The 56,193-nt window shown below is 40.9% G+C and carries 68 protein-coding genes (1 of these 68 only partly in view); 10 read left to right on the top strand and 58 right to left on the bottom strand.

All coding sequences use genetic code 11. The annotated features are described in order from the left end of the window. From H5158_RS00335 to H5158_RS00215, 26 genes are all read right to left on the bottom strand, one after another. On the bottom strand, positions 1-1,220 hold the 5' portion of the coding sequence (locus H5158_RS00335; protein ID WP_149980966.1) for an SPFH domain-containing protein. The gene continues 130 nt to the left of window position 1, outside the view; 1,220 of the gene's 1,350 nt are visible here — the first part of the coding sequence; its start codon is at positions 1,218-1,220; its stop codon lies off the left edge, out of view. Continuing rightward, positions 1,213-1,551: a methanolan biosynthesis protein EpsI gene (locus tag H5158_RS00330; RefSeq protein ID WP_182739212.1), complete on the bottom strand. Its 339-nt coding sequence runs from the start codon at positions 1,549-1,551 to the stop codon at positions 1,213-1,215. Before H5158_RS00330 ends, H5158_RS00335 begins: the two co-directional genes overlap by 8 nt. A 266-nt stretch (positions 1,552-1,817) precedes the next feature. Next, positions 1,818-2,225 (bottom strand): hypothetical protein, encoded by a 408-nt coding sequence (locus H5158_RS00325; protein ID WP_149980964.1) that lies wholly within the window; start codon positions 2,223-2,225, stop codon positions 1,818-1,820. Between the two features lie 1,116 nt (positions 2,226-3,341). Further along, positions 3,342-3,512: a hypothetical protein gene (locus tag H5158_RS00320; protein WP_182739211.1), complete on the bottom strand. Its 171-nt coding sequence runs from the start codon at positions 3,510-3,512 to the stop codon at positions 3,342-3,344. A 269-nt stretch (positions 3,513-3,781) separates the two neighbouring features. Continuing rightward, a complete protein-coding gene (locus H5158_RS00315) occupies positions 3,782-4,735 on the bottom strand; it encodes a hypothetical protein (protein ID WP_182739210.1) in 954 nt (317 codons plus the stop codon). Further along, positions 4,708-5,412: a hypothetical protein gene (locus H5158_RS00310; protein WP_182739209.1), complete on the bottom strand. Its 705-nt coding sequence runs from the start codon at positions 5,410-5,412 to the stop codon at positions 4,708-4,710. The genes H5158_RS00315 and H5158_RS00310 overlap by 28 nt, the downstream gene beginning before the upstream one ends. Further along, positions 5,409-5,894 (bottom strand): hypothetical protein, encoded by a 486-nt coding sequence (locus H5158_RS00305; protein WP_182739208.1) that lies wholly within the window; start codon positions 5,892-5,894, stop codon positions 5,409-5,411. The genes H5158_RS00310 and H5158_RS00305 overlap by 4 nt, the downstream gene beginning before the upstream one ends. After that, the gene (locus H5158_RS00300) at positions 5,891-6,520 is read right to left on the bottom strand and encodes a hypothetical protein (protein ID WP_182739207.1); all 630 of its coding nucleotides are present in this window, start codon (positions 6,518-6,520) and stop codon (positions 5,891-5,893) included. The genes H5158_RS00305 and H5158_RS00300 overlap by 4 nt, the downstream gene beginning before the upstream one ends. Then, complete coding sequence (locus H5158_RS00295) at positions 6,513-6,692, bottom strand: hypothetical protein (RefSeq protein WP_182739279.1); 180 nt, start codon at positions 6,690-6,692, stop codon at positions 6,513-6,515. The genes H5158_RS00300 and H5158_RS00295 overlap by 8 nt, the downstream gene beginning before the upstream one ends. 9 nt (positions 6,693-6,701) lie before the next feature. After that, entirely contained in the window at positions 6,702-7,463 is a 762-nt protein-coding gene (locus tag H5158_RS00290) for a hypothetical protein (protein WP_182739206.1), read from the bottom strand. A 4-nt stretch (positions 7,464-7,467) separates the two neighbouring features. Continuing rightward, entirely contained in the window at positions 7,468-8,049 is a 582-nt protein-coding gene (locus H5158_RS00285) for a phage tail protein (protein WP_182739205.1), read from the bottom strand. Next, entirely contained in the window at positions 8,046-8,849 is an 804-nt protein-coding gene (locus tag H5158_RS00280; RefSeq protein WP_182739204.1) for a hypothetical protein, read from the bottom strand. The genes H5158_RS00285 and H5158_RS00280 overlap by 4 nt, the downstream gene beginning before the upstream one ends. Next, entirely contained in the window at positions 8,842-9,990 is a 1,149-nt protein-coding gene (locus tag H5158_RS00275; protein ID WP_182739203.1) for a baseplate J/gp47 family protein, read from the bottom strand. Before H5158_RS00275 ends, H5158_RS00280 begins: the two co-directional genes overlap by 8 nt. Next, positions 9,980-10,309, bottom strand: a complete 330-nt coding sequence (locus H5158_RS00270) for a DUF2590 family protein (protein WP_182739202.1) — start codon at positions 10,307-10,309, stop codon at positions 9,980-9,982. Before H5158_RS00270 ends, H5158_RS00275 begins: the two co-directional genes overlap by 11 nt. Beyond that, positions 10,309-13,287 (bottom strand): phage tail tape measure protein, encoded by a 2,979-nt coding sequence (locus tag H5158_RS00265; protein ID WP_182739201.1) that lies wholly within the window; start codon positions 13,285-13,287, stop codon positions 10,309-10,311. Before H5158_RS00265 ends, H5158_RS00270 begins: the two co-directional genes overlap by 1 nt. Before the next feature lie 3 nt (positions 13,288-13,290). After that, positions 13,291-13,434, bottom strand: a complete 144-nt coding sequence (locus tag H5158_RS23725; protein WP_409076818.1) for a DUF6890 family protein — start codon at positions 13,432-13,434, stop codon at positions 13,291-13,293. A gap of 23 nt (positions 13,435-13,457) precedes the next feature. After that, positions 13,458-13,745, bottom strand: a complete 288-nt coding sequence (locus H5158_RS00260) for a putative phage tail assembly chaperone (RefSeq protein WP_064436107.1) — start codon at positions 13,743-13,745, stop codon at positions 13,458-13,460. Next, on the bottom strand, positions 13,735-14,367 hold the full coding sequence (locus tag H5158_RS00255) for a hypothetical protein (RefSeq protein WP_182739200.1): 633 nt from the start codon (positions 14,365-14,367) through the stop codon (positions 13,735-13,737). Before H5158_RS00255 ends, H5158_RS00260 begins: the two co-directional genes overlap by 11 nt. Then, the gene (locus H5158_RS00250) at positions 14,367-14,816 is read right to left on the bottom strand and encodes a phage protein (RefSeq protein WP_182739199.1); all 450 of its coding nucleotides are present in this window, start codon (positions 14,814-14,816) and stop codon (positions 14,367-14,369) included. The genes H5158_RS00255 and H5158_RS00250 overlap by 1 nt, the downstream gene beginning before the upstream one ends. Positions 14,817-14,826: 10 nt before the next feature. After that, positions 14,827-15,927 carry a DUF2586 domain-containing protein gene (locus tag H5158_RS00245; protein WP_182739198.1) on the bottom strand — a complete coding sequence of 367 codons (1,101 nt, stop codon included), beginning with the start codon at positions 15,925-15,927 and terminating at the stop codon, positions 14,827-14,829. Between the two features lie 21 nt (positions 15,928-15,948). Continuing rightward, positions 15,949-16,581, bottom strand: a complete 633-nt coding sequence (locus H5158_RS00240) for a phage virion morphogenesis protein (RefSeq protein ID WP_182739197.1) — start codon at positions 16,579-16,581, stop codon at positions 15,949-15,951. Then, positions 16,574-17,044, bottom strand: a complete 471-nt coding sequence (locus H5158_RS00235; protein WP_182719424.1) for a phage tail protein — start codon at positions 17,042-17,044, stop codon at positions 16,574-16,576. The genes H5158_RS00240 and H5158_RS00235 overlap by 8 nt, the downstream gene beginning before the upstream one ends. Next, entirely contained in the window at positions 17,041-17,478 is a 438-nt protein-coding gene (locus tag H5158_RS00230; RefSeq protein ID WP_182739196.1) for a phage head protein, read from the bottom strand. Before H5158_RS00230 ends, H5158_RS00235 begins: the two co-directional genes overlap by 4 nt. Before the next feature lie 109 nt (positions 17,479-17,587). Then, entirely contained in the window at positions 17,588-18,316 is a 729-nt protein-coding gene (gene gpM / locus H5158_RS00225) for a phage terminase small subunit (protein ID WP_182739195.1), read from the bottom strand. Positions 18,317-18,402: 86 nt separating this feature from the next. Further along, positions 18,403-19,440: a phage major capsid protein, P2 family gene (locus tag H5158_RS00220; RefSeq protein ID WP_182719427.1), complete on the bottom strand. Its 1,038-nt coding sequence runs from the start codon at positions 19,438-19,440 to the stop codon at positions 18,403-18,405. A 42-nt stretch (positions 19,441-19,482) separates the two neighbouring features. Beyond that, positions 19,483-20,370 (bottom strand): GPO family capsid scaffolding protein, encoded by an 888-nt coding sequence (locus H5158_RS00215; protein ID WP_182739194.1) that lies wholly within the window; start codon positions 20,368-20,370, stop codon positions 19,483-19,485. A 203-nt stretch (positions 20,371-20,573) separates the two neighbouring features. Between H5158_RS00215 and H5158_RS00210 the strand changes: the two genes are divergently transcribed. Genes H5158_RS00210 through H5158_RS00195 form a run of 4 tightly spaced genes read left to right on the top strand, consistent with a single transcriptional unit; the run spans position 20,574 to position 24,200 of the window. Continuing rightward, positions 20,574-22,358 (top strand): terminase large subunit domain-containing protein, encoded by a 1,785-nt coding sequence (locus H5158_RS00210; RefSeq protein WP_182739193.1) that lies wholly within the window; start codon positions 20,574-20,576, stop codon positions 22,356-22,358. Then, positions 22,358-23,425 (top strand): phage portal protein, encoded by a 1,068-nt coding sequence (locus tag H5158_RS00205; protein ID WP_182739192.1) that lies wholly within the window; start codon positions 22,358-22,360, stop codon positions 23,423-23,425. Before H5158_RS00210 ends, H5158_RS00205 begins: the two co-directional genes overlap by 1 nt. Next, complete coding sequence (locus H5158_RS00200) at positions 23,422-23,748, top strand: phage holin family protein (protein WP_064435750.1); 327 nt, start codon at positions 23,422-23,424, stop codon at positions 23,746-23,748. Before H5158_RS00205 ends, H5158_RS00200 begins: the two co-directional genes overlap by 4 nt. Beyond that, a complete protein-coding gene (locus tag H5158_RS00195) occupies positions 23,748-24,200 on the top strand; it encodes a hypothetical protein (RefSeq protein WP_182739191.1) in 453 nt (150 codons plus the stop codon). The genes H5158_RS00200 and H5158_RS00195 overlap by 1 nt, the downstream gene beginning before the upstream one ends. A gap of 38 nt (positions 24,201-24,238) precedes the next feature. Here H5158_RS00195 and H5158_RS00190 read toward each other — a convergent pair whose 3' ends face one another. The 4 genes from H5158_RS00190 to H5158_RS00175 form a co-directional block, all read right to left on the bottom strand. Next, on the bottom strand, positions 24,239-24,718 hold the full coding sequence (locus H5158_RS00190) for a hypothetical protein (RefSeq protein ID WP_182719432.1): 480 nt from the start codon (positions 24,716-24,718) through the stop codon (positions 24,239-24,241). A 152-nt stretch (positions 24,719-24,870) separates the two neighbouring features. Next, positions 24,871-25,431: a hypothetical protein gene (locus H5158_RS23230; protein ID WP_259398567.1), complete on the bottom strand. Its 561-nt coding sequence runs from the start codon at positions 25,429-25,431 to the stop codon at positions 24,871-24,873. A gap of 408 nt (positions 25,432-25,839) precedes the next feature. After that, the gene (locus H5158_RS00180) at positions 25,840-26,379 is read right to left on the bottom strand and encodes a hypothetical protein (protein ID WP_182739190.1); all 540 of its coding nucleotides are present in this window, start codon (positions 26,377-26,379) and stop codon (positions 25,840-25,842) included. A gap of 88 nt (positions 26,380-26,467) precedes the next feature. Beyond that, positions 26,468-26,884, bottom strand: coding sequence for a hypothetical protein (locus tag H5158_RS00175; protein ID WP_182719434.1), 417 nt, complete (start codon positions 26,882-26,884; stop codon positions 26,468-26,470). 7 nt (positions 26,885-26,891) lie between these two features. Between H5158_RS00175 and H5158_RS00170 the strand changes: the two genes are divergently transcribed. Then, entirely contained in the window at positions 26,892-27,182 is a 291-nt protein-coding gene (locus tag H5158_RS00170; protein ID WP_310736691.1) for an ogr/Delta-like zinc finger family protein, read from the top strand. Here H5158_RS00170 and H5158_RS00165 read toward each other — a convergent pair. The 10 genes from H5158_RS00165 to H5158_RS00120 all read right to left on the bottom strand — a co-directional run bounded on the left by H5158_RS00165 (position 27,168) and on the right by H5158_RS00120 (position 34,004). Continuing rightward, positions 27,168-27,935 (bottom strand): hypothetical protein, encoded by a 768-nt coding sequence (locus H5158_RS00165; RefSeq protein ID WP_182739189.1) that lies wholly within the window; start codon positions 27,933-27,935, stop codon positions 27,168-27,170. The genes H5158_RS00170 and H5158_RS00165 overlap by 15 nt on opposite strands. 178 nt (positions 27,936-28,113) lie before the next feature. Beyond that, a complete protein-coding gene (locus H5158_RS00160; protein ID WP_182739188.1) occupies positions 28,114-28,797 on the bottom strand; it encodes a DNA adenine methylase in 684 nt (227 codons plus the stop codon). A gap of 210 nt (positions 28,798-29,007) precedes the next feature. Next, positions 29,008-29,283 (bottom strand): hypothetical protein, encoded by a 276-nt coding sequence (locus H5158_RS00155; RefSeq protein WP_182739187.1) that lies wholly within the window; start codon positions 29,281-29,283, stop codon positions 29,008-29,010. After that, the gene (locus H5158_RS00150; RefSeq protein ID WP_182739186.1) at positions 29,280-29,546 is read right to left on the bottom strand and encodes a hypothetical protein; all 267 of its coding nucleotides are present in this window, start codon (positions 29,544-29,546) and stop codon (positions 29,280-29,282) included. Before H5158_RS00150 ends, H5158_RS00155 begins: the two co-directional genes overlap by 4 nt. An 8-nt stretch (positions 29,547-29,554) precedes the next feature. Next, positions 29,555-32,116 (bottom strand): replication endonuclease, encoded by a 2,562-nt coding sequence (locus H5158_RS00145; protein ID WP_182739185.1) that lies wholly within the window; start codon positions 32,114-32,116, stop codon positions 29,555-29,557. 3 nt (positions 32,117-32,119) lie between these two features. Beyond that, positions 32,120-32,401 carry a hypothetical protein gene (locus H5158_RS00140; RefSeq protein WP_182739184.1) on the bottom strand — a complete coding sequence of 94 codons (282 nt, stop codon included), beginning with the start codon at positions 32,399-32,401 and terminating at the stop codon, positions 32,120-32,122. A gap of 71 nt (positions 32,402-32,472) precedes the next feature. Continuing rightward, positions 32,473-33,072: a DNA N-6-adenine-methyltransferase gene (locus tag H5158_RS00135; RefSeq protein WP_182739183.1), complete on the bottom strand. Its 600-nt coding sequence runs from the start codon at positions 33,070-33,072 to the stop codon at positions 32,473-32,475. Between the two features lie 9 nt (positions 33,073-33,081). Then, positions 33,082-33,486 (bottom strand): hypothetical protein, encoded by a 405-nt coding sequence (locus H5158_RS00130; protein ID WP_182739182.1) that lies wholly within the window; start codon positions 33,484-33,486, stop codon positions 33,082-33,084. A 9-nt stretch (positions 33,487-33,495) separates the two neighbouring features. Next, the gene (locus tag H5158_RS00125) at positions 33,496-33,789 is read right to left on the bottom strand and encodes an AlpA family transcriptional regulator (protein ID WP_182739181.1); all 294 of its coding nucleotides are present in this window, start codon (positions 33,787-33,789) and stop codon (positions 33,496-33,498) included. Then, a complete protein-coding gene (locus H5158_RS00120; protein ID WP_182739180.1) occupies positions 33,786-34,004 on the bottom strand; it encodes a YdaS family helix-turn-helix protein in 219 nt (72 codons plus the stop codon). Before H5158_RS00120 ends, H5158_RS00125 begins: the two co-directional genes overlap by 4 nt. A 189-nt stretch (positions 34,005-34,193) precedes the next feature. Between H5158_RS00120 and H5158_RS00115 the strand changes: the two genes are divergently transcribed. Next, on the top strand, positions 34,194-34,820 hold the full coding sequence (locus tag H5158_RS00115; RefSeq protein WP_182739179.1) for a LexA family transcriptional regulator: 627 nt from the start codon (positions 34,194-34,196) through the stop codon (positions 34,818-34,820). Between the two features lie 58 nt (positions 34,821-34,878). On the opposite strand, the gene H5158_RS00110 is transcribed toward H5158_RS00115, so the two are convergent. The 7 genes from H5158_RS00110 to H5158_RS00080 form a co-directional block, all read right to left on the bottom strand. Continuing rightward, positions 34,879-36,126 carry an HAD family hydrolase gene (locus H5158_RS00110; RefSeq protein WP_182739178.1) on the bottom strand — a complete coding sequence of 416 codons (1,248 nt, stop codon included), beginning with the start codon at positions 36,124-36,126 and terminating at the stop codon, positions 34,879-34,881. A 9-nt stretch (positions 36,127-36,135) separates the two neighbouring features. Continuing rightward, positions 36,136-37,128, bottom strand: coding sequence for a DNA-processing protein DprA (locus H5158_RS00105; RefSeq protein WP_182739177.1), 993 nt, complete (start codon positions 37,126-37,128; stop codon positions 36,136-36,138). A gap of 180 nt (positions 37,129-37,308) precedes the next feature. Continuing rightward, the gene (locus H5158_RS00100) at positions 37,309-38,064 is read right to left on the bottom strand and encodes a serine protease (RefSeq protein ID WP_182739176.1); all 756 of its coding nucleotides are present in this window, start codon (positions 38,062-38,064) and stop codon (positions 37,309-37,311) included. 334 nt (positions 38,065-38,398) lie between these two features. Then, complete coding sequence (locus tag H5158_RS23225; RefSeq protein WP_259399399.1) at positions 38,399-38,581, bottom strand: hypothetical protein; 183 nt, start codon at positions 38,579-38,581, stop codon at positions 38,399-38,401. A 232-nt stretch (positions 38,582-38,813) separates the two neighbouring features. After that, entirely contained in the window at positions 38,814-39,266 is a 453-nt protein-coding gene (locus tag H5158_RS00090; protein ID WP_182739175.1) for a hypothetical protein, read from the bottom strand. 191 nt (positions 39,267-39,457) lie between these two features. Next, the gene (locus H5158_RS00085; RefSeq protein WP_182739174.1) at positions 39,458-40,666 is read right to left on the bottom strand and encodes an HNH endonuclease; all 1,209 of its coding nucleotides are present in this window, start codon (positions 40,664-40,666) and stop codon (positions 39,458-39,460) included. Between the two features lie 188 nt (positions 40,667-40,854). Continuing rightward, positions 40,855-42,072, bottom strand: coding sequence for a site-specific integrase (locus H5158_RS00080; protein ID WP_182739173.1), 1,218 nt, complete (start codon positions 42,070-42,072; stop codon positions 40,855-40,857). A 138-nt stretch (positions 42,073-42,210) separates the two neighbouring features. On the opposite strand from H5158_RS00080, the gene sbcB reads away from it, so the two are divergent. Next, entirely contained in the window at positions 42,211-43,662 is a 1,452-nt protein-coding gene (gene sbcB, locus H5158_RS00075) for an exodeoxyribonuclease I (protein ID WP_182739172.1), read from the top strand. Between the two features lie 48 nt (positions 43,663-43,710). On the opposite strand, the gene H5158_RS00070 is transcribed toward sbcB, so the two are convergent. From H5158_RS00070 to H5158_RS00020, 11 genes are all read right to left on the bottom strand, one after another. Beyond that, positions 43,711-44,373: a hypothetical protein gene (locus H5158_RS00070; protein ID WP_246175522.1), complete on the bottom strand. Its 663-nt coding sequence runs from the start codon at positions 44,371-44,373 to the stop codon at positions 43,711-43,713. A gap of 38 nt (positions 44,374-44,411) precedes the next feature. Continuing rightward, on the bottom strand, positions 44,412-45,152 hold the full coding sequence (locus tag H5158_RS00065) for an iron transporter (protein ID WP_182739171.1): 741 nt from the start codon (positions 45,150-45,152) through the stop codon (positions 44,412-44,414). Beyond that, complete coding sequence (locus H5158_RS00060; RefSeq protein ID WP_246175520.1) at positions 45,139-45,465, bottom strand: cupredoxin domain-containing protein; 327 nt, start codon at positions 45,463-45,465, stop codon at positions 45,139-45,141. The genes H5158_RS00065 and H5158_RS00060 overlap by 14 nt, the downstream gene beginning before the upstream one ends. Before the next feature lie 13 nt (positions 45,466-45,478). After that, positions 45,479-46,783, bottom strand: a complete 1,305-nt coding sequence (locus tag H5158_RS00055) for an ATP-binding protein (RefSeq protein WP_182739170.1) — start codon at positions 46,781-46,783, stop codon at positions 45,479-45,481. Next, the gene (locus H5158_RS00050; RefSeq protein ID WP_182719149.1) at positions 46,783-47,442 is read right to left on the bottom strand and encodes a response regulator transcription factor; all 660 of its coding nucleotides are present in this window, start codon (positions 47,440-47,442) and stop codon (positions 46,783-46,785) included. The genes H5158_RS00055 and H5158_RS00050 overlap by 1 nt, the downstream gene beginning before the upstream one ends. 1 nt (position 47,443) lies before the next feature. Then, the gene (locus H5158_RS00045) at positions 47,444-48,091 is read right to left on the bottom strand and encodes a hypothetical protein (protein ID WP_182719148.1); all 648 of its coding nucleotides are present in this window, start codon (positions 48,089-48,091) and stop codon (positions 47,444-47,446) included. A gap of 2 nt (positions 48,092-48,093) precedes the next feature. Next, positions 48,094-48,888 carry an SDR family oxidoreductase gene (locus H5158_RS00040; RefSeq protein ID WP_149980955.1) on the bottom strand — a complete coding sequence of 265 codons (795 nt, stop codon included), beginning with the start codon at positions 48,886-48,888 and terminating at the stop codon, positions 48,094-48,096. Further along, positions 48,885-49,574, bottom strand: a complete 690-nt coding sequence (locus H5158_RS00035; protein ID WP_182739169.1) for a TenA family transcriptional regulator — start codon at positions 49,572-49,574, stop codon at positions 48,885-48,887. The genes H5158_RS00040 and H5158_RS00035 overlap by 4 nt, the downstream gene beginning before the upstream one ends. Continuing rightward, complete coding sequence (locus H5158_RS00030) at positions 49,571-51,043, bottom strand: AMP-binding protein (protein ID WP_182739168.1); 1,473 nt, start codon at positions 51,041-51,043, stop codon at positions 49,571-49,573. The genes H5158_RS00035 and H5158_RS00030 overlap by 4 nt, the downstream gene beginning before the upstream one ends. After that, the gene (locus tag H5158_RS00025) at positions 51,043-51,681 is read right to left on the bottom strand and encodes a thermostable hemolysin (protein WP_149980952.1); all 639 of its coding nucleotides are present in this window, start codon (positions 51,679-51,681) and stop codon (positions 51,043-51,045) included. Before H5158_RS00025 ends, H5158_RS00030 begins: the two co-directional genes overlap by 1 nt. A 242-nt stretch (positions 51,682-51,923) precedes the next feature. Beyond that, positions 51,924-52,805: an NAD(P)-dependent oxidoreductase gene (locus tag H5158_RS00020; RefSeq protein ID WP_182731253.1), complete on the bottom strand. Its 882-nt coding sequence runs from the start codon at positions 52,803-52,805 to the stop codon at positions 51,924-51,926. A gap of 122 nt (positions 52,806-52,927) precedes the next feature. Between H5158_RS00020 and H5158_RS00015 the strand changes: the two genes are divergently transcribed. From H5158_RS00015 to H5158_RS00005, 3 genes are all read left to right on the top strand, one after another. Continuing rightward, positions 52,928-53,449, top strand: a complete 522-nt coding sequence (locus H5158_RS00015) for a glutathione peroxidase (RefSeq protein WP_182719144.1) — start codon at positions 52,928-52,930, stop codon at positions 53,447-53,449. Beyond that, positions 53,409-54,395, top strand: coding sequence for a 2-hydroxyacid dehydrogenase (locus H5158_RS00010; protein ID WP_182739275.1), 987 nt, complete (start codon positions 53,409-53,411; stop codon positions 54,393-54,395). Before H5158_RS00015 ends, H5158_RS00010 begins: the two co-directional genes overlap by 41 nt. 437 nt (positions 54,396-54,832) lie before the next feature. Then, positions 54,833-55,867: a hypothetical protein gene (locus tag H5158_RS00005; protein ID WP_182719143.1), complete on the top strand. Its 1,035-nt coding sequence runs from the start codon at positions 54,833-54,835 to the stop codon at positions 55,865-55,867. The last annotated feature ends 326 nt before the right edge of the window (positions 55,868-56,193 follow it).

The following is a 56,193-nucleotide window of genomic DNA, read 5'->3' as shown; positions in this document are numbered from 1 at the left end:
AAACGACTATTACCTAAACTGGTGAATAAAGCAGTTTGAATTTTAACTTCAGCTTTTAGTGTTTCATCAAACACATACTTAGGATCAAGGGCTGCCGATTTAGCCCGTTGACGCGCTTCGGCAAGTACATCCATCCCCATCGCTTCTAAGCGCTGCTGTTTTAAGATCTCTGCTTGCTCTTTAGCCAATTCAGCTTTCACCGCTACGCGTTGCTGCGCAGAAATAATTGCATTCGCTTTTACTCGTTCAGCATCAATTTGTTCTTTGATTTTTAACTTTTCTGATTCTGCGCGCTGTTTAGCAATCGCTTGTTCACCTAGAGCAACTTCAGTACGGGCTTGTTGTTCAGCTTTTTTTAAATTCTGTCTTGCTAAAGCTTCATCAGCAGCCGCTTGCTTTTGTGCCTCAAGTCTTGCATTAACCTTACTTTCATAGTCAATATCAATAATACTGGCGTCAACCACTGTAATACCATACGCACCTAAAATAGGCGCATTACGTAATGCATTACCTTCTGAATCCTTTTTGATATTGATCGTGACACGTTGCTGTTTACTCAAATTATTTAGCTCATCCGTTTTATCACGTTCACCGCTACTAATAATTTGTTCAGTCACAAAAATACCATTAGTAAGTTGATCTGCAAAATCTTGGCTTAATTGACCATTACCACCAGAATAATGCTGCTCTACAGACATCATCCGCGCAGATGCCTTTACATTTTCAGTGGTAGCGCGCATTAATAAGTTTGAGATCAAGGTTTCTTGCGAACCAAACTCTTCATGGATCTTAAGTAATCCACGTAAAGAACCAGATTCACCAGCAGGCACATTACCAGGTAACCTAAATCGCGACACCCCTCTTGCACCGCCTGTTGTTGTATCTAAAAATCGAATCGGAATTAGCGGCACAATGGCGCTTGCTGTAGCACTACTGTCGCCAGTAAAGTTAATTGAAATAACTTTTTTATAAGCAGATGTAGAACCAAAAGCTTTTAAATAAGGTCCAGCCTGATCGATAACAGTTAAGTTACCCGTAAATGCCGATTGATGAACTAAACGTTCATCAGCTTCATTCCATGAAATAACTTGCGACATAAGCGTAGCAATTACAGCTAATACTATAAAAATAGCACTCACTAAAATAACATTACGACGACCAAATCGACTTATAAAAGAACTTTTATTGCCTTGAGGGGTTACAGCTTGCTGACTATCCATTTTTATTACTCTCCATATCTAATTTTTTCTTAACAAAGTAAATAATTTCTTGCTCACTTAGTTGCCCGCAAAAACTACCAGAGCGATGCAACTCGATGAAAGTTGTTAAAATATCTTCTTTGCTTTTAAGCACTTCATTTTCGGTTTCTTGGGTTTTATTCTTTTCTGTTAGCTGGGTAATTAACTCATCTACAATCGTGTCTTTATCAAATAACACATTGTATTCTTTAAATTTATTAATCCTATTTTTATGCATGTTACTGTAAATTATATACAAAGCAGCGCACAAAATAATGATGAGTATCGTTATCCCAATAAGGTAAAAAATCATAAAATCTACTTATATTGTTTTAATATTGGGGGGGTTGGTAATAAGTGTAAAAATGGTTTACACCTGTTAAGCCGAGTATTATACAAGGTAACAGGAACAAAATGCAGGTTTTAAAATACCAAGAAGAAATATAATTTCTCTAATTGTATAAGTAATAACATATAAGTGAGTTTTACGGTTGGCTCAGAAGAGAAACACTTTAAAAAACAAAAAACCACGTTGGCTTAGCCTAACGTGGTTTTGTCTTTAATCGTTTATAAAAACAATTATAAAGAAAGGTATTCTTTAGCGCGCGTCAGGTTATGAGAAACCATTTCGCTATCAGCGATTTGTGCCGCTTCGTATAAATCAGAAAGACCAGCCGTATCATTGTTTGCCATCATACGTGACACACCACGGTTGCTTAATGCAAATGATGTTAGCTCGCGAACTTTCATACGTGGACCATTACTTTGCTTTAGCAATGCAATTGCTTTGGTACAAATTTCATCTGCTTGTGCATAATTTTTTGATTTCACATTTAATGCACAGTTATTAAATGATTGTTCTACTGGCTGAGACGCTGCCGCATTATCAATAATCATTAATTTGTAATCACTTTGATCAGCCATAACAGCCGCTGAGCAAGTAAATAATGAGCCAAGTGCGATGGTTTTGATTAGTGAACGTTTCATGATTATATTCCTATTTGGTTTGAGTCGTGTCATATCGTCTGGGTTGCCGACAACTGAACTTTAGAGTGTTGGCTCAATTTCGACAAACGATAAAACTAAACCCGACAGGTGAAGAAAATTAACTTATAGACTTTAGTCTAATAAACGAACTGATATTCTATTTATTAACGGCATTAAATTGTTCATATACGCCTGACAATGAAATATTACTGGACTTGTACGTAATCGCTATTAGTATTGAATATAAGATAAGTTGTGGACTTTATATTTAGTTTCAGCAACTTAATTATAAAAATAATAATTCTCTTGTTATTTTCAAAGTTGAAATCCTCAACTTGGCTAAACGAGCCTCTGATTGCCGAGTCCCAATTATATAAATTAGCTGCAAACATGCTTTTAAGCTCTTTCTAGTCGTAACAATCTGAAAATAAGCAATTGATGATGAATTCCATCTGAGCAATAGGAAAGCTTTAAAGTATAGAACATGATAAAAAGGTAAAAAACATTCGTGGCTAAAGCACACTCCTACTTATAGGGCCAAAAAGCTCAACAACAATTTAAATATTGCTTTTAATTTAGAGCACTGATTTATAAAAGCTTTAACGCTGATACTCGCCCTTGCTTTCTCGACCAAAAAATACGCCAGCAAGCTTAACGCCTACGATAATGCTCTTGTAGCTCGCAGTAAAATTTTTTCGGGCTAAAACTCAACCTACAATTGAATGTATTCATAGTTATGAGTTTTTAAGCAGGCTTTTCTTTTAATGATTAATTAGGTTTCGCAACACTTAAGCCAAGCTACCCGAGAATAGTATGATTACCATCATTTCATCATCCAAACCTATAAACTCCCTCGCCTGTATGCCATAATCTAAATAATTCATGAATTTAGTAACTTGGCGGTATTACAACCGCTTCAAGCTAACTTAAAGGGTTTTTAAATGGCTTATCAAGAGCAAAATCAAGCAACTATTTATTGGCACGATTATAATCAAAACTAGCTAAGAATATGTTTTAATTAATCTTATAAAAATAACAAATATAATTTATACACATATTTATACACACCATTTAGGCTGTGACAAAATAAGAAGGGGCTTCTCAGCCCCCTATCTATTAACCTCTCAACTCTTTATGAATTGAACTACTCTGTTCAAGCAGCATATATAAAAGCGCTCCTAGTGAACTACTTTCCAAATCTTTATAACTATCGTGATCAGTCAATAGAGTTAGAACACCCATCATTTGCGTGTTAACCATAGCTATACTTTCTAATTTATTTTCCATTTTTTACCTTTTAAAAAAATAACTCTTATACATAGTCTATTTGAAAAAAAGACCCATAAATCTGGTCTGAAAAAAATAGTTGTATTCTGGTCATGAGCCTTTAAAGGTTTTCACTTTTTACGAACTATTTTTGTTTACTCTGATAGATACTAACTTTAATTTTCACTCCTCTTGCAATGTCTGTTAACTCGCATAGTACCGTCTATAAAATAGGTTTCAGAAAAAGGAGGATTAGCTTTCATAGTGATGTACAACATTGTTTTATATAGTTACTCGACAATCGGCTCCAATGTACTTTTCAAGCTGCTTGCTGTCGATTTGTGGCCTGTAAATTCTGCTTTTGTTATTGGTGGCCCTGCTCCCTGATCTTTATGGCCGTGGGTTTCTAGGCTTTGGTTTATGTCTTTAACCAGGCTTATTAAATCTAGGAGTACTTGAGCCACGTTTACTGAATTATTTCCTAGCCACACTGTTTTACCTTCCACCTTTGCAAGCTCAGTTGCTTTTGCGTGTAGGGTTTTTAGTGTGGTTAGGTTCATGTTTTCGGTTGCTTCTATGTCTACCTGTTTTTTACTGCCGAGTAATAAACCTTCAAGGGCTATGATCAATGCTTTTTCGCCGACCACTGTTTTTAAGGCGCCCATTACCTCAGTGATTTGGTTGCCGTCTATTTTTGTAACGTCGTGAGTGTCTATGCTGCAGGTGCGTTCATGGTAGTTTTGTTCGCTTTTGCGTGCTGTTGTTTTGCTCGTGTCACTGGTTTGGGTTATGTCGCCGTCGGTGGTTAAGTGCCAGTTGCCGTCGCGCCCTCGTAGCTTACTGCGGTTATTTTGTTGCAAGGTTACGTCAGTCCGTTTGTGCTCTGGCACTAAGCTTTGCCATGGTAATAGATTGGTGATCACTGGGTGGCTGTTTAGGCCATCGATGTACTGTATTAAACACTGCATGCCTGGTTCGGGTTCGTTTAATAATCCGTGATCTGATGCCTGCCCTGTACCAAGTGTTACTTGCTGAAATACGGGCACGGCTAATGGCTCACCTGTTAGCGGATTTAATAGCTGTACATCGGCTGCTTTTAACGGCCTAAATGCAGTGCTGATTGCAGCCCCGTCACCTGGTAACTCATATATTTTTTCAATACGCGCCAATTGCGGCAAGTGTTTACGCTCGTTCAGCTCAGGAAAATAGCGCTGTATTAGGCGTTTAATGGCTTGTTTGACCATCGTATGTGCATCCTGTCGTTGATTAAGGTTACTTCGGTAATGTGTCGGCCATTTAGTTTTATGCCTGGTCTTAATTTTGGTATGGCGATTAGCTCGCCAGTGGTTGAGCTTTTGGCGGTTATTGTGTGCTCTGGAAAATCGTTAATGACTGCCATCGGCCAGCGCGAGTCGTGCCAACTGCCTACAAATATTTTACCGTCAGGGCGCTGCTGAAATATAAAATCATTAATGCCCCATACTTTGCCGATTTGTCTGAGTGCTTCAATGCCGGTACCGCTGTGATAAAACGCTGGCATTATTTGATTTAAATATTCTGCGTTTTCTGGCGTTACAAACTCAACACCGAGTTTTGCCAATTCATCAAGCACAGTGTTTATTGTCGGGTGTCGAACCGCCAGCGGTGCCGGAAAGCTTAACGCGCCGAGTAATTCGCGGCAGGTTAAATACCAACGACCATTGGCTTGGTGCTTTGATTCTATAACGCCGAGAAAATACGGGATCATATTATCTAGCGTGTACCCTAAGTGCAGTTCAACTAATCCGCTGGGCGCTTGCTCTGTGACCACTTCAAACTTTGCACGACCGGTGCTGGCAATATCAAGCTGCACAGTTTTATCAACAATATTGGTAACATGCTGGCCGCCAATTTTTAAGGAGTTTGAAAACCGCGTGGTCATGGCCCTTCGACCTCATTAAATTTATTTTGAATATCGTCGTTACTGGTTGTTGTTTGTGTTATGGCATTTTGGTTTGCTACTGTATCTAGCTGCTGTTGTTCGCGCTCAGAAACTGATTGAACCTCTACGAGCTTAAACGCTACTTGCCATCCGCGTTTGTCTTCAAGTTCAGTTGCTTTCACTTCACCGTCAAACTTTGCTTTACGTATTTTATAGGCTTGTGCGAGTGCATTATTAATTGTGTAAATAATGCGGGCGCCGTTTTCGTCTAACGCTTTTGCTTTGCTGATCAGTAATGCTAAGTCGCTTTCGTGATCAAACGGAACTTTCGTATTAACGGTGAGTGTACCGGGCTTTACGCCTTGATCACTGCTCAATGCAAAGCTACCAAACCCTGACATATCGCCGCCGGCTAATTTGATGCCTGCATTTACACGAGTTTCAAAGCCTGGCACATTCCAACCGTCTAGCGCGATACTCATAACACCTCTTTAATTTGATTAAGTTCGTCCAGTTCGCCAACGAATAAACACAGTGCCCAATAACGATCATCACCGCCTTTACTCGCAACTAAACCGGCTAACTGCTTTGCTGTGCCTGCTGTTATTAATTGCATATCGACACCACTACTTTGGGCAGTAAATTGCGCTTGATTTAGCCGCTTGTCGCGGGCTGTTTTTAACTCTGCGGTTTTGGTTAGTGCATCATCAATGGTAGTAATTAATTGCTTGCCGCTATCGTTTACTGTAGCGAGTTCGTCAGCTATTAGCTGCTCGCGTAAAGGCAATAAGTTTTGCAGAGTATTTATTTGCCATTCAATACTTTGGCCATCATATGTTACGAGCTTGCTTTGCTCTAACGTGCTGTCACTTTTGGCGTATTGACCGCAGGCTATAAACTCAGGGATTGGGCAATAGCTGTTTATCGATTCCAGCTTACTGGCAAATGCTGCGGGATCGGTTGCACTCACTGATAACAATAAACCGCTATAGTTTGCTGGTTTATCAGTGCGCGACGCGTCTTTAATGGCTAATGCAAACAACTGCGCGCCCACTTGCATTGAGCAAGGGGCGGCAGTTTGGTGATAGCACAGCGCTAAGTTATGCATTGTCAGGCAGTGGGTAGCGTGCTTTGATTTCAGTTACTTTATCACGCCACTTTTGTAGTGACTCGGGTGTGCCATCGAATTGTGCTTCCATATACAAAGGGTCTGACTCGGCTTTGTATGCTTTTCGACGCTTCTGCATAATATCGTATGTATTAATTATTCCTGGTTCCATGTTAGTCTCCTACTCTGTAATTACTTTTGGCTGAGGGTCTGATTCAATTTTAAATACAGGCTTATTGAAGTATCCCCAGCGTCCAACTGGAACCTTACCTGCTACAGTAGCAGGTAGTGCGACCAATATTTGGGTTCCAAATACTCCTGCGATATGAGGGCCGTGTTCATAAGCTGCTGATAAATTTGATGCCATATCTCGGTGCTCAATCATTTCATGCCATTTACCATCATTAGGCACTCGTTTTGTGCGTGAATGACCGAATGCACACTCACCTAATAACACTTTTATAAAAGCACCATGAGTTAAAGCAGTTAAACGATTCATAGGTCCTTGAAAAATTGAATAATTAGACGATAAATCAACAGGGTCATTAAATGTGATTTTAATAATATTAAAATCCGTATACATATGTTTTGGTGTTGTGCCTAACACATCATTAAATAATGCTTTTTGCTCTAAAGATCGCTCTGCTGGTTCTTGAGAACGCACAACTGTTTCAAATAACTCCACTACAACTTTCGAATTTCGCAACATAAAACCATCAGGATGTGTGAGGTCACCTTGTGGGCTAAATTCATCAGCGAATTTGAGTTGCTGATTTCTTGTCAGCGCGTAAAAAGGAAAATCCGATTGAATGCTATCCATCAATTGCTGATAGTGGCTATTCGCTTGATTTAATTTGCTATCAATCTGCGCCATTTTTCCCATAACTGTATTCGTTAAGTTGTTTGTAGATTCAACTAAACCACTTATATCTAGTGTGCTCATTTTATTAATCCTTCATACTTTGTAAGGTGTATTCAATATCAAGCAATCTAAGCTCTTGCTTTATCTGGTAGTGCATTCGGTCTATCTGCGAAATGGCTACCACGACTAGCTTGCTGTTAATTGCATCAATCTGTGGGCTGTAATCAAACATCCATGATTGTGCAGGGATAGTAATGCGAGCTAGTGCCGCAGCCGCTGCAAACTTGAGTACAAACGATCGGTTATGTACGTTGTTTACACCTTGGCGTTTGCGCTGTAATGGCAAGTAATCAATGGCTAATAGTGTGCCATCTTTTGTTACTAGACCTATCCAGTTGTAGTCGAAGTCGCCAACGTCTTGCTCAAGTATCACAGCCCAGGCGACGGTATTTGCATCCACATAGCCTTTTGCATCAATGTCGCGTCTGTGTACTATTTGTAGCGCACTGGGCATTTTTTCGTTCGGATTACGCTGTGCGCTTTCGTTCAGATTTGGTACGTTTGCTAATACCAACTCCTTTACATCAAGCCCTTTATTTTCTAGTGCGCGGGCTGTGATGTAACCTTTACCGGCATTGGTCATAATGCCGGTGATCGCTTGGGTCATAATGGCTCCTTGGCGATACTGACACCGCCCTCTTTACTTAAAAATCCATAGTGATGATGTGCGGCAATAACATGCTGTACATCGGTGGTGATTGCTTGGTGATGTGTATTACTTACAAGGTTGTCGCACCCTAAAAATTGATACAGCTGCTCGAGTGGCAATGTGTGTTTTACATCGTGCGTTATTGCATGCAGTGGCGCATGGCTACTTTCGTTTTGCAAATCAGTAAAACCGTGGCTGTATTGCTGCTGGGCTTTATTTTGTGCGGCTAAATGCAGTGGGTGATCAATGTGACAGCTATTCCACTGTACGTGGGTTAATCCTACGCTCAGCGACACATCGGCTTTGTTATGCACGGTCAATTCGTAGCGTCGGCAAGTTCGCCCATAGAGCTGTATTAGCTCTGGTAATAGCTCATTAGCGCTGGCAAGCGTTGTATCAGTCATATCTATGGCGATAATGTCCCAATCTCGGCCGTCGATTCGTTCGCGCACGTTAAGTATCTCTAACCCTAGACGGTCAAAAATACTTTTAACAGAGGCTACTTCACCGGCGTCAATGGTATTAACCAATGCATGCTGTACGCGCTTACGATATAGCTCGATTGGTTCGTCATCTAAGCGGTTTGTTAAACGCTCCCACGCTAAAAAACCTAATACGGGCTCTTCGTTTTGCGATTCGTCTTTTTGGTTTACTGCCCACATAACGTAGTCGCGTGATTGCTCCCAATAGCCGGTGGCCGCTTTTACCAGTTTTTCGGCGTAGCCTTTATTTAACCAGGTGGCGATTTCATTAGCCATTTGCCACCTCGTTAACGATTAATGATGTAAGTACCGGTAGCCAATTAGCAGCGGTTATGTCGTCAATATCGAACTTGATTGATTTAAGTTGACTAAATTGCTCATGGCACTCTGTAATTAATTGGCTAATGCTGAATACAGTTTGATGCGCTACACGTGTGGGTGCATAGGCTGCATTTTGACGAAATGCGGCTTGTATAAACGTGGTTAAATCACTTTGAATAGCAGGGCTATTATCATGCAACTTATACGTTGCGGTAATATTAAACCCAGTGGTCGCCATGGCGTAGACCATAAAGTCGTCCCCTAGGCCGTGGTGGCCTGCGGTACGAATATGCTGATTGATGGCACTGAGTAATGCCGTTGGTACGGGGCCAACGTCTAAATAAATATACGCATTAGCTGTGCCTGGACCACGCGGGGCGTTTACTTCAATAACAATGTTATCGATTGGTACTGCAAAGCTGGAAATAATTTGCTTGTATACGGCGTTAATATGCCAGCGCGCGGCGGTGCCAAATACATTGCGAATACGTAAGCGATAATGCTCGGTGCTCTCATCGTCAGAACCAGGCTTAATTAACCAGTCGTCGTTATTTGTCACTGTGATCCCGTCTTGTTGTTCAGTAAAATAGCGATAAGCATGCGAAGGTAAGTTAAATGCGGCGCCTGTATCGGTGGCCTCAGCGTGTGCATACGCGATGCTTTGGCCATCGCTAAAATAAACATCTTGTAACAATGCAAGCGTGTAAGCTGTATCGCCCAGCATATCAGTCACCACTTGCGTGCCGGCAACGATAGAGGTTTCACCTTCAGTATTGAGTCGCTTGAACGTGAGTATGCCTTGTGCTTTTACGCCCGCTTGAATAAATACATTACGCGCGGGGCCGTGACGCTCAATTAATGCAGTTCGGCTGGCGGTCATAATAAATAAGTCAGGCATTAGCTGCGTCGCTATCCAGTTAAATAGCTGTACAACGGGCTTAGTGATCAGCGCTTCAACGGTTCGCCAGAACGGGCCAAACGGTGAGTTGTTAGCAATTTGGATATTTTGCTTTTTTAGCTGTGCTTGCCACTGCGTTTGCGCAGTTTGCTCATCCAGTGGCAACCCCGCTTTTTGCATCAGTGTTTTAAATTCCACTCGTTATCCCCCCGTATTGGCGCGTTTGTGCGGTGATGCTTAATGTACCGTCGTCATTGCGGTACACATTTATTGTGCCCGGCTTGATGCGGTCGTCTAGCTCTGTGAGTAATTCAATCTCAGTTAAAATCGGCGCTATGCCGTTTTTATTTCGCAGGCCAATGAGCTTTACCAATAAGCCGCTTTCTAAAATTCGGTGCTTTATGTCTTGGCCAATTACATCGGCTTTTTTTAATGTGCTTGGGCTTAACGAGTCGTTTAGTACAAAGTCGTTATCTTCAATCGCTAGATCAATGTGTAGTGCAATATCAAAGTTCATTAGCCAGCTAACTCCATCATTTGCTCAAAGCTTTGCGCTACGTCGTCTGACTTAATCGTTAAGCTGTCAATGTGCACGCTCTTACGGTTATCGCTGTCGCTTGAACTACTGCTGTTATGTGTATTGCTCGTTAGGTTTTGTAAAAACGCTGATTTTTGCACTTTGGCTTTATAGCTATTGCTTTGCTGTTGTTGCTCAGTGCTTAGTTGATCAACTTTGTAAGCACTGGCATTGGCTACGTTGGTAATTGCCTGATCTGTTTTGACCACGGGCGATGGCTGTAATGGCGCTGCGCCTTGATTAACACGGGTAAGTTGTACGTGTTTACTACTATAAACAGGTGAATTGGCAGCGTTAGTAAAATTGTTAGCTGTGCTAACAACAGTATTTTGTAGCGCTGATTGCGGTGCGAACGGCGTTGATTGTGCAATATAACCAGCATAGTTATGTGTAGCTGAGCTGTTTTGTAATGCTGAGTTAATAGCGCTGTTATTTATGTTGGCCGTTGTTGCACTAGTTGAGTTTGCGACACCGTTCGCGGCTGTGGTTACTGCGTTAGTTTGTGTCTTTGCTACAACTGAATTTATGGCACTGTTATTTAACGCGCTGGTTTGAGTAAGTGCGCTATTTGTTTGGTTTGTAGCAATACTGTTTTGTAATGTTGGGTTAATTACACTATTCATTGCTGTGCTTGCTGAATACACAGCATCGTTAACAGCCGAGTTAATAGCGCTCTTATTGATGTTGGCCGTTGTTTCGCTAGTTGAATAATAAGCAGCATTGTTTGCAGCCATATTTACTGGGTTGGTTGGAGCATTCGCTACAACTGAATTTATGGCACTGTTATTTAACGCGCTGGTTTGTGCCTGCGTGTTACTTGTTTGGTTTGTAGCAATACTATTTTGCAATGTTGGGTTAGTTGCATTGCTCATTTCTGTGCTTGTTGAATAAACAGCATCGTTTGCGGCTGCGGTTACTGCGTTGGTGTGTGCATTTGCTACAACTGAATTTATGGCACTGTTATTTAACCCGTTGGTTTGTGCTCGCGCGCTATTTGTTTGCTCAATAACCTGACTGTTTTGTAATGCTGAGTTAATAGCATTATTCGTTTGGCCTGCGTTTAACTGCGTTCGATTTGAATATGTAACATCATTCACTGCAGCATGGTTGGCGCTGACTTTGTTGCCTGGTACTTGCGCGGCTTTGTTAATCACGGCTTGGCCGTAGTCGCGGCTGAATGCTTGATCTGCATTTTGCATGACTAAATTGCTAGGCTGAACACGGTTAATGTTTTCGTGTGTTGAGGTTGCCTCTGTTTTTATTTTTGCCTCTGTATCATCAATCAGGCCGAGTTTTTCAAGCACCCATTTAACGCTATCAATTACCCCATTAAAGGCCGCTTTTACACTATCAAACACCGCCATTAATACTTTGCCCCAGGCGGTATTTTGAAACGCAGCCACTAAATCATCCCAATAATAGATAAGTGCCCCAACGGCTGCGATGAGTGCAATAACACCTGCTACCACCCACGTAATTGGGTTTGCCCAAAGCGCCGCATTAAATAGCCACGTAGCCGCTTGGCCTGCGAGCATAACCGCTTTAAATGTGCCAATGGCAATGGCCGCCGCGCCCATCGTTGCAATGAGTGATAAAAAGCCCAGTACACGCAGTGCGATTAACGCTCCCTGCCATAGTTTTGTTAGTACGGTTAAACCCCCAGTCAGCGCAGCAGTTGAAACGAGCGCCATTTTATACAGGCCCATGGTAAAAATAATGATGCCATGCACCGTGATCAACGCGACGATAACCACAACCAGTGTTGCGATCACGCTTGATAAAAATGGGAATCGCTCAGTCAGTGATACAATGCCTGCAAAGCCGGCGGCGAGCATTTCAACGAACGGCTCAACCACAGGCAATAAGCGGTTACCCATTGCGGTAGCCGCTGCATTAAATGAACCGCCTAAACGATCCCATGGGCTGGCAATGATGTTTGCCATCTCCAAGGCTTTGGAATTGTCTTGCACGTTTTCAAAAACGGTGATGCCATCTTTTAATTTGTCTACTTTCGTGCTGAGTACATCAACGGCTTTTGCACCTTGTTTACCAAATATTTGTGTAAGTACATCGCCTCGCGCCACAGAACCCAATGAAGATAAGCGGTTATTAATACGTCCTAGCACCACATCAATGGCGAGCATGTCGCCGTTATCAGCGGTTAATTTTATACCTAATGCATCTTGTGCTTTGCCAATCCCTTGTAATAAGGAGGCCGCTTGTGTACCAGCCACGGAGCCTGATTTAGCAACCAGTTGCAGTTCGCCCACTAACGCGAATTGTTGAGCCGAGCTTAAGCCAATGTTTGTCGCGGTCGCCCCAAGGTTTGAAAACGCGGCTTGCATTTCTGCACCGGTGGTTTTGTATAGCTGTACGGCGGTGGCGGTTTGCCCTGCTATTTGGTTTACCCAATTCGCTTTGCCCATCTTATTAGCGGTTTTTTCAAAGATACCATACATGGTGCCCATATAACTGGTGATGGTGGCCGCATCCGCCTTGGTCGCTACAGCTAATATATTTGATGTTTTAGTAAACTCGGATAGCTCATCACCATTTAAGCCGGCAATGGCTGATTGAATATCGTAAGCACTGCGGACAAATTCGGCAGAGTTACCACCAAATTGAAAGCCAAATTCATACGATGTTTTAGTCAGTTGTTGCAGTGCGTCGTCAGCTACGCCCAGTGATTGCACTTCGCCCAATGCGGCAACGTGATCAATTGCCGGCGCAAGTGATTTTGCAAGGGCGTAACCACCACCGACGGCTGTGGCTGCGCCGCGCATCATTTGATCTTGAGCGGCGGCGGTTTGCTGGCTCAGCTGATTAATTTTAGCCATGACTTTATTAACCGGCCCAGTGACTTTGTCAATGATGCCGATTGAATAAGTAAGCTTGTCTAATTTGCTGAGTGTTGCCATTAATTACTCGCCGCCTAATGCAGTGCAAATGCCGTTATTTACGGCGGTTACAAAGTTTTCTTGCTGTGATGTTTCAAGGTAAAGCGCCTGTGCCAAGCTCTCGTCAGTGACTGGTAAATTGCCAAAATATTTAGCGTGGTATGCCAGTAACTGATCAAGCCTGCTCTTGCCTATTTGCTTGGCTCGGCTTTCGATTTTTTTACCGTAAAATTAAACTCGGGTTGGTATTCTTCAACAATGGCACCCACTAAAAACAACGCGGCACCCGGTTGCTGTACCAGCTCTTTGAGCTTTTTAGCGTCGGCTTCAACCACTGTGTTTAATAAAAAGTTAGTCGCCGGCTGCACCTTGTTGTTCGGCTGAGTCGAGTTAATGTATTTGTTATAGTCAGCGCCATTGACGTTAAATGTAATGTCGCCAACGGGGGTTTCTAATGTGATGTGTTTCTCAAACGCCATGATCAATACTCTCTTTAATATCTGCTTGCTCTAGCAGTGTGTAGGTAAAATAAGGGCCGTACTTGGCTGCTGATTGCTCACACAAAGCAATAAATTCATCAAAGTCATTTGGGTTTGCAAACACCTGGCAACCGGCTGACCATTTATCAACTTGCGTTGATGTGACCTTGCTGTTTGCGCGGTGACAATTAATGCCAAAGTAACCTTGTTGTAGTACTGCTTGGGGTGTGACGTCCGTGTCTAACTCGGTGTCGTGGTTGTTGTCCCGTAGAACAACAACCGGTTTATGTTGAACAAGGGCGCGGTATTTGCCCTGGTGATAACCCAATGTCCACAGGCTTTTATGCTGCCCTACAATTAGCACGGCTGTGCCATCTACATTCATTGGGTGTTTACGCCAGTAAATACCGGCATCCGTTGTGGCTTTGAACTGCTTTAACTGCCATTCGCTGTTTTGCTGATACAACACACAAATTGCATCGTTAAACGTGTTGGCACGGGTGTTTGCATGGCGAATACCTATAATGTTTAGGTTTAATTCACCCTCAAATACTTTATGCCCACATGCTTGCAGGGTGCTTAGTAATGTTGTGGCAGTCAGTGTGCGAATGGCTTTAGTCATTACAGATCTCTCACTTCATCAGCGGTTAGATAAGGCACGCCGTTAATTTTGACAAAATCAGGGCTGGTGATCGGACACTTAATTGTTGTGGTGTCTTCTTCGCCGCCATCGGCTTTGATGTTTAAAATTTCGTCTAACTGCGGCAAGCAACCAAACGCTTCAACGTTCTTTTTACCGGCGGCTACTTCTGCATTAAATGCCACATCAAACGGTTCAATGCCTTTCCAACTGCCTGCTTTTTCGGCTTGCGCTTGCACTAATAACCAGTTTTCGTGATCGAGTTTTAGCGTTACTTCGCCTTCAACGTCGCCATCAATAAATCCTTTTGGAATACCACGCACTTTTTTAACGGTGCGCCCATCCGTAATTTTGCAAGTGGCTTCCATAACGTGAACCATCGAGCCCCCGATAAAAATATCGAAGTCTTTACCGCCTAATACCTTTTGCATGTTCGCGCTCCTACTCTGCGTTATCTAACATGATCCCAACAATAATGGTGCTGGGTGAATCGATTGGCTTAACCTTAAGCACAACTTGCAACGTGGTCGCATCCATAAACGTGAGGTTAATACTGTCGTCTTTTGGGGCGTCAATTAAACCAGGGAACTTGTCGGCGCCGATGTTGACTGATCGCGCCATATCACGCAGTGGTTTACCCATGATGCGTTTACCAAATTCAATACCGGTGCTGCTATTGTTTAAGCGGCGATTTTTAACGTTTTGAATACCGATGATGCGAACGGCACGCGCGGCTTTATCGACAATGCGGCCTATTTCGATTTTTTGGAAATCACCGCCTTCAGCATCCAGCATGTTTACATCGCCAAAATACGTGCCGTCAAAATCAGGGTAAAACTGCGTGCAACTAAAACGATTTGCATCCAGTGCCGCAGTGGTTGAATTAGTAAGTGGTTTGCCTGCTGCATCAGTTGGGTGTGGCATAAGTGATAATGCCCCAGTGAGTACACGCATTGGGCTATCAGCAATCGTGACTGAGCTTTTACATAAACGCCCTGTTACGCCGCCGAGTTCATCACCAAATAAAAGCGGGATCACTGCAACGCGTTCGCCTACTACACCATCCGTTAAGGGTTGCAGTGCAGTGACTAAATCTGACCAATTTTGCTCAGGCGTTAAACCTGGTGCCGCTAATAAAAAGCGCACGTAACGCGATTGGCCTGACAGGATTTCAAGCGCTTTTGCTTGATAGCTTTCGATTTCGGCTTTACCAGTGACGGGCGTACAAATAACAATGATTTCAGGACTGATGTCTTGATCCATTGCTTCATCAATTAAGGCCATCACATTATCACCGGCGCCATGCGGGATGGCATAGCCACTGACTAGGTCATCGCCGTTGCGTTGCCATGCTTTTATTTGGGTTTTTAATGGTGAGTCGGCAGCGCCAAACAAATCATCAAAATCACTTTGTGCGTTGATTGGTAGAATGCTGCCATTATTTTCGGGCGCTTGGCCTAAAAATAACACGCTGCGCTCTACTTGTTTTGTAGCGCCACTGCCTGTTTGAATGGCGGCAACGGATACTTTACCTTGTGCCATGGTCGTTCCTTTTGCTTTGCGCTACGCCACGTGCATAGCTTTGTTTAAAATAAAACTTTGTTGCTGTTTTTGTTCAGCAACGGTTTGCCCCAAAAAGGAGCGGGCAGGCAAATCAATTTGCCATGAGCTCTTGCCTGAGCTGCCCTTTAAATCACGCAGTAAAAACCCTGCTTGGTTAATACTTAAATGCTCAGTTATCCATTTAATGCTGGGGCGCTTACTGCCCTTCCCTTTGCCTCGCGGTATTGTGTAGCCCTCAGCTATTAGTGCCCGGGCTAAATTTCGCGTGGCTGGGCCCTCTTTGTTTTGTGCGGCTTTACCTTTTGGCTTGCCTGCATCTAGGCTTACACCCTCTTGATGAGCGCGGGCTATTTTGCCGCTGTTGCCACCTCTAAAATAAACCCCTGCGCTATTGGCGCCGTAACGTACTTTCATGTTGCGCTTTAGCTTGGTGAGCATTTTCTTTTTTTTGCCATTTGCTCTGCCTTGCCATGTTTTGCCTACCAGATCACGTTGCCCAGTAATGCGCTCTTTACTGCTTTTATTTGCTGCACGTATTGCACTGCGTAATATGTTGCGGCGTTTATTGGGCTTAAGCTGTAAAAACGCTAATTGTTCTTTACTGCGCCCTTCGTCAAACTTGACGTTAAGCACTTACTTCACCATGCAGTGTGAACGCTTCAGCTATCCACAGGCTTTGTTCACCAAAATCATAACGACTACCGTTTAATTCAAATGGGCCGTTAGGTGTGTGTATTAGCTCGATGTCTTCACATAACTGCTCTATCGTTAGCTCTACTTCGTTGCTGTTGTCGTCGTTTACGTCGGCGCTAAATTCAATGTCGGTGCTGTCATAACGCCCACCATTGTTTTGCAACCAAAACGATGCAAACGCACAGATCAATGCTGCCGGTGCTGCACAAGGGTTTATGCTAATAACCCCTGAGTAATAAAAACGCGCAGCTAATAAGCCGTTGCCATTGACCGTTTTGCTGCTTGGCTCTATGCGCCCGCCTTCTATCCAGCTATCAAACTGGGTATCGAGCGCAAGCTTGTGGCCTTGATATACGGCAGTGGCTAAATGCTGTTTAAGCATTGCTATTTTGCTCTGACTCATAACAGCGCTACCGATAAGTTAGGGCTCAGTGCTTGCAGTAAACGCATGGCGTTTATGCTTTCGCGTTGCCAGTGATCATAATTATCAATTGCAGTTTGGCTTTGTGCTGTTGCGTTGTCTCGGTGCGTACTGCCCAGCTTTGATACCAATAAATGCGCCTTGGCTTTGCTATAAACCGCATCGTTATAAAACATGACTTGTTGTGCGTTTAGTGGCTCACCGTTGGTGAGCACCGCGCTTGCTAGTTCTTGGTTAATTTCACCCTGTGCACGCTTTAGCTTTTCAACGAGCATCGCACTTTTGCTGGCATACTCTTGGGTAACTGCGTAGTGCTCAATAAAATACGCGGTGCTCAATGCTGGGTAATAGCCATTACCTGGCACATCAACATTGATGCTTTGTAAATCTGCTTGGGGCATACCGCTTAAGTTCATATTGCACCTGTAAAACACACATTAAATTGGGTGTGGGCGCCACTTAGTCACAGGGCGTCAAACAACGAATGCTGACGAAGTGCTAAGCTGCCCACCGGCGTTGGAGCTGTTATTCGCTAACGATCCCTTTTAACTGTTTCGTTAGCTTATCGACTAAACCTTTAACCCCTGCTTTGTCGTTAATCGCTTGGGCGTGCTCTGCAAATAACAGTGCATTACCATAGTTGTGCTGGGCTGCATCAACCTTGGCAGCAATGGCGTACAATTTACCGCCCACGACTTCAAGGCCGTTCCAATCTTGATTTTTTACGGTATTGATCAGGCCGCGCAGTACGTAGCTAATATCAAACAAGCCTTGCAACTTTGATTCTGTTAGGTAGTAATTTGCATCGTCATAGAGTTGGTCGATAACGAACGCAGGCCAATGCTTGGTATTAAATACCGTTGGTAGTGGTTGCTTTTGCTCAACCATAAATGGCAGTAGTTCTAACACAGCATCCCAGCGTTTAAGATCAACCAACCAAATAAACACCCATGCTAAAACGGTGTTTGGGTGGCACTGGCCGCTTAGTCGATATTGATTGATGTAACCTAAGTAATCCTGGCGCTCTAACGCTTCAGATTTGTATGTCGCTTTATCTGCAATATCTGTAAATGTTTTTAGTTGAGCTAAGTCAGATTCGATGGCCGCTGCATAAAGCTGGTACTCGGTTTGCGTAGTGATAGTGGTTGGCGCATGGGTGTTCGTGGCTGTTGCCGCGACCGTTGGCGCTTTTTTGTCAGTGCTTGTTGGTACGCTGCTTGCTGCTTTGGCTAATGATTTTTTGACTAAGCTCATTTAAAAACACTCTTTAATTTTGTGAAAAAAAGCCGCCCCGAAACAAGGAATATAGGGCGGCTAACTGCTGCTAAATAATCAGGCTGCTATGCCCACGCGTCGCCGGCGGCATTTGGTAACTTGATGCTGGTAGACTCGAAGTACATGACTTTTTCAAGGTCTTCTACGTAGTAGCAATCGTTGCGTGATAGGTAGTCCTCAACGCGCTTTTTCTTGGCGTTGTTTTCTACACTGGTACGCGTTGAGCCCGTTTGTACGTAGTGACTTAAGTTGTCAAAACTGGTGACTAAAATGCCGCGTGCGGGGAAAAACGGGATTTTGTAAGTCATCAAACCGCCGTAGGTATCAATCACCTGCTGCAATTCAATCTTGGTTTTTTCGCTTGGCGTATGGGCTTGTTTGGCGTAGAGCTTATTTTTATCGTGCGCTAATAACTCGTCGCCAATAATGGCTACCATATTTGCACGCTTATGCTCAGGAATACCTTGCAATGCGTCGTGCACCGCTTGGTCTAAGTTTTCGTAATCGCCATCGGCACCGATGCGAATTTCGCCAGCGGTTGCGCCTTCACTAATTGCACGCTCTGGAGCATCGCGGCGGATCAACTGCAACCAACCAATGTTTACATCGTTCATCATTGGGTAGGCTGTAATGTCGGTTGTATCGGCTACGTGTGTACCATTCCAACCAATTTTAATAATGTCGAGTGCGATTGCTTGGCGAACGTGGTTACGATAGCGATTATGAAAATCAGGGAACTTAGACCACTGATCCATTTTTACCCATGTGATATGAATGTCACATTCAACCGGGTAACAACGGTATTCACGCTTAGCGAGCTTTGATACGTCGCGGGTTTTACGCTCTTTGGTGTCGTCAGTTTCAACCCCTGCGCGGCCTGTAATACCACCGTCTACACTCATGATCACCGATTGACCAACAAGGTCATCAACCGGTGCGGTGTTGATCATCTGTAAAAATTCAGCTGACTCGTAAACGGCATCGTATAAACGCTGCTCTACTGTTGGCTCTACGTTAAATTGTTCGCTCATAGAGGTAACGCCGTAATTAACGGCCATGCCTGCCATAATGGCGACGAATAATTCTTGGGTTCTTGTCTTCATCTGCTTTCCTGCGTGTTGCTAAGTAATGTTAAGGTGATGCACTTACAGCAATTTGCTGTATTTGCCTTCTTCGCCTTCTGGTTCGTCGTCGGCGTCGGTTGTGCCACCCGCAGGTGTTTTTAATGCTTTTTCAAACTTATCGGTTAGCTCAGTAAGCAGCTGCTTAGTTGAAGATAATTCTTCTTTAACTTGGCTTAGCTCTGTGCTTTGCTCGCCTTCTGGCTGCGCTTCTTCAGCTTCCACTTGTGTGGTTGAAAACGAATCAAGCTTTGTTGTTAAGCCATCGAGCTTTTTACCAAACTCGGCAAACGGTGTGCCTAGCGCGTCTTTTAACGCGGTTGCGAATTCTTCTGGTTTCATGTCGGACTCTTCCTGATTGAATGATAATAATCGTTTAAAAAAGGGTTTTTTAGGTGGTGTGTCGATTGGCTCACATGACCCTAAATCAACGGTTAATAAGGCGACGTCCTTGTCGTCTGGTTTACTCTTACTACTGAAATGGATTCGGTCGGTGTAGCAGCTTGCTGGGTAGTCGGTCACTGCTAAGCCTGTTAGGTAGGTTTTGCCAGAGCCCATAAAATCGCGGCTAATTTCGATACTAAAGTAAACCGCTTGGTCTGCTTTGTTCAGCTCAACAAAGCCTTGATTGGGGGCAAGCACGGCGTATAAACACACAACGCCTTCTTCGTTTTCATAGGCTTGTACGCTTACTACATCGCCCAACATGCCGGGTATATCCACGTTATGCAGGTTTTTAGCGGCCCAGCCTGACCAATTAAATTCGTGATCAATATTAATGCGGGCGCCGTATTTGCGCGGGTTGTAGGTTTCTACTATGTCGGCTACGTCTTGCTCTGATATTTCACGGCCGTCAACGGTCATGCCTACAGCGGCAATCGATAACGGTTTAGTACGTAGTTGACCTGGCATAAACAACCCTTTTTAAATATGTGCAAATTAAGCGTATTGCTTTAAAGTAGTTGCAGTTTGCACCCTCTTTTTATTCCTTTCCAACGGTTTAACTTTTTGAAATTCCTATATTTAACTTTTAGGAATGGTTAGGTTTTTGACTGACAGATTAAGCGCTTTATAACGAATACACTGCCGCTATGGATTAATAAAAGCGGTGCAATATGAAGGCGAACTACGGACCAGAGATACGCAAAAAAGCACAAGACTTGTATGTTGTTGAAGGCTATACGGTGGATGAAATAGCCGAGCTTAACGATATGCCAAGTGCACGTAGCGTTCGCCGCTGGGCTGAAGCTGGTAAGTGGGAAGATATGTGCCCAAGCTATAATGCCGAAATGGCGTATAGCAAACGCATAAATGTACTGGCCGATAAAGACAATAAAACCGATGCCGACTATAAAGAGTTAGATTTTTGCACCCGCCAATTATGTGCACTTAATAAAAGCAAACTGGCACCCGCCCCTAAGCAACGCGCAAGTAATGACGATGCGACTAGCAATAATAACGGCGGCAGTCATAACAGTAATGATAAAAAATCGAAGAAGAAAAAGAAGAACGATTGCTCAGGCATTACGCTTGAAATGCTTAACGAGCTTAAAGACAAACTACTTTACCCGCACCAAAAGCATTGGTTTGATAACCAAGACCACCGCGCCCGCTTTATATTAAAACCCCGCCAAATTGGCGCAACTTTCTATTTTGCGTTTGAAGCCTTTTACGATGCTGTAGTGAATGGCCGTAATAAAATATTTATATCCGCGAGTCGCGACCAAGCCGAAGTATTTAAAGCCAATATTGTAGCCCTATGTCGTGAGCATTTTAATATTGAATTAACTGGCTCGCCGATGGTGTTAAATTTAGCCGGCGGAAAAACGGTTAAACTGATATTTAAGTCAACCAATGCGCGTACTGCGCAATCCGAATCCGGCGACTTATATATAGATGAAGTGTTTTGGATACCTAAATACAAAACACTGCGCGGCCTTGCACAAGCCATGGCCACGCATAAGCATTTACGTATTACCTACTTTAGTACACCAAGTGTTACCAGCCACGAAGCGTATGATCACTGGAATGGTAAATGGTTTCGTAAAACCAAAGCCTGCAACGATCCTGAATTTGCCATTGATGTTAGCCATAAAAACTTAAAGCATGGCCTGCTGTGTGACGACGGCATTTGGCGCCAAATGCTCACTGTGCACGATGTGGTGAACTCTGGCTTTGACCGCATTGATATTAGTGTACTTGAAAACGAATACTCGCTAGATGAGTTTAATAACTTGTTTATGTGTAAGTTTATTGATGATGCACACAGCGCGTTTAACTTAAAACAACTGATGAACTGTGTAGGCGATTCAACCAAATGGACTGACTTTGATTTAGACGATGAGCGCCCCTATGGTTTAAAACCTGTCGTTATTGGGTTTGATCCTGCCCGCTTTGGCGACAAAGCCAGTGTTGCCGTGCTCAGTGCCCCGATGAAACCCGGCGAAAAATTCCGCCTGCTTGAAGCAATCGATTTAAGCGGCAATGACTTTGAAGCCATGGCCGCTGAAATAAAGCTCCTCACCGAAAAATACAACGTGGTACATATTGGCGTAGATACCACCGGCATTGGTTACGGTGTGTGGGAGCTTATCACTAAGTTTTACCCTAACGCAGAGCCTATCCATTACAACCCAATTATTAAAAACCGCATGGTGATCAAGGCAATCAACGTTATTCAAAACCGCCGTCTTGAGTTTGACCAGGACGCGGTAAATATTGCCAGCTCATTTATTAATATTCGCCGCAAAGTGGTTGGCGACCAAATTACCTATGCCACAAACCGCACCGCCACCACAGGCCATGCCGATATTGCGTGGGCAATTATGCACGCCATGTTATTTGAACCACTCGACGGCAACGCCCTTAACCGTCAAACCTCTGTAGGAATTGCAGCTTAATGACCAAACCACGATTACAAGTAAGTAACGGCCAAGCGCCTAACTACAATCAACGCACCACAATGACCGATTCATTTAGCTTTGGTGATCCCGAGCCATGTTTAGACAACCGGCTAACCGATTACGTTGGGGTATTTAGCGACAGCAACGGCATTTATGCACCGCCCATTAGTTTGCACGGCTTAGTTAAATTGCTGCGAGTTAATGCCCAGCATGGGCCCATACTCTACTTTAAGCGCAACATGATCTTAAAGTGGTATAAGCCTAACCCACTATTAAGCCACCAAGCCCTTAGCAAGTTTGCGTTTGATTTACTGTGGAGCGGTAACGCGTATTTACAGATTATTAAAAACGCCTTTGGCCAAGTCATTAAACTGCGCCATTTACCCGCCCTCACTATGCGTTATACAGATAAACGCGGTGTGTATGCGCAATTAAGTAATCAAAGCCATGAGCCTATTTATTTTAATGCCGGTGAAGTTATCCACGTAAAAGAGTATGACCCAGCTCAAGGTATTTACGGCATACCGCAATATTACGGTGGTATTCAATCCGCGTTACTCAATGAAGATGCCACGCTATTTCGCCGTCGCTACTACAAGAACGGCGCACACATGGGCTTTATATTTTCAATGGCCGACCCGTTCATGAGCCTAGAAGATGAAAACGCACTTAAAAAAGCTATTCAAGACAGTAAAGGCGTGGGCAACTTTAGAAGTTTGTTTTTAAACTTTAGGGGGCAAAAAGCCGATGCTGAAAAGTCGTTAAAAATAACCCCAGTGGGTGACATATCAACTAAAGACGAATTTGAGCGCATTAAAAAAATTACCCTTAACGACATGCTCAGTATGCACCGTGCACAAGAAGCACTTAGCGGTCAATCATCTGGCGACAGCCCCGGCTTTGGTGATTTAGACAAAATCACCCGCGCCTATTACAACAACGAAGTTGTGCCCCTGCAGCAAGATGTATTAGGGATCAACAACTATTTGCCTACTGCACAGCACATTGATTTTAAAGAGCCTGAATATTCAGACCTAAACCCAACACCTAAGGAAAGCGCATGAGCTGGATTGATGTTATCGAATTTATAAAACAATGGGGGCGATTACTTATGTTGAGTTTTTTAGCAGCCGCAATCCAAATGTATTTGAGCAAACGGCAGTTTACGTTTTTTCATTATTTTATGAGTGTGCTGATTGCGATATTTGCAGCCTACCTATCAGCCATGTTTTGTGAGTGGCGCGGCTTTGATGAAAACCTAAAAACAGGCGTGATTGGGGTAACAGCCTACGCGGCCCCGCATTTACTTGAAGGGTTCGACAAGCTAATTAAAGCCTTTAGCAAAGACCCAAAAGCATTTATTAAATTGATCAGGGGGATAAAATAATGGGATGGCTTAAAACACTGGTTTCATTTATCACAGACCCAATAGCCGATTTAACCGGCGGCTATGTTGAGCGAAAACGCATTGCGGCTGAAATGGCCGCAGACGTAGCACGCGCAGAAAACAATTTTAAAATTGCCCAGTTTGAAGCGAAAGCAAAACGCTGCATGCAAGCCGAGCAAAACGACGCGGACTATGACTTGCTTGTGCTGAAGAACCGCGACAAAACAATGATGGATGAAGTGATCATTTTATTCTTTTTGGGTTTGTTTGTGTGTCACTTTATCCCCGCAATGCAGCCGTATATGCAAAAAGGCTGGCAAGCAATGGGCTATAACGGCGCGCCCTGGTACTTTGAATTTGTGATAGTGGGTATTGCCGTTTCAACGCTTGGGTTAATGCGATTGTTTAGAGCGTTTTGGGGTGGTCGGGAAAGGAAGAAAAGCGCTAGTTAAGAGCTAGCGCTTGTACCAGATTACTTATTATAGTTTTATTACTTGGTCGTATTATTTATTATCCTACCATGTTGGTTTCTTAAAACAGTTAACCAGGGTTCTGGCTTTTCTGTTTGACTAAAAACTATATCCTTAATCGCTGAAGATTCTAACCACAATAAAGTACCACCACTAGACTTAACTTGAACCAATTCATGACCTTTATAGTAGGCTTTATCTAAAAAGCCAAAAACAATATTTCCTTCTCTTAGGGATAAACAATATGTATCAAGTCCCCTTATTTCAGGCTTATTATTGCTATATTGTTCATCGATAAATTCTTCCCAATATTTTTTTTCAGGGCATGCTGAAACACCAAATTTAAAAGAAATATACTTAGGATCCTCTTTTAATTCAGTAAAGCATTTATTTTTATCATCTTCTTTCTTATAAGCATTACATATCATTTCAGCGATGGAATCGTTAGCCAAACCTGAAAATGATATAAAATAAACCATAACCATTATTATAAATTTCACTAGGTTTTCCTTACGTTTGTAAAATTCGCTAGATAGGTCTTCTTAATGTTTTAGTAAACTTCTTTTTCCATTAAACATACTTAGCAAATTTGTTTACATTATGCCATTGATTGTTGAAATTCTATGTTGTAGGAAAGATAAATTAGTGTCCACTACCGTCTAATTAGCTTACTTTGCCATTCATTAACTCTTTCAATACATTCTTCTATCCTAGAGGTTACGTTTTCGTTTCTATTAGCTAATGGGGTTATTGCTTCCCCATAAATTTCAGACATATAACAATGCTCATTTTCAGTACTGCGTTTACTGGTACCGATATGATCAATCTCTAATTCAAGCCTGTTAATTATTCTGTTGGTATGCTTTTCTAAATCATCGTCTGAATAATCAAGGCTGGTTAGTAACGAATTTAACTCAACAAATAAAGCATCAACTCTTTCTTTTATTAATTCTAATTTCATATCCTGCCTTTTTGAGTACCATTCAATTTCTAATGCGTTTTCAAATTTACCGGCAACAACTTCAAGACGCTTAAGTGCCCTTGTAAAATTTGGTCCTTGCACACCATTAAGCGTTGCTGCATTGGTCTTGCTGATACCACGAACTAAGTAATCACTGAGTGCTGCTTTTATATCTTCACTGGTACTTTTACCAAACGATAAAAGCGCATCTAATCGCTCTTGGCTTTGTGAGCCTTTATGCAAATACTTCACAATTTATTTATCACTTAACTGATAATAAATTAATGATATTTCAATATTAGGTAAATCACCAGCTATTTGATCTTTTTGTTGTCACTTTATTGCCAAACATTGTCACTTTTTGACAATGCGATCTTTTTAAAATTACTTACAGATCCTTTTACTGGGCTGGCTGGCGATTAATGATGTGTCACAGTGGTTGTCAATTTGACGCGTTTTTTGCACGAAAGCGGAAGGCGAGGAGGAGTGAATTTTTCAGCTTTTTGGTTCTTGGCAGCTAGCCTTACGAGTCAACTAAATATAATGCTTTGTGCTTTAGAGCGGGACTGACTCGCTGATTAAGTTAATGATAGAGGAAGTAGTAAGGAATACTGAGGTTGATAGTAAAGCCTACAGTCAATTTAAACTATTTATAGGCATTTATTGTTCAATTCTACTATATGTTGCGTCTGAATTTATATGTGGCTTGTAGTCATAATGATATGTAATTATTTCACGCGCCACAGCAGGAAACTCTATAGCTTCATCTTTCTTTCCCATAAAACAAATTGCTGCTACTTTGCAGATATCTTCCTGTTGTCTTTGGATGTACACATCTGGTGGTTCAGAAATATTGCATTCACCTTCATCAGCCCAATCACCCTCAAGGCTTATTTTTTTTACATACACGTCAAAGCCCTTTTTCAAACCAAGAGCCTCACGAACTTTTAGTAAGCATATACCTTCCACTATCAGATATTTCGATTTTTCATTAATAGCTTGACTAAGGCTATCTAACTTTAAACTGCCAAAGTAAGAACCCTGACTCGGGACCAAGTAATCATCAACATGAATAACATTGTACTTTAATTTTTTTGCTAGCACTGTTGCCAAATAACTCTTTCCTGAGCCATCCTTTCCATCAATCCAAATTATTGTAACTGCCGATAAATACCTAATATGCTTAATTAGATCTTCCATGCCTTACTCACTCATAAATATTGCTGCATAATGCTCCCTGCCACTAACTACCTTAGACACACTTAAAGTGAAGGGCCTGACTTACTATTTAATAATTTTCTTCTTCTAAATCAAGATTAATATTAATGTGTTTTGACTTATCAGGGTTAAACAAACCATCAGCAATATATTCATAATAGTCTGGCTGCCAATGGATTTGACCAGTTTTAACTCTTTCACCCCATTCATCCCATTTTTTCTTATTATCTGATGCATCATAAGCTTCACTAAAACTAATACCGTGAATTTCTTTAAATCGCTTGTTAAATTCGATGTTCAATAATCGCTCTTTATCTTCTTCGAGTTTTCTAATTTTTGCATCTTTTGCACCCGATTCTTTAACTGCTATGTAAACAATTAAAACTATAAACCCACAAACTACGGTTTCAACAATTCCACCCATCATTAGTCCTTTAAATTTATTTAACTTATGCGCAAATTTTACAGCAGCTTTATAATTTGTCACAAACTAAATGACTGTATATAATTACAGTGTACTTTTAACGATTGGTGAAATTATGGCGCGGGTTACTTGTCCAAATTGTGAAGCTAAAGCAATAATTACGTCTCGTGAAAAGCAAAGCGCGCATGTCGTTAATTTATATTGCTCGTGTACTAACACTAAAGAATGCGGGGCTACGTTCCGCATTACCCAATCTTTTGATCACTTCTTAAATCCTCCTGTAAAAAGCACCCAAGAACTGGCCGCGGCGCTTATTAAAAATTTACCTCGAGAACAGCAATTAGAGTTAATTGGGCTTTAATTTGATATTTTTGAATAAATTATTTCTAACCTGAATCAGTCTGTCTCTCAGTTCATTTTGATCAGATTGAATCGTAACGCCACCTTTTAACTCTACACTTTTTTTAATGTATTTATTATAAAAGTCTATTTCTAGCAATCCTTTTTCAACCCAGCCTAAATATTTTTTTAGCTCAATAGGATCTCGCAAATCTTTATCTTCATTTACTAAGTAATATGAAAATTTAAGTAGTTCATCAATGATATTGATTAACTCATAAAATGACTCTGGGTAACCCCTCTGGTTATTAGAATATATAATGATATAGTTCATTTTTACTGTAAGGTTATTTTTTAATTTTTTCAGATCGGAAGATCTTTTTTTAACTCTATCACTGACCTCTTTACTAACATCATAATTACCATGAATTAATTTATAAATATCAACTCTTAACTTTATAGAACCTCTTTCTATTGTCTTTAACAATTCTGGAATAATCTCTAAAGATAACTCACCAAGAGCCTCTAAAATTATTTTGTCATGGTGACTTCTAATACTCGATTTGTAGGCAATCACCGCAATAAATACTGCCGCTATAGTAAATAAGCCACCTAAAAAACTACCAGCATTACCAAACTTGCTCGCTAATCCCATAGGGTCAATAAAAATTACAACTGTGCCAGCAATACCGATAGCTATTACAGCGATCCAAAAATAAACTTCCCAGTAAGGTGATTTTAAATCGTCCATGTATTTATCTAGCTTTTTAAGCATTTCATTGAATCCATTTTTACAATTGCGTATCTATATAACATTCGGCTGTACGCAAAGTCTATGAATTTCAGGCATAAAAAAGGCCGACATCCGATGTCAGCCTTTTTTAGGATTTGAAGTTTTTAACTATAAAATAGTCACTTTAAAGATAGTCCCTTTTATGGGGTTTGCAAATTTATTATTCAATACTTAATAGCGCGGCCATGATTGTTTGGCGTTCGCCTGGCGGTAGTGCTTTATAATTATTTGCCCAGCGCTGGGCTTTTCGCTGTATACGCTGACGATCGGTAAAATTATCACCCGCATAGGTATGATAATGCACGTCACCTGGTTGGTAGTTAAGCCATATTGTTTCAGTACGAACGCCGCCGCGTGTCATGGCTTGAAAGTCTTTTCGCCACCAATCTTTTAGCATTTCGTTATAAAGTGAGTTGGCGTAACCCGATATTATAATTTTAACGTCATCTGGGTTTTGCTGTTTTGCTGCTGTTAGTAAACGCTGGTGATCGGCCTCTGTCAGTTCGTGTTCATAACGGGCGTTACTGGTTCGGGTTTCTGGCATGTATGGCGGATCAAGATAAAGCTGTGTTTTGCAAAATGGCTTAAAGTTTTCTAAGTACTCTATGGCACAGCCGCAAATTTTGTTTTCTGGTACCACATAGTTAAATTTGTCTAGCATGGTTTGTGACTTATCAATCACCACGTTATATTTAGCCGGCGCTTTCTTTTTGAATACAACACCAGTCCCTAAGAATAGTTCGCCGTAAAATTCATGCGGAGCCATTACATTAATAATTGCCTGATAAACACCACTACCACCTTTAGCGCCTAAATAGCTTTCGTGTTCTGATTTATTTGTCATTTGTATTCCTTAGCTGCTGGCATAGCTAAATTTATCTATTGTGGCCAACACAGTTAAATTTAACTATGCGACCAGGTGGCATAGTTAAATTTGTCTGTACTCGAGTGATAGTACTTCATAGTTAAAAATGGCTGTGCTTCAGTTAATCTGATTCTTTCTTTGGTTTAACAACTGAATGATAAATCCAGTTGCGGCGTTTTACTGTTGGCTTCATGCTTGCGCCCCAATTAATAAACTTGGGCGTTTAAATAACAGCGCGGTGTTTTGTAATTTATCTATAGTCATTGTGCGGCCATCGATGGCGGTTACTTTTACCCGTTTAATTGGGTTTTGCTCTATCACGACTTGGTAACGGGGGTTGGCACATATATTTTTAATACAACGGGCACCGTGTTTGGCTGAGCAACCAAACTCACGGCCTAGTAATAGGTCGTTGTAAAAGAGCCCTGTTGATAGCATTTTTTCTGCTGCTGAGTGAGTATTCATAATGTCACCTGTTGTTTTGGTTGTGGTCTGTTAGTTACTGCAAATACGTTGGCGTTAGGTTCTTGTTGGTAGCCGGTGCAAATTTCGGTAGCAAATACGCTGTTATTGGTTTTACTGCACTGGCCGTATTGGGTTTTAGGCGCTGGCTTATCGAATTTTGTAATAAACGGGCTGTGCTGATCCTCTGCATAACCTTTTGGGCAAAACGCCTGACAACTAATGCATGCCTTTGGCATATCTACTTTTGAGATTTGAATAGTCATGTTTTCTCCTACGCCAGTTGATCCAGTGCCCACCAGTCGTTATCACTAACTGCTGATGCGCTGCCGTTGTTTACTAAAATTGCTAAGTCCCAATCGCCAATGGTGATTAAGCCTCTATTATTTCGTGTTGGAATAAGTGTTGTGCGTCCGTCTATCTCTGCATGCTTATAAACTTGCGCTATAAATTCGCGGGCTTTGTTCCAATCTTCATCGGTGACTAACCAACGGCCATCTTTTAAGCTGTTAGTTTTGGCTGTTGCCTCGATCGCTAAACGTTTTTCATGCTTAAGTTGCGCTGCGTCGTCTAAAACTTGTAATTGGCCGTCTCTAATTTGGTAAATTTGGCCGTTTGTCGCGATCCTTTTCCCGCTATTTAGATCCTTTATTAGATCATCAAGGTCATTTTTTGAAGAGCCCACCATATCGAGTAACAACTCGGCGCTAGAGCCCACGGCTATAGGCGTACAGTTATTACCACTAGACCAAGATAGGTCGGCTGCGCCGACGTTGGTGCTAGCCTTAGCTGCGAGTTTTTCTGCTGTGCCCTTGAGTTGCCTTGTCCATTCGATAAGGCGAGTTTTTAAGCTGGTTAAATCTGTTACGTTATGCACGTTGTTAAACAAACGTGTAAGTACGGCCTTGTAATCAATGTTAGTCACAACACCTTTAATGCGGCGCACTACTTCGGCGTAGTCGTTGCCCATTGGGGTGTCTTCGTACATTGATTTAAAGTTAGCGGCGCGGCCAATACACATGCCGCCCTGTAGTTTTACGTAGTCTTTCCAGTTAGCGGTATCGGCAGCATGGCGAATAGGCTCTATGATTTCGTCTTTTACAGCGGTGCGCATGCGTCGCAATTCACGATAAACGGTGACGCTTGGTGAGCCCTGAAACTGAAATTGTCGAATATTCCACGTGCTCGCCCAGGCTAAAACGGGGTTAGCCTGTTCTTGCAGGTTCTCGCCTGTTTCAGCGTCTATGTGATCGGTCAGCATATAACCATCAATATTTTTACTGATGTATTTAGCAATGTAGGCCGCTGCACTACCCTTGCTTTTGTCGAGCTTTACAGCGTCAAAGCGTGGGCTGAATGTACGGTAAAATTTGGTAGGCGCTTTATGGTTTTTCGCCTTAAACTTTTTAGGTTCTCTGTGTTCAGCTTTGGCTTTTTCGGCTTCTTCTTTATTGCGCTGTATAGCTACTTCGTTAGCCTTCTTTTTAGCAAAGCCCCAAGCGCTACGCTTTTGTTTATACAGCTTGAATAAGTGGGTTTTCTCGGTATGAGCACGATATTTAACACAGGCCTCAACCGTTTTTATATGTGTGCCGTGTGTGTTTATATCTACAAATTTGTTGAATACTTTGGCTCGAGTAAGCTCTGGGCCATAACGATCGTAAAGCTCGGTTTTGTCTTCTTGGATAAAGTACCACCGCAAAATAGCGTTAATTTCTTGAAGCTTGTTTTTTGGCATGAAAAGCATCATGTGCCAATGCGGGCAGCCGTCAGCGTGCGGCTCAACTACACGCACACCAAAGTATTTAAGGTTGCGGCGGTTAAGCTTAGAACGGGCACGCGCCCATGTTGTAGTTAAATAATTTTGTGCGTCTTTAGGGGTTGAGCCGTCCCACGTACTTGCATTGGCATGAAAACGTGCAGGGCACGTAATGGTGTAAAACATAGCAACATAGCCCATTTCGTCGGCTAGTTCTTCGGTTTCACGAATGCGCAGCATTAACTCGTTACGGCGGTTAGCTGGGTTTGCCATGCCGCTTTTTACGGCTTCAATCAGGTCAATTACATCGCCGTCACTGCTTTGTAATTCCATCATTTCTAAGAACTGACGGCCACTGGCTTGGGCAAAGCTAAATTCACGCTGTGCTTGTTTTGATGAATATGGGCTAATACCACGGCGTTTAGGCTTTTTGCTTTTTTTGTCGTGGTAAAGGTCTTTACCCACTTGACCGGTGGCAATTTCAAGCAGCTCTAAAAACTGTTTGCGCAGGGTTTTTAATTGCCGTGCCCACCACTTGTCGCAGTGCATTTTAAGCAAGGCAATTTCAAAGCATGCTGGCGGTAGGTCATCTTCACGCATGTTATAAAACGGCACATTCACACCAAACGATTTAGCATGATCGGCTACTGCTTCATACGTAAGGCGTACTATTTTTTCATAGCTTAGGCGTTGGTGTTCTTCGCTTACATCAAGGGCAATTTGCACACATTCCATGGCAAGCGTGCCTGCGTGTTTTTTGGTTTTTTCAATACTGCTTAAAATATGCCACGGCAATGGCATATTTTGAGTAATACTAAACAGCACGCCAAAGCGTGGTTTTAACCTGGCAATAGTGCGGCGCAGCCATGTATTTGCACGGAACTGGCTACCCGCTTTTTTTTGGTTATAACGATCAATGTACTTACGAGCCATGCGACTTTGCAAAGGCACAGGAACGCTTTGTAAACCACGCGCTAAAAAGTTGCGGTCGTCGATATCGTTAATAGACGAAATTAAGCCCTTAGCTATACCAGATAGTCTAAGGGCATCAAGATCGAGCGGTCTAGGGTTAGCCATTTATTAATTAAGCTCGATTAACTCAGGTTCGCCGTGAACTTGGGCGGCATCTAATGCCATCGCCATTTGGTCGAACACTGGCGCGAATTCAATATGCTCGTCTGCAATTAACTTAATCACAGGCATAAAGTCAGTGAGGCAGTTTTCGCATTCCATAAGCATGACAACTGTTGGACGTTTGGCTAAATTACGAATCGTAAAATTAGCTTGGTCTACAGCATGTAAAACGATATTGCGTAGTAATTGCTGATTTTTAGATAGATCTTGGTCTTTGATAGTGTTCATTTTTCAGTAGTCCTTGGGGGTTAAATTAGTGTGTGTTTTTTAACAGATGCGCTGTTTTGGGTGTAGTTTCATTACTTCACTACTCCAAGCGCTGAGAATATTTTGCGAAATTCGTCGGTTCTATTACCTAGGTAAGTAATGAAACAGCCTTTTGGGGCGCCTTTTTTAATGTTGCCTTGTGGGTCGTTAAAGTGTGTACGGCCATCAATAAAACAGCTTAAACCTGCATTTAATAACTTTTGACACCATGCCTCTGAGCTATTAACAAAGGTGATGTTCATTGCTTCTTTAAAGTTACCTTGTGCATACTGATCTAAGTAGTAGTCAATCCAATCGCCGTTGCTGGCTATGTTTTCAGTAATGCAGTGGCCGCGATACTTATGATAGCTCGGGTCGTTACATGTTTTTTTAACGCACTTTGGTTTACAAGCCAGCTCACCTTTATTGAATGGGTGATTTAACCAAACAGTATTAGCTATCCAATTTCGTGTTAATGCATCGTCTTCTTTCGTTAAGTAACACGTTGCTTTTACTGACTTGTTAGCCACTGCACAACTTGCAGGGTCTAAATCAATAACCGGAAACATTTGGTGCACATACTTCAAAACTTTAGCGGGCGTGTAAAACTCAACATTGCCACTGTCTTGATTGATTAACTGATCGGGAGTCATGGCTAATCCTTAATGTGTTTGTGAATCAGTTTTTGACTTTTCAACTAAATGCGGAATAACATCAAACTTGGGCTGGGTTCTTTCAAACTTTTCGGGCATTAATACATTGGCATCGTCAAACGCCGCTACAATACTTTGCAAGGCTAAAAGTGCTTTGTGTACGGCATTACGCTCTTGGATATTAAATTTATAAAAGCTCATTTCTACATGACGCTGTTTAAGCCCCGCAGCAAAACAAACTATTTTTCGTTGTTGGTCATTTAAAACAGCATTAAACACGTAACCTGGTGTACGCGTTGTATCGCTCATTAATGCTTTAATTTCGGCTAGACCTTTTGGTATGTGCCGCCCTTCTGCTACTTTGAGTGGTGCTGGTTGTTTGCTATCAGCTGATTTAACAAGTGCTTGTGCCATGATTAACTCCTAGTTGTTTACTTGCTGTTGGTGCTGGGTTCTAAACGCTATTAGCTCGTTAATGCGGTAGTAATTGCTTTTGCCGAATTGCACTGGTTTTGGGAAGCCATCAAACTTACTAAGTTTCCAAAACTTGGCGTGGGCACAACCCATAACTTCCATTGCTTCGCGGGTGTTTACTAGGCGGTCTTTTTGCTCTTCAAGCTCAGCGCGTAGTTGATTATTTTCTTGCAGTAGTGCAAACAACACCGCTTTTGCGTCTGGGTGAATATCTAATAAGATGATTTGTTGTTCAGTGCTCATGCTGCATCTTCCTTGTTTGCTTTTTGATGATCGGCCAGTAAATCGTTTACCGATACCTCACCGTTAGTTAGTTCTGAAATACGTGGAATGTACTTCGCTGGAGCTTGTCCGTGGCGGCTAACCCAGTGATGCACAACGGATTGCTTAGTACCTAGTACTGTAGCGAGCTTGGTTTGCCCACCAATTATTTTTACTGCTTTATCTATGGCTGACATTTTAATCTCCACTAGCTGCTAACCACTTTTTTCTATAATACGATCCATTCCATTAGCTTGTAAACCACTTTAGGTTGTATTTTTAAAAATAAAACCAATAATAGCGATTTGACCAAAACCACTTAAAGTTGTGATAATCTTCCGAACAGATAATTAAAGCGTTTTAATCGAACAACTTTTGGAGATAATATGGACATTGCAAATCGCGTCAGAGAGCAGAGGAAAGCTCTATCTTTAACTCAGTATCAATTAGCCGAACAAGTTGGTGTCGCGCAAAATTCAATACAAAAACTAGAAAGTGGGGAAACCAAAAACCCACGAAATATTGAAGCGCTTGCTAGAGCATTAAAGTGTACACCGGAATATTTGCGATTTGGCATTGGTGACAGCAAAGACATCAACAGCAATGTATCAGCAGGCCCATCAATCAAAGCTACTGCCCCGCTTATCAGCTGGGTGCAAGCCGGTGCTTGGTCAGAAATAAGTGAAATTAAAGCGTATGACGCAGAGCGTTATATGTGCCCTGTTAATTGCAGTGATCTAACCTTTGTTTTAAAGGTACAAGGTGTGAGCATGGAGCCAAAGTTTTATGAAGGTGATTTGATTTTTGTAGATCCTGAAGCCGAATGCATACACGGTTCATACGTAGTAGCCCGCCTAGACGACGATAACCAAGCTACATTTAAACAGCTCATTATCGAAGGTGGCCACAAATTCCTAAAAGCCGCCAACCCCAACTGGCCAGAGCAGCTAATCCCAATCAATGGGAATTGTACGTTGGTTGGTAAGGTAATCTTTACGGGTAAGTCAGTGTGAAAAGTGATTAACTAGAAAAACCCGCAATGTCCGGGTTTTTAACATGCCAATTAACTGATTAAAATTTAGGCCAATCCCAATCTAAATATTGCTGTAATTGCGTACCTAGCTCTTCGGATGCATTAGGATCAACTAGATTAGAATGATAAGGATAGTATTTACCTGGCATAATTTTTTCAAAATCATTTACTTGATATGGATTGAAATTAGGTAATTCACCTATGGTTTCAAAATCTGTATTAATTGTTTTCAACCAAGTTACCATTACAACTTTTGCACCCGTTTTTTCAATATACTTTCTTGCAGTATCTATTGACCAACCTTTTGTACAAATATCATCAATTAATAAAACCGTTTTGCCTCTTTGTAATGGTGGATTTTTATAGGATTTTCCATAATTTTTAGTTGGCAATTTATTTAACTTTATTGTATTTAATTGATTGTGATAATCTATTTTAATCCCTTGATTCCTAGCAGTTTGCGACTTCAAAGCATCTTTGTGTCGTACTACCAAATCATGTAAGTAACCTTTGTTGAAACATTTCCCAAATGTCATAAGATCATCATTCATTTTATCATTACCAGAGCCAACCTTATGACCAGGGTAAGAGGCTATAAAGTCAATACTTTTATAAATACCTGTAAAATACATGCTCGTCACTAAAGCCCCCAACCAAAAGTCGACATTACCTTGACCAAATTTAGCTGCAGCTCGGGCATTTTCTGAATACTTTTTAAATTGAGGCTTGTATGTACTGAAAGGAGCAAGAGCATAATACTCAAACCCTTTATCATTAATTTCAAAGCTCCAGAAGTGTGTCCGTAAACATAGGGTATCTATAAACCTAGCCAGCTCTTTTGGCTCATGAAACTCAAAGCCATAATCTAAGTTATTACTATACCAAGTTGCACGAAGAAATAGAATTTTACCATTCACTGCTGTTCGCATATCATTAATGCTACTGCCTATATATACCACCTCATTAGATTTCCAGTTCATTTCTTTTAAGACGTATTCAGTAGCAGCTGACTGAGGCTTATTAGGTACCTTATGATCTCTTTGTCGAGTGAAAATGACCAGGTTATTAAAATGACTTTCAAGTGCTTCGAACAGGCACTTTTTATTACCATCCTTGTCTGTAATTGTCCAAGCACGGTTCGCAAGCAGTACAGGAGTAATTCCCCTTAACTTAAGAAAAGCTACTAACTTTTCTACTTCTGAAAATATTTCTTTTTTATAATTCTCAGTGCTTAGAAGTGTATCTTCAACACTTAAGATTACACCCTTCAATCGCTTAGCTTCCATATCTTATCCTTATAAGTCCATTGACAATTGGTTTTCTTTTTTTGTTACGAGTATTGATTCTCTGCTTTTTGGTTCTTGTAAAAACTCAATTAGTTTATTCGTGTTTTGTGGAATATAAAAAGTCGCTCCCTTTTTATATGCTTCTATAAGTTGGATTTCCTCAGTCTGTAAATCTGATGAGTATAAATAAGGCATCACAAGAAACTTCCCATACCTTTTTGCAAAATTAACTGTGTGGGCTGTCCCGCTTTTAATTTTCCATTCAACAGGGACTGTTATAGTTGACAGAGCCGCTTGAATACGGTTCCTTCGGATAAAATTGTTTGCACTATAACTTTGGTCTGTAAGATATTCTGTTACGATTGCACCGCCATTTTCAACTATTTGAGATCTAATCTTTTCAGATCCTCTTGGATAGTTACTCTCAACCCCTGTGCCCAAAACAGCAATGGTCGGCAATTCATATCTAATAGATTCTAGATGTGCCTTTTGGTCTATCCCATCTGCAAGACCACTAATTGAAACCAAATCTTGGCCAACCATAGATGCAATAATATACTTTGTTAACCAAATTCCATCCTCAGAAGCTTTACGACTCCCAACTATCGCTACTGATTTTTTATGTAATATTCTGTAATCCCCTTCGACAAATAACCACATAGGAGGCTCAGGGATAGTTTTTAATTGTTGTGGAAAATAGTCTTGTTCATAGAACCAGATGCTAATGTTTCTTTTTGTATAATTTCTTGCAAGCTCAACTCCTTTAGCCCACAAATCAAGTTTATACTGCATCCATTGTTCAGTATTCGCTTTAATCGAATCATCTAATTTATGGCTAAGCTTATTTTCAAAATAATTAATATCTTCCGTTTTAATTAACTCTCTAAAGCTAGCTTTTTGCTCTGCAATTTTATACAGTGTCTTAAAACCTACACCACAAATAGATTGTAGTGCTAAAAATGCTACTGTTTCATGTTTCCAATATTCAAGCTCTTTATCCATTTTTTTACCTTGCTATAGAACCAAGCTGGCACCCTGTAAAAACAAGGTGCTTATCGTATTACGCAAAACCTATTATTTGAAATATTAGGCGATTAAATTAAAAACAATCTAAAGTTTGCTTATCTTTAGAGCATAATATCTTGTAGTTACATAAATCTACGCTCTATTTGTCGAACTAGCTTAGCCATCATGATCCCATAGCCCATTCCATCCTTCAGCCTGTTTTTTCGGTAATATCCCATTATGTGATAAACAAACGAAAACAGGTTCTATAGACACAACAGCCATGTAGCCCGCCTCAGGAGAATTATCCCCCTCTACTAACGATTCTGTTACAACACCTAATGTAAAGTTCCACTCAATTAAACAAGGGCCTCCACTGAACCCTCCTCGGGCAATAGAAGAAACTATAAAGTGAGGGTGCCCACCAGTATACTTATCTATGATTGTGTTAACTTCAGCACGTGTAGCAATCAATTTCGGTTCTTTTGAGAATGGTATAGGTGGATAACCCATCACTAAAACTTCAGCTAAACAAAACGCTTCGTCATTTATCCAGTCATCAAGATGCGAACCTAGCGGTACCACTGCACAATTTAAACCTTCAACAACTAGCGCAGCAATATCAACAGAGCGATCAGGATGAAATAAAGGGCCTTTCACTAGCTTACCTTTACCTGGACCTAGTTCTTTATAAGAATTGTTTTCAATATCACCAATAGAACCATCGCTAGGGTCAAGAAAACCACGGCCGACAGTATTCGCAATTTCTAAAATTTTGTTGTCTTCGACTACATGACGCGCAGTAACAAATACCCCTTCCCCTACGTGGAATGCTGTTCCTATAGATTGATTACCATTAGGTAGCTCAACGCTAACATAAACTACTGCAGACGCATATTTTTCAAACAAAGTGCGAGAACTAAGTGACGCCATATGTACTATTCCTTTTAATAACAAGAAGTCAAATTTTTAATTCAGACACTATAATGCCACGCTAATTTATATAGTTTTAACAAATTACTTTAGATATTACTATCGCTAAGTTTCTTATTATCTTGAAATAAAGTAGATTGGTTAAATATGCGCTTCATTCATTATTTCAAATACAGAAAACAAAACTTGAACACCTACTCAGCTACTCAGCTACTCAGCTACTATATATTGAATCAATCACCATATTCTGTCACAAGTTTTAACGGCCGAGTTAACTCTTATTAAATTCATTTCCTATATTTATCAGCTGACAATAAAGCTCGTAACCTTCAGATTACTCTTTTATCCAATAAAGTTTGTTATATACAGCCATTACCCCGCGCATTGTTTGGCCTAGCATTTTTTCGGTTACATGTGGTGCAACACTGTTTTCGCTAAATAGTGTTGATATTGAGCGACAGGCGTCATCTGGTAAGAATTTAGGCATTTCGTATTGTTCAAACAGGTGATTCCACATTCGTCAGCAATAAGGGTTAATGCTGTGGGTAGTCATTGGTTTACTGCCAGGTATTAAATACCCGTTACAGCCATATACCATGGTAAGAGTTTCTAAAATGCTCCCATTAGGCTAAGCAAACATCTAATTACCGATCCCACGGTTATATAAATTAGTTAACCACCTGTATCTTGTTAAGTTATTTTCGGGTGTGGCTTTTAAACTTTCTATTTGTATCCATAGCTTTGTTATTTCATAAAAGAGCCATGAATTTGCTACCCGTTATTTTGACAGTCGTTTCATCTATCTTTTTTAAGGCCTTACTATTTAAGTCTATTAATTGAGCTTTAATTTTAAAAGTAGCTATTTGTTTTTTTTTATCGATATCTACAACGCTCAATTGTGCATAAGTTGCATGGTTTGATGAGCGAATAAATGTTTGCTCATTCAACTCCGCAAAAACATCAAAATTAGTGTTGTTTTTTGACTCAGAAAAAAGTTCAGTCCCTTTTTTAATATCCTTTTTTTTAATCGCAAATGAATAGTGGTTTTGTGGGTTTTCTCCAAATGAAACAACAACTGATTTATCTGTCCCTTGAATGAAATTAAATGCGGTTACTTCTGTATATTTGTGTGTTTCTTCATCTGAGCAACCGAATAAAAATACTGCAAATCCTACCGCTAAAATCCATATTTTTGTATTCATCCTAGCTACCTTACTTGTCCCTAATTTATTTAATATAGTAAAAATAAGCGGTAATTCAAATTGCCCTGATCAACTTATACGATTAATGGTAATTATACGTTATTTTGTAAAGTTGTATTTTCTGATAAGTCGTTTTAATTTTCCAAATGCCAGTCATAAAAAACCCGCTAAATGCGGGATTTAAATCATAACTAGTTAAAATGAAATAACTCTCTATGTCTTGATAAATATTTGAAATGTTCTTTCTCGAGACCATTGATTTTCATCTTATTATTTATTCCTAGCTTTATGAGTGTATCAGCACACAAAAACTCTTTGATGAGAATCTGTCCATTATCATCGAAGGATATTAAGCCCTTATCAAATAGTTTATCCGCAGTTGGCGCTAGAGCTAGCCCATTAAACTTATCAACTTTTTCCACAGAGTTAGAATGTTGCCAAGGCAAAATATGTGAAGCTATTAAAAGTTGTCTATATCTTACATTCGTTAATGCACAAGAATCTTTCCAGTACTTCATTACTTCTTCTCGAAATACTCCCTGCCCAACCCTTGCTTTTACTATAGCTTCTCTTTCAGACCCTTCAGGTATATTCGCGCCAACACTTGTCGCTATTCCATCATGAATTTTAAGCGCTTCTTCACCAATTAAATCTAGCAAGAAGCCACCTGCAGAATTAGGCAGTCTAACCATATAATTCTGAGCGACGGTATATGTTTTAGTAAATAACTTTGGCTGACAGTAGCCGTTAAATAAAGGAACGAAGTCTTCTTTGAACTCGCTATTTGGTATTGGTGTTTTAAGTGTAACTAACTCAATATCAACTCTATAACCACTTTCTTTCCACTGTACAAAACTTCTATTTTCTGGTCTAGGTGAGGCATAAGCATTAGATTTAGCTATTGCGACATGAATAATTGAACCTTTGTAATTACAGAAAATCACATCGCCTTTACGTATATTTGGAACCGCTTTCCATCCTGCATCTATAACTGTATTACCTTTTTCATTAACTGTACTTTCTGGAGCCCATAAAAATTTATACTCAGCGACTTCTTTAAATGAAGTGCCTATATTAACCCAATAATAAGCATTGCATATTTGTGGTAAAGACAAGAATGGATCAGCAGCTACAACATCAAAGCCGAGTAATTCTAAGTTGGGTTTAATATACTTATTTACTCCGCTTGTTTTGCTCAGTTTTTCTTTAAATTCATAGTGATAAGCAGCTTGAAAAATCGGCTTACATTCATAACTCTGACCTTCAAAATGAATAAAATAATCAAATTGCTGACGTGTTGATTTTCTTAATCCAAACTTTTTAAAAAATTGCTCTCTACCGAGATTTTTATAATCATTTATAGCTAATAAAATATACTTTGCGTTAGTAACTTCTTTCATTAATACAGTCTTTGTTTTTTTGTAGTTTGTACCATACTAAGTTAAACGCTTTTAGCTGAAAAGTACTTTAGCTTAGAAAGCTTGTGATGGAGTTTAAGTTTGAATCCATTAGAGTTAATTATTGATTTAAAACATCAAAGTTCTAAAATAACAGCTCCAGCCTTTGGCTATCGCTCTTTTCAGCCAAACTAATTTTTAACAAGCTCATTCTCTATCGCTATATTTATTAGCTTACAATAAAGCTCGTACCCTTCTGCTTGCTCTTTTATCCAATCGTGTTTGTTGTATACCGCCATTACTCCACGCATTGTATGACCTAGCATTTTTTCGGTTACGTGCGGTGCTACACCGTTTTCACTTAGTAGCGTTGATATTGATCGGCGGGCATCATGCGGTAAGAACTTAGGCATTTTGTATTTTTCAAATAGGTGACCCCACATTCTGCAGCAATACTTGTTAACGCTGTGGGTGGTCATTGGCTTATTTGGCTTACTGCCTGGTATTAAATACCCGCTGCGGCCATATATCATAGCAAGGTTGTCTAGAATGGTTTTCATTTTGGTTGATATTGGCCTGCGTACTGCTTTATTGGTTTTTGAGTTTTCAGGCGGTACTGTCCAAGTGTTATTTTCAAAATCAAAATGCTCCCACTTTGCTAAACGAACCTCTGATTGCCGCGCACCAGTTATATATATTAGTTGCAAACAAGCTTTGGTTGCTGGAGTCGCTTTTGATCTCTCAATTTGTATCCATAGTTTTGCAATTTCGTCAAAGCGCATTACTCGCTGGCCTATCGATGATTGCTCACCTACATCATTTACTTTTAGTGTTAGTACTGGGTTAAATGGTTTTACATCACCGCGTTTTTCAGCCCAGCCAATTATGGATTTTATGCGCACTAATATTGTGCCCGCTGTTTTTGCACTACCCTGCGCTTTTACATCATCAAAATATTTTATCCAATCTTTGATGGTCATTAAATCAAGTGGTTTGGCTTCATCATTTAAAAATGGCAAAACCCATTTGCTGACTTGATGTGTATAAAGTATTTGTGTTTTTTCTTTTAGGTCTGGTACTTTTTTTTCAACCCAATCGGCTGCAACCTTTGCCATTGTAGGTAAACCTTTAGCTTCGTTGCGCATAAGCTTTAACTCTATGCGTGGGTCTTTTCCTTGGCTGAGCCAGTTTTGAAAATGGGGTATGTAGTCTTGTGCTTTTTTAATGGTTAAACCAGGATAACGGCCAAGCGAGATAATGACCTGCTTGCCATCAACACGACAACGGTATTGCCATGTGATTGTGCCTTTAGCTGATACCCTTACACTTAAACTATCTCTGTGCGATAATACGCAAGGTGTTTGATTTTTATCTAGCAGCTTTCTTAATTTGGTGTCGCTGATCGCCATTTAATTTTTTATACACAGTTAGCAAAAAATTTATACACGATACTATACACACAATGCGCAGATTGCAACATACTCGAAAATACAAGAACAAATGAAAGTGCAGTAAAAACCCGCATAAATAAAGGGCTAAGAGACAGAATGAGCGAACCAACATATTACGAAAACCAACCTACGATATACTGGCACGATTATGAGACCTGGGGGGCGAGTCCGCAAAAGGATAAGCCGAGCCAGTTTGCGGGTGTTCGTACTGATCTTGATTTAAACATTATTGGTGAGCCGCTGATTGAATATTGCAAACCTGTAGCTGATTATTTACCGCATCCTGAGGCATGTTTGATCACCGGTATTACTCCGCAAGTGGCGATGCAAAAAGGTTTAGTTGAGGCTGACTTTATTGCCAAAATTCATGCTGAGTTTAGCGTGCCAAATACCTGCGTGGCCGGTTATAACAGCATTCGTTTTGATGATGAAGTAAGTCGTTACAGCTTTTATCGTAACTTTTACGACCCTTACGAACGCGAATACAAAAACAATAACAGCCGCTGGGATATTATAGATTTAGTGCGTGCTTGTTATGCACTGCGCCCTGAAGGTATTGAATGGCCGTTAAAAGAAGATGGTAGCCCAAGCTTTAAGTTGGAACATTTAACCGTTGCTAACGGCATTGAACACGCTGCGGCACATGATGCACTAAGCGATGTAACCGCGACGATTGCTTTGGCTAAACTAATAAAAGAAAAACAGCCAAAACTGTATAACTTCTTTTTTAGTTTGCGCGGTAAAAAAGCCTTAGCTGAGTTAGTTGATGTGTTTAATATGACGCCGCTGGTGCATACTTCATCACGTATTCCTGCTACCCAAGGCTGTACCAGTTGGATTGCGCCAATGAGCTTTCATCCGACTAATAAAAATGCAGTAGTGTGTTTTAACTTAACCGAAGATCCGCAGGTATTACTCGATTTATCAATTGAAGAGTTGCGCACCCGCCTTTATACCAAGCGCAGTGAGCTTGCCGATGATGAACTGCCTGTTGGTTTAAAACTGGTACATTTAAATAAATGCCCTATTTTAGCGCCTGCTAAAACCTTATTACCTGAAAACGCCGCCCGCTTAGGCATTGACCGCGAGCAGTGTTTAAAAAATCTTGCGATTTTAAAAGCCAACCCAAGTCTTCGCGATAAAGTCACTGAAGTATTTAACGATAAGCCCGATTACGGTAAAACCACCAATACTGATTACATGTTATACGACGGCTTCACCAGTCATGCTGATAAAGCTAAATTTGCCATTATCCGTGATGCCAGCCCTGAGCAATTAGCGGGTATGAAGTTGGATTTTGAAGATAAAAAGTTTGATAACTTATTGTTTAAATACCGTGCCCGTAATTGGCCGCAATCGCTTAATCAAGATGAACTTGATCAGTGGCGTCAATATTGCCAAAACAAATTAATGCATGGTGAAGATCAACCATCGATCAGCGCACAAGATTTTATGGTTACGCTAGAAAATCTCGCCCATGAACATGACGATAATGAAAAAAATCTGACTATTCTAAAAGCGCTTTATAACTACGCGCAAAGTATGTAGTTTGCAGAGATTTAAAGCCGCGAGTAGAGTTATTCGCGGCTTTTTACTTTAAAATTCAAACTCTAGGGCAAGGCGAAAACTATGATCTTTACCTTGTTGGCTCAGCTCGGTCACAAATCCTGCTTCCCACTTTAGTTGTCGCTTCGCTGAAAATCGATGCAGGCCAATAAAACCAGGGCCAATACCAAAGAAGTCTTCTCCGGCGTATAGCTCTAATGCAGGCTGAAACTCAGAGCGAAAACGATAACGATACTGTGCGCGAAACTCAGTTTCCCATTCGTTTTTAATATCACCGCCCCACTCGTAGACTAAAAATGCATTCATGGTGAGGCTAGTACGACCAAATTCTTTTTCCCATAAAAAGCCCGTTGTGGCTTCATAACTATCTTTGCCTTCTTGCTTCTCAAGTTCAAATAAGGCGCCCCAATCAGCCCACAGCCGCCCTTGCTCAACCAACTGCCAACGTAGTTCTAGTTCGTAGGCTGAGAAGCCAAAGTTACCGTCGTCATCACGCTCTCCAACTGCATAACCTTCCAAACTCATAGTGTCGTTGAACGAGCCACCTAAGCCAATTCGTTGGGCTAAAATATTGCCCTTATCTGTTTGATGAGAGATCAAACGCCATTCAAATTCGCGCTCAAATGGTAATACGTAAGGGTGGTAAACTTTATCTACGACTATTCCATCGGCTCGCACATTAAACGATGCCATGAACAAAAGCGAAGTTAAGCACCACGCGAGAATAAATCTCATGATGGCTCCTTTTGAGAAAATTGCCGAGTAAATACTATACTGGTGCCAATAAAGGCTAAAACCGCCACTAGATAAAGCCATAATGCAGTTTTGCTTGGCGTTGCTTCATAGCCGACTAAGGCTTTGAGTACACGGCCTAACTCTGAGTTTTCGACTAGCACTGCACGCCAATCAAAGTAGTTGGACGTAATATTGATCAAGTCAATTTGGCTGGCCAGATCTAATACTATCAGTAATTTTGCCGAGGCATTAAAAGCCAAAAACAACATCAGTGGATACACACCAAATCGTGCTCTAACACTATGCAGTAAAAATAATAGCAACACACCAAAACTACCACAGATCCCTATTCCCAAAGATGTCCCTATAAGCAAAGGTTTTGATGTGTCGGTGTTATGCCAAAAACCAACCAGATAAATAAAATAGTGACTCAAATACAGCGCCATAACCGCAACTATTGCAAGCAATGCGAATAAACGCCGCTGTTTACAACTTACTAGTGACGCAACATACACAATGACACACAATAGCATTTGACTAAACTCAAGGCCGCGATGATCAAATAACTGGCTCAACCAAGCGGCACTTTGTACATAAATAATACTACAAAGCAGCCCAACAAAAGCGGTCACTATCAGCACGCGCTGGTTTAGCTTTTGCAATGACTGTAACAGCACGAGTAAAATTACGACTGGTAACAGCTGATTTATACTCATCAATAAACTAGTTATCAGCATCAGTCTTTCCTTCTACTAATACTGCCCCACGGGCTGTGTTAGGTGAAAACTCGCCAAAAAACTCATAACGCCCAGGGCTCAGTGGCCCGATATAAATCACACTACTACGATTAGGATACAGTACTTTTTCTCGATTTAAATCAAAACTGTCAAACTCTTCTGGCGTACTATCTTGATTTTCAATTAAAAGTTTTAGTTTAGTATTGGCCGGAACAATGATCTCCGCGGGATAAAAAAGGTGATCTTTTAAAATTAATTTATATTCTTTAGCAAAACACGAAAATGGTAATACGCTAAATAGCAGCAGGCTGATAAACCCTAACCAGTTATTCACTCTCTGCTCCTTGCATAAATTCTACTCGTACTTGTAAGCCGCCTAATTCACTGTCGGCTAAAGAAATACTTGCATCATAAATTGTTACTATATGTTCAACTATCGCCATACCTAATCCGGCACCTTGCTCTCCAGAGGGGTGTTTATCACCTCCAACACGGTAAAAACGGTTAAAAATTCGTGCTTTATGGGCATCATCAATGCCAGGACCTGAGTCATCAATCTGCCAACCATACGCATCTTGCTGATTGCTTAAGCGGATCACTATATTGCCACCACTGGGCGTATATTTTATGGCGTTACTTAATAAATTACTAAATAAGGTTGCCAAGGTAAATTGGTCACCATTAATAACATAATCATCGCCTTCAATACTGATCATATGTTGTTTTGCATCAAGTCGTTCGTATAGCTGTGCAACCACTTGTTGACTGACCTCTAGCACTGAAATTGGGCTAAATTGTGCCTGCCATTGCTCTGGATAGGTGCGTCCCAAAATCAACATTTGCTCAACAATATTACTAAGTTTATCGATACCTTGCGCCATTGCATCAAGTTCCAAGCAACCGTCACCTTGTGCGCGTAGATTATGAACATTTATTTTTAAACTACTCAACGGGGTGCGTAATTCGTGGGCAGCATCTGAGGCAAAAAAGCGCTCTCTTAAGTAGGCACTTTCTACACGTTTAAACAGATCATTTAACCGTGAGATCACCGGTTTAATTTCGTATTCGCTCACTTGCCAATTAATGGCAGTAAAGTCATTGGCTTGTCGCGTTTTTAATAATGTTGAAAGGCGTGTTAAGGGCCTCAATCCTTGTTTGACAAATAGACTGATCAACACCGCAAGCAGTGGCACACTCCAAAGCAAAGGTGTCATTGCTGACAAAATCATGGTCTCACTAAGTTCATAACGTTTACTCAGCGGCTCAGCCACCAGCACTTGTTTTGTATGCATGGTTAATCTGAATACTCGCATCCGCTGCCCGGCTAAATTTTCAACACTAAATCCATTCAGGCTTGGTTTTTGCGCCAGTTCAGCTAATGATTTAGACGCGCTAAGCAAATTGTTATCTTGCCAAATTTGAAACAGTAATCGAGTTAGATCACTTCTTAACACTGGCTTGTCGCTGTGTATAGGTTGCTCGATCAGTACATGAGCAATGGTTTGCAATTCGTTATCAAGTAGCAGCTCGGCCTGGCTCATACTTTCGCGGTAGCCTTTGCTGAATGCCAAAAAGCAAGTCAGGATCACCGTTGATAAAATAATCAGCGTTAATCTGCGTTTAATTGACACTAACGTTTACCAACCACATAACCTATGCCACGTAAGGTTTTAATTAGATCTTTAGGGAGCTTTTTACGTAGATGATGAATATGCACCTCAATAGTATTTGAACCTACTTCTTCGCCCCATTCATATAGTTTGCTCTCTAATTGTTGTTTGGACAATACGCGCCCTTGATTTTCAAAAAGCGCTTTTAGTAACATAAACTCTTTACGCGGCAGGTTTACCGGTTGCTGATCAAGTGTGACTGTAAAAGCGGAGGTATCCATTTCTACATTTGCTACATTAATAGTACTTGATTGCGCATGAGTTACGCGCCGACTAGCGACTCTTAAACGGGCAAATAATTCAGCAGGATCGAATGGCTTAGCTAAATAATCATCAGCACCTAAATCTAGCCCTTGTACTTTGTCGTCAATACTACCGCGTGCCGTTAAGATTACTACTGGTAAGTTAGGGCGATGCTTTTTGACGTGTTTTAATACATCAATGCCATCGCCATCAGGTAGTCCTAAATCAAGCACAAGTAATTCGATCTCGTCATTTTCGAGCCATTGCATGGCTGATTTTATACTAGCACAGTGCTCGACACTGTAACCTTGTTGGCGAAGTGAACGACATAATCCTTCAGCCACTAACTTATCATCTTCAACCAGTAGTAAATGCATATTATCTCTTTAGTTTCTTATCTACTTTTACCAATAACTGGGTGATCTCTTGCTGGCGGTATAAATCCGCTTTTGGCCTATCAGGGCGTGCCGGTGCCTGTTGAGCGGCAAGTAAATGTGTTTTTGCCTTTTTGTATTCTCTTTCGTCATACAAAAAGGCCGCGTATAAGTAATTACTATCGATACCGTTTGGATTAATAGCAAGCGCTTGGTTAAATAATTTACTCGCTTTGTCATCATCACCAAATCCAATTGGCCAACCCGGTACTTTACTGTAAAGGGTCGCTAAACTGGTGTAAGCAGAGCCTGATAACGCATTGGCATCAATTTCTATGGCTTGCTCTAACTGTGCTTTAGCATCTTTTGCTAACCCTAACGCACCTAAGCCGCCTTTTGCCCCAGCATAACTTGATAGCACAATACCATACCAAATATGGCTTTGTGCCTGATCATCATAGGTCTTTGCAAACCCAGCGGCCTGCTCTGATAACTCTTCAAATGCATTGAGCTGCGCTTTATCTACTAATTCATAATTCACAGTTGCCCAACTTGTTTGCACCTGAGTTAATTCGCTAGCAAGATCGGCATGCGCTGCGCTGGTTAAAAATATCCCAGTTAACAAGCAGCTAGTATAAAGTAGTTTAGTCATAGTCATTCACCTTTATCAATTTTATCTGCAAAAAAACTTTTAATTTTAGGAAGTTGTTTTGCAATTGCGTTATCTACTAAGGATGGAAAAGCACCATTTAGTTTGACAAATAAGCGTTCTGGAAAGCCAATGTAACTGCGTGAATTTCCAGATTTCAATAATGAAATGAGCGCATCTGCCACTTTATCAGGTGGATCCATTGTATTGCCTAAAGCTTTATTCATCGCGCGTACTTGCACTGAATTGATATTTGTATCAGTTGCTCTAGGTGCTAAATATAATATTTTTACATCACAGTGACTGAGTTCGCGGGCCAGCGCTTCGGTCATTCCTCGTAAACCAAATTTACTTGCGCAATATAAGGTTTGATAAGGGTAACCAATACTACCAAACGATGATCCCACATTAACAATTGAGCCTTTTTTAGCTAAAATTTGTGGTAAAAATAGTTGGCATAACTTAATTGGCACAGACAGATTAACGATCAGTAAGTCATCTATTTGCTGCTCCGTCATTTCACTAAAACCTTGCATCACATTAATGCCAGCGTTATTGATAAGCATTGTTGCACCGCCAAGTGATTTAGCATGTTCAAGTAGTTTTTGGCGAGTCTGTGCTGATGTTAAATCACCAATAAATATCTCACAGTCTTGGCCACACTTAACCTGTAATGCCTCTAGCTGTGCTTGTTGACGACCAACTAACAGTAAACGCCAGCCATGCTGAATCAACTTTAATGCCACGGCTTGACCAATTCCGCCTGTCGCACCTGTTAACACGCAAAGTGGACGGTTCATGCAGTTTGCTCCAAGTCGCTACTTGCAAACTGTGGATCTGTATCTAATTCACGAAAAATATTGCCATAAAACTTATAAAAACATTTAGCGGCATGCACAATCGCTTGTTGATCTGCAGGAGACTCTATTTTATTCATCAGATCTTCAAAAAACTTCACATGCTCAATATCCAAAGCCCCATGAGATGTTAAATAGCTAAATGCCTTTTTAGGTAATCCGGTCATATTGGCTATATTACTTGCCGCATTATCGGCTAACGCAATTGAAGTACCTTCGAGTACATGCACCATGCCAAAAAATGCCAATGGATTACCACGATTAATTGTATCGTAGGCATAAGCAACCATTAACTCGGTGGCAAATTTGGGAGCACTTTGACGTACTTGTTGTTTATCAAAACCACAGGCTGCAATATCATTGAGCACCCACTCTTGATGACCTATTTCTTCTTCTATATATTCTGCAACCGCCTCGCGGATCCACTCTTGTTCAGTCGATAATTTCGCGCCCACGGCCATCATTAATGGCACCGTATGTTTAACGTGATGATAGGCTTGAGCTAAAAATGAAGCATACTCAGTTGTGCTTACTTGCCCCTTGAATACTCGAGCTATGATCGGTGCAGCCAGTAAATACTCGCGTTCTGCTTGGGTTTGTGATTTTAATGTCTCGAAAAAATTGCTCATAATATTGCCTCACTGTACAGTGCTGTTAGTTGTGCATGATAATAGTTTGCTATTGCTTGGCGTTTAGGGCGGTTATTACTGGTTAATAATCCCCGCTCTGCAGTAAGTGGTTCAGCTAAGCGATGAAATGTTTTAATTTGGGCATATTCAGGTAATTGTGCGTTAATACCTCTACAATGCTCGGCTAATACCTCATCAGTCATATTTACTGATGCATAAATAAGTGCTACTAAATGCGCTTTACCTTCACCAAAGACAACAGCTTGTTGTACTTCACTGTTACTGAGTAGCAAAGATTCAGGCCACTCAGCGCTGATGTTGCGCCCAAAACTAGTAATAATTTGGTTTTTTAAACGCCCCTTAATAGTTAACCGACCTTGTTGTTGATCAACCAAATCACCGGTTGCATACCAACTCGTTTGATCATGGGGTTGTTGACCTAAATAGCCTAAAAATAAGGGTCCTTTAATAAATAGCTGCCCGTCTACCAGTTTGCTTTGCAAGTGATTTAACACCCGCCCTGCACACTCTATGTCATCATCATTTGGCGTGTTTAAGCTCACCACTGATGAAGCTTCAGATAAGCCATAACCTTGATAAACTGGTAACCCTAAACTACGCGCCACAGTGATCAATTCACTGCTGAGTACAGCGCCACCAACGGCAATAAATTTCAGGCTCTTTGGTACTGTCCATCCCTGCTTGGCAAACCAGACTAAACAGGTCAATAATTCTGGCACCAAAATAAGCGTATTCGGTTGCACACGATCAATGGCATTGATCAGTTGACTGGCATCATTTAATTTTGCCCCAGAGAAGCCTAATTCTGGCAGTGTCATAACATGCACTTCACCTGCGGCTAGTAACGGTGCAAAAACCCCTGCAATGTTTTCAAGTAATACTGGCAAAGGTAATAAACACAGATGTTTTGGCTGTTTTATCGCTATTTTTTTATGCAATGAGGTCGCCACTTGTAATTGACTTTGTAAAGATAAACACACTCCCTTTGGCTCACCGGTAGAGCCTGAAGTAAACGTCACTTTTTGGGTATCTGTAAAAAATGTTGTAGGGCTTGACGCGCTTACTTTATAGATATAAAGCGGGTAGCGGGTTAACACGCTCAAGGTCGCAATACATTCTAACCCGTCAAGTTCACAGGGGGTGTCGCTGATAAAATGCGAAACGCCGCTTTTATTCACGCTATTAGTTAGCTGTTGTGGGCTAAAAAAGGTCGGCAGCGGAATGCTTACTTGTTGTAACTCAATCAATGCAAAGTCAACAATTAACCAAGCAGGCGTATTGTCCATTACAAACGCCACGGCTGACATATCAAGCGCTTTAAAGTCGATAATTAACTCGGCCACTGCTTGCATCAGCGTCTGTTTACTGATCGGCTGCATTTGTTGGTCATGATGATCAACAATCACAGTATCAAGCGATGCGTGTGGTAGTTTCGATAAAAACCCCATTATGCCTCCAATTGCGATGCTAATTGGCAACTCGCTTGATGATAGTGCTGTTTAATATTAAACAAATGAGGTGTGTTTATTACGCAATCATGAGCAGCCGCTAAATCTACCACACACAGTGTTGGTTTATTTTCATAATAAGTCCCCCAATCTGCTGGGTTATCAAGTGCCTGACTATTGGCTAATGCAATTTCAGTGCAATTAACTGAGAGCATTTTTAATAATGCTCTAACCTTTGCAGTGGCACAAAATACCAAACGTTTTGCGCCAATTTGATAAAGTGCTTCATTCATTAGTACAAAATGAGCGAGAGTCGCTTTGCGATTTGTTGAACATAAATTACCAAGCTCGTAAATATCTTCCCTCGGTACATCAACAAAGTATTCAATCGGCTCTGGTAAGTATTGCTCGATAAAAAGTGATTGAGTAGCAGCTCTAAGTCCCAGCGTGCAAGAATCAGCGGCAATACTTAATTGGCATAACACCGGCATAAACTGCTTAATATTGGCGCCGTAAGCTCTGGCAAAACTCGCTTTAACGACTTGCTCTAATTGCACACGAAATGGCATGTTTGCATTAGCACACACATAATCATGTGTGTTGGTAACAGGCAAGTTAGTAACTTGAAGTGATTGCATAGTGTTCGCTCTTTTTAGACTATGGGTAAAATCTAACGAGCAAAACTTAAATAAACCTTAAGAAAAATTAATTTTTATAAAAAAACCCAAACAATGTTTGGGTCAGTGATTACGTAACTGGAGATTTCAGGAATAATAAGCCACATCTACCCGCTAATTGCGGGCTTATGCAAGTAAATTTAAGACAGTTAGCGTTTAATTTACTTGCTGGAGATAGACTTATTATCCGACGCTCTGATTATCTATTTTTTATGTAACGCTTCGATGCGCGCCAATAAGCTTGATGTGTCAAAACGCCCACCACCAAGTGCTTGTACGTCAGCGTAGTACTGATCGACCGTCGCGGTCATTGGTAAAGTGGCACCATTATTTTTTGCTTCATCTAACGCAATACCTAAATCTTTACGCATCCAATCAACAGCAAAACCAAATTCGTACTCACCTGCCCACATGGTTTTGTAACGGTTTTCCATTTGCCATGAACCAGCCGCACCTTTTGCAATCGTCTCAATGACTTTTTCGCCATCAAGGCCTGCTTGTTTGGCAAAATGTAAGCCCTCGGCCAAGCCTTGCACAACGCCCGCGATACAAATTTGATTAACCATCTTACACAACTGTCCAGAGCCAACTTCGCCAAGTAACTGGCTAAAACGGCTAAATGCCGCCATAACGGGTTGTACTTTTGCAAACACTGCTGCGTCGCCACCAGCCATGACTGTTAATACACCATTTTCAGCACCAGCTTGACCACCCGATACTGGCGCATCAATAAACGCAATATCTTTTAGTGCCGCATTAGCGGATACTTCGCGCGCAACTTCGGCTGAAGTCGTAGTGTGATCGACTAAAATAGTGCCTGCTTGCATACCTTTAATCACCCCGTCAGCACCATAAACTACTGAGCGTAAATCATCATCGTTACCTACACACATAAATACGATATCTGCATGTTCTGCGGCTTTTGCTGGCGTTAATGCCACCTGACCTGCGTATTTTTCTGCCCATTGCTGTGCTTTTGCTGTGGTACGGTTATACACGGTTACTTGATGACCGGCAGTTGCTAAATGACCCGCCATTGGATAACCCATTACACCTAAACCGATAAATGCGACTTTCATTGACATAAAATTGACCTATTTCAGTGGTAACTTAAAAAGATAATTTGATTATCTCAACCGAACAGTAAAAAAGCGAATGAAAAAGTCTTCATTAAATTTCTTCATGGACGAGACAAAATAGGTAACCTATGGATAGCATATATCAATTCAGTGCCCCGCTTTATAACGGCGAAAATTTTTCCTTAAGTCAGTTAAAAGGCAAAACGATTTTAATCGTCAATACCGCCAGTAAGTGTAACTTTTCGGTGCAGTTAAGCGCACTTGAAAAGCTGTATCAGCAATATAAAGCACAAGGGTTTATTGTGTTAGCATTTCCGTGTAATCAATTTGACTACAATGAGCCAATAGACAACATTGATATTAAAGACTTTTATCAACAACAGTTTAATGTTAGTTTTCCTGTGTTTAGTAAAGTAATGGTCAACGGCCCTGATGCTCATCCGTTATTTAACTATTTAAAAGCACATACCCGAGGAATTGCACAAAATCGTGCTATAAAATGGAATTTCACCAAGTTTCTAATAAACTCTGAGGGACAATTGGCGGTACGTTATGCACCGCGCACTAAACCCGATACCTTGAAACAGGTCATAGAGAGTAATATTAATGATGCAACTAACGGTAGCGCTTTTCAGTTCGCAAAAATATGAACATGCATCTTTTGATGCCTGTTTAAACAATCAAACACGCATCAAATTAACCCGTTTTGAACAATCTCTTGATGCGAAAAGTGCCATACTTAGCCAAGGCTTTGATGCTGTATGCGTATTTGTAAACGATATCGTTGATAAAACGGTTATTGATCAGCTTGCTCAATTCGGCGTGAAATGTATTTTATTACGCTGTGCTGGCTTTAATAACGTTGACCTAGCTGCGGCAAATGTCCATAACATCAAAGTATGCCGAGTACCCGCTTACAGCCCTGAGGCAGTTGCAGAGCACTGTGTGGCATTAATGCTTACCCTCAATCGCAAAACTCACAAAGCCTATAACCGTATCCGTGAAGATAATTTTGATTTAAATGGCTTGCTTGGCTTTAACTTATTCAAGAAAACCATTGGTATCATTGGCTGTGGAAAAATTGGCTTGGCTTTAGTAAATATACTCAATGGCTTTGATGCAAATGTATTGGTTTGCGACCCTTATGCAGTACCAGGCAATTATACAATTTGTGATCTAGACACTTTATTAAGTCAAAGCGATGTGATCTCTTTGCACTGCCCGTTAACCGAGCAAACTCATCATATGATCAACGAACACGCTTTTGCCAAAATGAAGCAAGGGGTGATGCTTATAAACACTTCCCGCGGCGCATTAGTTGATAGCAAAGCCTGTATTGGCGCACTTAAAACTAAAAAATTGGGTTATTTAGGGCTAGATGTGTACGAACAAGAGTCAGAACTATTCTTTAAAGACCGCAGTGATGAAATTATGCAAGACGATGTGTTTTCGCGTTTGGTAAGTTTTCCAAACGTACTGGTCACCGGCCACCAAGGCTTTTTTACCAAAGAAGCATTGAGTGAAATTGCGCAAATCACCGTAAATAATGCACTTGAGTTCGCTAATAACCAACCACTAAGTAATGAAGTTAAATAAGAGGTTGATTTAGGTGCTAGATGCTAGATGCTAGATGCTAGGTCAAAGTTTAAAAACTAAGGCAGAAAAAATCAACCAAGTTAGCTTGGTTTAAACCGGTTAAGTTGCATAAGCTGAAGTAACAAATATCTGTTCTAACACTTTTAACTAATAATTAGAGTTGGCTGGCAGGCTGCTATGAGCGATAATCGGACACTGAAAAAATTAAATTTATTCATGTGTTTTGAGTAGAAACCTAATTTTGTCCAATAACATTATTAAACGCCGTTTTGGGGCAAAATAACATGCATGATTCCTAGCTGTTTTAATTACTTGTTTACAAAAGTAATTATTGGTGAAATTATCAGGGTATGTAATATACGCCGTTTTGATGTGTTATAAACCACCAAAATGGTGTTCAATAAGCTGCTAGCTCACCAAGGTAAGTGTAAACATCTATGGATTTATTTGAAGATATAGGCTTGTCAGGTAAACAACATAAAAACTTTGTTAATATACTTAAGCAGTCTATGAAAGCTGATAGAGCAGAGCTCTTAAAATGGTGTAATGGTTTTCCTGATAGAGACAATAAACTTGTTACTGAATTTCAAACGACATTCAATTCAAGCTTTTGGGAAATATATTTATATGCCCTATTTAAAGAAATAGATTTCAAAATGGACTGGTCTTATTCAAGACCTGACTTTTTGCTTGAATATAAAGGTAACAATGTTGTCGTAGAGGCAACCATATCTGAATCAGCAGTTGGTAAAACTCCTGAGTGGGAAAAAGATTTATCGAAAGGTATTCCAGATAGGTTCAAAGACATGAATATGGATTCTATTATTCGCCTGTCAAATTCGATAAATAAGAAGTACATAAAGTATAAAAGTTCATATTCTAAGCTAGAACATGTACGTCCCAATCCATTTGTTTTGGCTGTAGCTCCATTTGAACAGCCTCATTTTAACCTTCAATGTGAAGTGCCAATTATGGCTTTATTATATGATTTTTACGTAGACGAAGATGCATATAACGATGCGCCTCATTTATTCCCAAATGGTCCTCCTGATGTGAGGCTCGGTTGGGTCGAAAAAGATAATGGTACTGAGATCCCACTTGGCTTATTCGAAAGTGATGATTACTCTGAAATTAGTGCAATTATTTTAAGTACAACTGCCACATGGGGTAAAATTGAAGCTATGTCAGGTAATTGCGAAATTCAACGCGCAGTGTCCTCGGTATGGTGGTCTGAGGTTGATAATAAACCTATTCAGAGGCATTCAATGACAAACCAAAATAAAGAGAATGTTAGAGATGGTTTATACGTTTTTCATAATCCTTATGCTAAGAAACCAATAGACCCTGATATGTTCAAACTAGATGGTGTGACTCAGGTTTTTGTTGATTCTGATACAAAGCGTATTACGAAAGAAAGAAATGGATTTTGCCTTATGCATCGGCAAACAATAAACTTTGTATCTGAGAGCTAAAAAGCGCTTTAAATACAACAAAAACAGTTGGTTATATTTCGCCTTGTTCCACATTATAACCTACAATTTTTGTCTGCTTAAGCGGGCGTTTATGCTGCTATGGAAAGTCGGGGTAAATTAAATTGAGCAAAGTATTACGCATTTTATCTATTGTATTTGCTTCTCTAAGTCTAATTAGCTTATTTCAACACGTGTTTGATGGTAAGCGTATAGCTAACGACACCTAGCTTTGCTTAATGTTCCAAGGTAGCAGTGGCTCAAGGTTATCTGGCTGCTCAGCAAGGCGCTGTAAGCAAGTAGAGATATAGTCATGCACCACAAGGTCA

The sequence above is a fragment of the Pseudoalteromonas sp. SR45-6 genome (genome assembly GCF_014163545.1).
GTDB classification, from domain to species: Bacteria; Pseudomonadota; Gammaproteobacteria; order Enterobacterales; family Alteromonadaceae; genus Pseudoalteromonas; species Pseudoalteromonas rhizosphaerae.
The sequence above is the reverse complement of the archived record's forward strand: the minus strand, read 5'-3'. Positions and strand labels throughout refer to the sequence as shown.

Bases quoted from the DNA above. Each gene is read 5' to 3' on its own strand.
- H5158_RS00330 (WP_182739212.1), bottom strand. From the start codon at position 1,551: ATGATTTTTTACCTTATTGGGATAACGATACTCATCATTATTTTGTGC.
- H5158_RS00325 (WP_149980964.1), bottom strand. From the start codon at position 2,225: ATGAAACGTTCACTAATCAAAACCATCGCACTTGGCTCATTATTTACT.
- H5158_RS00320 (WP_182739211.1), bottom strand. From the start codon at position 3,512: ATGGAAAATAAATTAGAAAGTATAGCTATGGTTAACACGCAAATGATG.
- H5158_RS00315 (WP_182739210.1), bottom strand. From the start codon at position 4,735: ATGGTCAAACAAGCCATTAAACGCCTAATACAGCGCTATTTTCCTGAG.
- H5158_RS00310 (WP_182739209.1), bottom strand. From the start codon at position 5,412: ATGACCACGCGGTTTTCAAACTCCTTAAAAATTGGCGGCCAGCATGTT.
- H5158_RS00305 (WP_182739208.1), bottom strand. From the start codon at position 5,894: ATGAGTATCGCGCTAGACGGTTGGAATGTGCCAGGCTTTGAAACTCGT.
- H5158_RS00300 (WP_182739207.1), bottom strand. From the start codon at position 6,520: ATGCATAACTTAGCGCTGTGCTATCACCAAACTGCCGCCCCTTGCTCA.
- H5158_RS00295 (WP_182739279.1), bottom strand. From the start codon at position 6,692: ATGGAACCAGGAATAATTAATACATACGATATTATGCAGAAGCGTCGA.
- H5158_RS00290 (WP_182739206.1), bottom strand. From the start codon at position 7,463: ATGAGCACACTAGATATAAGTGGTTTAGTTGAATCTACAAACAACTTA.
- H5158_RS00285 (WP_182739205.1), bottom strand. From the start codon at position 8,049: ATGACCCAAGCGATCACCGGCATTATGACCAATGCCGGTAAAGGTTAC.
- H5158_RS00280 (WP_182739204.1), bottom strand. From the start codon at position 8,849: ATGGCTAATGAAATCGCCACCTGGTTAAATAAAGGCTACGCCGAAAAA.
- H5158_RS00270 (WP_182739202.1), bottom strand. From the start codon at position 10,309: ATGAACTTTGATATTGCACTACACATTGATCTAGCGATTGAAGATAAC.
- H5158_RS00265 (WP_182739201.1), bottom strand. From the start codon at position 13,287: ATGGCAACACTCAGCAAATTAGACAAGCTTACTTATTCAATCGGCATC.
- H5158_RS00260 (WP_064436107.1), bottom strand. From the start codon at position 13,745: ATGGCGTTTGAGAAACACATCACATTAGAAACCCCCGTTGGCGACATT.
- H5158_RS00255 (WP_182739200.1), bottom strand. From the start codon at position 14,367: ATGACTAAAGCCATTCGCACACTGACTGCCACAACATTACTAAGCACC.
- H5158_RS00250 (WP_182739199.1), bottom strand. From the start codon at position 14,816: ATGCAAAAGGTATTAGGCGGTAAAGACTTCGATATTTTTATCGGGGGC.
- H5158_RS00245 (WP_182739198.1), bottom strand. From the start codon at position 15,927: ATGGCACAAGGTAAAGTATCCGTTGCCGCCATTCAAACAGGCAGTGGC.
- H5158_RS00235 (WP_182719424.1), bottom strand. From the start codon at position 17,044: ATGAGTCAGAGCAAAATAGCAATGCTTAAACAGCATTTAGCCACTGCC.
- H5158_RS00230 (WP_182739196.1), bottom strand. From the start codon at position 17,478: ATGAACTTAAGCGGTATGCCCCAAGCAGATTTACAAAGCATCAATGTT.
- gpM (WP_182739195.1), bottom strand. From the start codon at position 18,316: ATGAGCTTAGTCAAAAAATCATTAGCCAAAGCAGCAAGCAGCGTACCA.
- H5158_RS00220 (WP_182719427.1), bottom strand. From the start codon at position 19,440: ATGAAGACAAGAACCCAAGAATTATTCGTCGCCATTATGGCAGGCATG.
- H5158_RS00215 (WP_182739194.1), bottom strand. From the start codon at position 20,370: ATGCCAGGTCAACTACGTACTAAACCGTTATCGATTGCCGCTGTAGGC.
- H5158_RS00210 (WP_182739193.1), top strand. From the start codon at position 20,574: ATGAAGGCGAACTACGGACCAGAGATACGCAAAAAAGCACAAGACTTG.
- H5158_RS00205 (WP_182739192.1), top strand. From the start codon at position 22,358: ATGACCAAACCACGATTACAAGTAAGTAACGGCCAAGCGCCTAACTAC.
- H5158_RS00200 (WP_064435750.1), top strand. From the start codon at position 23,422: ATGAGCTGGATTGATGTTATCGAATTTATAAAACAATGGGGGCGATTA.
- H5158_RS00195 (WP_182739191.1), top strand. From the start codon at position 23,748: ATGGGATGGCTTAAAACACTGGTTTCATTTATCACAGACCCAATAGCC.
- H5158_RS00180 (WP_182739190.1), bottom strand. From the start codon at position 26,379: ATGGAAGATCTAATTAAGCATATTAGGTATTTATCGGCAGTTACAATA.
- H5158_RS00170 (WP_310736691.1), top strand. From the start codon at position 26,892: ATGACTGTATATAATTACAGTGTACTTTTAACGATTGGTGAAATTATG.
- H5158_RS00165 (WP_182739189.1), bottom strand. From the start codon at position 27,935: ATGCTTAAAAAGCTAGATAAATACATGGACGATTTAAAATCACCTTAC.
- H5158_RS00160 (WP_182739188.1), bottom strand. From the start codon at position 28,797: ATGACAAATAAATCAGAACACGAAAGCTATTTAGGCGCTAAAGGTGGT.
- H5158_RS00155 (WP_182739187.1), bottom strand. From the start codon at position 29,283: ATGAATACTCACTCAGCAGCAGAAAAAATGCTATCAACAGGGCTCTTT.
- H5158_RS00150 (WP_182739186.1), bottom strand. From the start codon at position 29,546: ATGACTATTCAAATCTCAAAAGTAGATATGCCAAAGGCATGCATTAGT.
- H5158_RS00145 (WP_182739185.1), bottom strand. From the start codon at position 32,116: ATGGCTAACCCTAGACCGCTCGATCTTGATGCCCTTAGACTATCTGGT.
- H5158_RS00140 (WP_182739184.1), bottom strand. From the start codon at position 32,401: ATGAACACTATCAAAGACCAAGATCTATCTAAAAATCAGCAATTACTA.
- H5158_RS00135 (WP_182739183.1), bottom strand. From the start codon at position 33,072: ATGACTCCCGATCAGTTAATCAATCAAGACAGTGGCAATGTTGAGTTT.
- H5158_RS00130 (WP_182739182.1), bottom strand. From the start codon at position 33,486: ATGGCACAAGCACTTGTTAAATCAGCTGATAGCAAACAACCAGCACCA.
- H5158_RS00125 (WP_182739181.1), bottom strand. From the start codon at position 33,789: ATGAGCACTGAACAACAAATCATCTTATTAGATATTCACCCAGACGCA.
- H5158_RS00120 (WP_182739180.1), bottom strand. From the start codon at position 34,004: ATGTCAGCCATAGATAAAGCAGTAAAAATAATTGGTGGGCAAACCAAG.
- H5158_RS00115 (WP_182739179.1), top strand. From the start codon at position 34,194: ATGGACATTGCAAATCGCGTCAGAGAGCAGAGGAAAGCTCTATCTTTA.
- H5158_RS00110 (WP_182739178.1), bottom strand. From the start codon at position 36,126: ATGGAAGCTAAGCGATTGAAGGGTGTAATCTTAAGTGTTGAAGATACA.
- H5158_RS00105 (WP_182739177.1), bottom strand. From the start codon at position 37,128: ATGGATAAAGAGCTTGAATATTGGAAACATGAAACAGTAGCATTTTTA.
- H5158_RS00100 (WP_182739176.1), bottom strand. From the start codon at position 38,064: ATGGCGTCACTTAGTTCTCGCACTTTGTTTGAAAAATATGCGTCTGCA.
- H5158_RS23225 (WP_259399399.1), bottom strand. From the start codon at position 38,581: ATGTGGAATCACCTGTTTGAACAATACGAAATGCCTAAATTCTTACCA.
- H5158_RS00090 (WP_182739175.1), bottom strand. From the start codon at position 39,266: ATGAATACAAAAATATGGATTTTAGCGGTAGGATTTGCAGTATTTTTA.
- H5158_RS00085 (WP_182739174.1), bottom strand. From the start codon at position 40,666: ATGAAAGAAGTTACTAACGCAAAGTATATTTTATTAGCTATAAATGAT.
- H5158_RS00080 (WP_182739173.1), bottom strand. From the start codon at position 42,072: ATGGCGATCAGCGACACCAAATTAAGAAAGCTGCTAGATAAAAATCAA.
- sbcB (WP_182739172.1), top strand. From the start codon at position 42,211: ATGAGCGAACCAACATATTACGAAAACCAACCTACGATATACTGGCAC.
- H5158_RS00070 (WP_246175522.1), bottom strand. From the start codon at position 44,373: ATGGCATCGTTTAATGTGCGAGCCGATGGAATAGTCGTAGATAAAGTT.
- H5158_RS00065 (WP_182739171.1), bottom strand. From the start codon at position 45,152: ATGCTGATAACTAGTTTATTGATGAGTATAAATCAGCTGTTACCAGTC.
- H5158_RS00050 (WP_182719149.1), bottom strand. From the start codon at position 47,442: ATGCATTTACTACTGGTTGAAGATGATAAGTTAGTGGCTGAAGGATTA.
- H5158_RS00045 (WP_182719148.1), bottom strand. From the start codon at position 48,091: ATGACTAAACTACTTTATACTAGCTGCTTGTTAACTGGGATATTTTTA.
- H5158_RS00040 (WP_149980955.1), bottom strand. From the start codon at position 48,888: ATGAACCGTCCACTTTGCGTGTTAACAGGTGCGACAGGCGGAATTGGT.
- H5158_RS00035 (WP_182739169.1), bottom strand. From the start codon at position 49,574: ATGAGCAATTTTTTCGAGACATTAAAATCACAAACCCAAGCAGAACGC.
- H5158_RS00030 (WP_182739168.1), bottom strand. From the start codon at position 51,043: ATGGGGTTTTTATCGAAACTACCACACGCATCGCTTGATACTGTGATT.
- H5158_RS00025 (WP_149980952.1), bottom strand. From the start codon at position 51,681: ATGCAATCACTTCAAGTTACTAACTTGCCTGTTACCAACACACATGAT.
- H5158_RS00020 (WP_182731253.1), bottom strand. From the start codon at position 52,805: ATGTCAATGAAAGTCGCATTTATCGGTTTAGGTGTAATGGGTTATCCA.
- H5158_RS00015 (WP_182719144.1), top strand. From the start codon at position 52,928: ATGGATAGCATATATCAATTCAGTGCCCCGCTTTATAACGGCGAAAAT.
- H5158_RS00010 (WP_182739275.1), top strand. From the start codon at position 53,409: ATGCAACTAACGGTAGCGCTTTTCAGTTCGCAAAAATATGAACATGCA.
- H5158_RS00005 (WP_182719143.1), top strand. From the start codon at position 54,833: ATGGATTTATTTGAAGATATAGGCTTGTCAGGTAAACAACATAAAAAC.